Genomic DNA, 57,671 nt, shown 5'->3' with positions numbered 1-57,671 from the left:
AGCCGCGTATCTATAACAGTCGCTGGGACAAAGCCAGGCTCTCATTTCTGAAATCAAATCCGCTATGCGTCATGTGCCTTCGCCAGAACAGAGCAATCCCTGCAACGGTGGTTGACCATGTAAGGCCGCATAAGCTGAAGGAAGCACTGAAGGGCGGCAATAAGGAAGAGATAGCGAAGGCACAGAAGCTTTTCTGGGATAAGACTAACTGGCAACCACTAGGGCGGATATCACGAGGTTGAAAAGTGATAATGACGTTTTGCGGAGTGATAATGCGCTACAGGCGACAGTGATAACTACACAGGCTTTCAACTTCAATCGGTTTAACCAGATAGCAGAGAACGCCAACCGCCTTAACTCGCTGATAGATGCCGGTACTGAGAAAACTGTCATCGAATACCGGGAGATTCTCCGACGTGAAAAGACCTGTGATCTGCCTGTTCCTGCTGATGTCGCTGGTGGGCTGCTCAAATACGCGTACCGTTTACGTGCCAGCGCAATGCACCCCGATACCGGGAACACTAACGCAACCGATGATAGTACCGCTGCCGCCAGCTCAATGACGTATTGTCAGGCCGTCCTCTGGATTGAGCCGCTACTGGCAACGATAGAAAAGGGTAATAACAATTTTTCCGGTATACGGGAGATTGAGAATAACCGCGCAATGCGATAACTATCACAGTTTCACTCGGTGGTTAGCTTGATAAGGATAAAAAGGACTCCATGATGTAGATTCTGATGCTAATAAGGATAAAAAATGATTTTTCCCATTGTGAAGTCTGTCTACATCAACAGCAAAACTGATAGTCGTTTAATACGTTATGATGTTATTCGTACTGACCCCGATACCTACCTCGTCAAAGTTTTCGATAATCAACAGCGTGGAATTTCGGTACCAGACCTGATTAGTCAAATTGCCGAGTTCGAAATAACTCGTGCTGCCTATAATGAAAAATATCAGGTGGGTAATTGCGTAGTCGTGAAAATGAATGCGGACCCCGGATTTGAAAACACCATTGATGGTGAGTTGCAAGCACATCGAGATAGTTTGTCGTGAAAACAACCGCCTCCGGGCGGTTTTTTGTTTCTGCATGGGGAAGAAATTATGGCTGCTCTTAAGAACCTTATTCAGCAATTGAATCAAATGCAAAAGCAAATTCCATTTGCGACAGCTCAGGCTATGACCAAAGTTGTACGCCAGATAGAGACGGCACAGAAAACAGCGTTTGAACGTCATCTGGAGAGCCCTACACCGTTTACTGTTAAATCAGTTGGTTCGGTTGCTGCGAGAAAGAACAACCTGACCGCAAAGGTTTTTGTCCGTGATACTGCGGCTGGCTATCTGGAACCATTCGAGTTTGGTGGAGAGCACAAGCTCAATAGCCAGGCTCTTTTGAACCCCAAGAACGTCAAACTGAACAAATACGGCAACATGCCGCGCAATAAGCTCTCACAGCTTAAAGCAAAGGAAAATGTATTCGTAGGTGAGGTGGATGGCATTAACGCTGTCTGGCAGCGTAAGAAGCCGATGAAAGCTAAGAAGCGACGGGCCAAGCGCTCCGCTAATGGGACGCGAAGACCGAAACGTAAACAGCGTTCTCCAAAGCTTTTGATCCGGTTTGGTGATGCGCTACCTGTGACTCCAGTGCTGGGGTATATGGATAGGGCCCGTACCATGGCGAACGCACTGCTACCGTCTGCTTTAAATCAGGCGATAGCAGAAGCCATCAGGACGGCAAAATAAAAGCAGTAACTTATAAGTTAATTTCGCAAGCTTTTATGAAGCTGTTTACTGCAGTTGTCGATCCAGAAACATTGGCTGACATGGAATGCTGGTTTCCGCCATCCTTTGTTTGCACACCAACTAACACTTTGGATTTCGCCCCCTGAAGCTGCTTAAGCACTGTTTTTAGTTGGTCCGTGTCATCCGATTGAATCTGGAGGCTCTGAACATTACGTCTTGAAAGGGTAGAATCGAGCTTCACTGCGGTATTCCCGTCGACCTTCATTATCAGGTCCATTGGTACCTCTGATAGTGATTCGGTGCTTTTATCCATTTCAACGTATGCCGCCGATAGCTTTTCTTTAGTGCAGTCAAACACAATGGCGCCATTGTCGGATGAAACCTCGCCAAGCATCATTGCTTTCTTACCACCAGAGAAAAGGTCATCTTCAGTATTAGTTACCCACTGGGCATGAGCAATTGGTGATGCCAGCACTGCGGCTACGAAAGTTATTTTGATTATATTGTTACCCATTACATTCTCCTTGTATTGAATAGGAATAATCATAGTCGGAGCGAATGGTCGAAGCCATTAAAAAAATGGGTCCTTCCTGAGACTTTTGTAAGGTACGGGCATTGCGCGTCGCGGTGTTTTCCTAGCTACAACTTTCAGATTTGTGTCCCATGTCCCACCTCTGGCGATCATTACGGACACCTCGCCAGCTCTGGCTATTCCAGTTTATTCCAGTGGGACATTCTGGTGGGACATGGCAAAAATGTCCCAGGCGAATGTCCCACCCCAGAAAATGTCCCAGGTGATGTCCCATGACCACGATGAACCAGAGTCAGTACGCACAACATTCAGGTGTGGATCGCAAAACAATTGGTCGGTGGATTAAAGCCGGGCGCTTCATTGTGATGGACGGAGACCTGATTGACGTAGAGGCCAGCGATGCGGCATTGAAGAAAAACCGCGATGGCAAAGACCCGCGCGCCTCGAACGCGAAGAAAAAGAAAACTCCCGTCGTTAGCGATAACGATGATGACGGTGATGAAATCAATAAAACTGTCCGCCAGATAATGTTCACTGAAGGGGCAGATCTTTCGAGAGAGGAAGCGGGACGTATCCGCGAGAATTACATGGCCCTGCAGGCAAAGCTGCAGTATGAAAAAGACAGCGGCCAGCTTATTGAGCTGACAGCAGCCGAGGAGGTTTTATTCAACGCCTTTCGCCAACAGCGTGATGCCTGGCTTAACTGGCCGTCCAGGGTGGCGCCGCTAATGGCTGCTGATCTGGATGTACCGGCGGACAGGATGACAGAGGTGCTGATTGAACATGTCCACAAACACATCTCAGTCCTCGGAGAGCCAGAGTTTAACCCGGCAGAAGATTGAGCGTCTTGAATTAAGCGTCCGCAAAGGCTGGACACCCCCGCCGCGTATCAGTGTGCCGCAGTGGGCAGATGACTATCGTAAGCTGGCAAAAGAGGCTGGGAGCACTTCGGGAAACTGGGAAACATCGACGGTAGAAATTGCCCGCGGACCGATGCTTGCCGCGACGGAGTCCGGGGTTCATATCATCACTGTAATGTGCTGTACCCAGTTGATGAAGACAGCACTGCTGGAAAACCTTTTTGGCTATTTTGCCCACCTCGATCCTTGTCCGATACTGCTGCTGCAGCCGAAAGAAGAAGCCGCTGAACAGTTTTCGAAAGAGCGTATTAGCCCGCTGGTAAGGGTGACGCCGGTACTGCGTAAAATCATCGGTGATTCGAAACAGAAAAGCTCGAAAGAAACCATTCTTTACAAGGCGTTCACTGGCGGATTTCTGGCGCTGGCGGGTGCTGGTAGCCCTGATAACCTTGCGCGTCGTCCGATTCGTGTCCTGCTGGCGGATGAAGTGGACAAGTACCCGATAACCCGCGAAGGCGATCCAATTGCGCTGGCCGAAGAGCGTACAGCGACATTTGGCCTGACCTGGCTGTCTGTACGCGCCTGTTCGCCGACGGTGGAGGATGAGAGCCGCATTGCTGACAGCTACGCCGACTCCGATCAGCGCCGGGCATCTGTGGTTTGCCCGCACTGTGGCCACCGCCAGTTCCCCGACTTTTTCAAACACGTTCAGTGGCCGAAAGAGGGAGATAAACACCTGACTAAATCGGCGATGCTCTATTGCGAATGCTGTGGTAGTGGCTGGTCCGAAGGACAGCGCCTCAGAGCTCTGCAAACTATTCGATGGCATCAGACGCGCCCATTTGAGTGCTGCGGGGAGCGGCACTCACCGCTGATGGATTATGACCTTGCCTGGCGGGCGGCAGACGAGGGCAGCGTTGAAAAGGTCTGGCAATGGTCAGAGTCGGAACGGCATGCGGTCTATCGCGCAATCTGCCCCTCCTGTGGAAAGGAGGCAGTCGATAACCACCACGTGGGGTACCAGGCATCCAAGCTTTTCAGCCCCTGGCAAAAAGATAAGCCGTCGGATATTGCGAAAAAATATATCGATGCGAAGGGCGATCCGGATAAGGAACAGGCGTGGTGGAATACCCAGATGGGGCTTCCGCACCGACCTAATCATGGGAAACAGCTCCCTGTTGATGTTCTGCTGGCGCGCCGGGAAATATTTCCGGCCGTCGTTCCGGACGGGGTGGCATTGTTAACAGCTGGAGTTGATACCCAGGACGATCGCTTCGAAATTACGATCACCGGCTGGGGGAGAGATGAAGAATCGTGGTCGGTCGCGCATGACGTTATTTATGGTGACCTTGAGACGGAAGAACCCTGGAAGCGACTGGATGCATACCTGAAACAGATCTGGCGACGTGGTGACGGGCGCGGCCTGAATATCATGGCAACGTGCATGGACTCCGGCGGCCACCATACGCAGAAGGTATACGAATTCGCCAAAGAGCGTCTTGGCCGTCGTGTCTGGGCAATTAAGGGGGAGTCTGCACAGGGAGGCAAACGCAATCCTGTCTGGCCGACCAAACGACCATCATCGAAAAGCAAAGCCAGTTTCCGCCCTGTCATTCTGGGGGTTAACTCAGCGAAAGACGTGATACGCGGTCGCCTGCATCTTGAGCCACCCAAACCTGGCGCCGCCGCTGCGGGTTATATGCATTTTCCTGACGATCGCGATCTCGGGTACTTCAATCAGCTGCTGGCGGAGCGACTGGTTTACAAAGTCATTTCCGGGCAGCGGTACAGTATCTGGGAAGCAATACCAGGACGAGCTAACGAAGCGCTTGACTGCCTCGTTTACAGCTATGCCGCGCTGTGCGGTCTCAAACATATGGGGTTAAAACTCAACGTCCGGGCCGCCAACCTCGAAGCCGATCCGGATAAGTTCCTGCCAGCGCCAGTTGGACAGGAAGAAAAAATCAATTACGAGCTGCCGGGTGCGGTTATTGAAGAACCAGCGCCGGTCAAACGTAAGCGAATATCGCAACTCCTGCCGAAATAAGGAAAATCATGTTCAACCGGAACACCAGCCTGCTTGCCGGCGCAATGACTGACGATCAGCTCAGGGATGCGCTTGCGAAAGCTCAGCAGGCGTACATTGATTTAGCAACCGGGAGCCACGGTGTTTCGTTTTCCTATACGCAGGGAGACGGGACGCGATCAGTGTCCTATCAGCAAAGCACCCTGGCTGATCTGCTGGCCCTGATTCAACTTCTGCAGGCGCAACTGGGGATTATCTCTCGTCCCCGGAAACCAGCGAGGTTTAGATTCTGATGAATAAAGTACAGATACTGGGCTCTGATGGGCAGCCGTTGCGACAGCAGCGTCCCTCTATGCTGGTGGGGGGGAGCCGCGTACCTTATGACGCAGCTGACTCTTTCAGCGATCAACTGGCGAACTGGCAACCCGCGCTGTGGTCCCCGGACAATGAAATTAACATTTACCGGGATCGCATCGTGTCCCGCGCACGCGATCTGGTCCGTAATGACGGCTGGGCAAACGGTGCGGTCACACGTCTGCTGGATAATGCGGTTGGTGCCAACTTCCGCCCCATCATGAAACCCGATTACCGTGTTCTCAGAATGATCACCGGAAACAAGGCGTTTGATGCGTCCTGGGCGGAAGAGTACGGAAAAGCACTGGACGGGCACTGGCGGACCTGGAGTAACGATCCTGGCCGGTATTGTGATGTTGAACGAAAACTCACCGTGTCGCAGATGTTACGCCTGGGATTTCGTCACAAGCTTATTGACGGGGATGCTCTGGCCATTCTCCAGTACAGAACTGACAGGCTTGGTCCCGGAAGAGGGCGTTACGCCACCACGGTACAGATTGTCGATCCTGACCGCCTCAGTAATCCTCAGCAGAATTTCGATATGCCAAATATCCGTGGTGGCGTTGAAATTGATGCGGACGGTGCGCCGGTTGCTTACCACATCAGGGAGGCCCATATCGGTGACTGGTGGAGCGGGGCTAAAACCATGACGTGGCAGCGTATCCCGCGTGAAACTGACTGGGGCCGCCCGCATGTGGTTCACGATTTTGATCATGAGCGTGGCGCGCAGCACCGCGGTAACGGCATCCTGACTCCGGTTATTCAGCGTCTGAAAATGCTGGTGAAGTATGACCAGAGTGAGCTTGAGGCAGCAATTCTTAATGCCATATTCGCCGCTTACATTGAGTCACCCTATGACCCTGCGATGGTTCAGTCTGCCCTGGGCGAGACCTATGACGAGTCGGAGTTAGGCACTTATCAGGACGGGCGTGTTGAGTTCCATAACGATCGGCGTCTGACACTTCAGAATGGTGCCCGAATGCCCATTCTTTATCCTGGTGAGAAAATCACGACGGTTAACGCGGCGCGGCCCTACAGCAATTTTGAAGTCTTCGAATCTGCTGTTCTCCGTAATTTTTCTTCAGGAACAGGGTTGTCCCCACAGCAGGTCACCCAGGACTGGTCTGACGTTAACTACAGTTCTGCACGCTCCTCGTTGCTGGAGGCATGGAAAACACTGACTCGCCGCCGGGACGATTTTTCTACCGGCTTCGCTCAGCCCATTCTCACCGCCTTTGTTGAAGAAGTTCACGACAATGAGGATTTACCCCTGCCCGCAGGCGCACCTGATTTTGTTGACGCCAGAGCCGCGTATTCTCGCGCGCGCTGGATGGGGCCAGGGCGCGGCTGGGTGGATCCGGTTGCAGAGAAAAAAGGCGCCATTCTTGGTCTGGATGCCGGACTTTCCACCCTCGAGATTGAGGTGGGTGAAAACGTCGGTGAAGACTGGGAAGAAGTGCTTGATCAGCGCCAGAGAGAAATTGAGTCATGTCTTAAACGCGGATTACCGCTTCCGAGCTGGGCACAGGCTGACCAGTTTGCGAGCCAGACCATTACCGATCCGGAGGAAAAGTGAATCTACCCCATCTGGCCCAGCGATTATTTAACACCCCGCTGGCGCTGCACCCGAGTAAAGCCGAAGTCATCATGGCATCCGTAATGGACCGATTTGGTATCAGTAAAATCGAATCTTCTCTTGCCATCGAGGATGACTGGTACGGATATGACGATAACCGGGGACGTGAATCCCGTAGTGATCCGGGTTATGACAATGTGCTGGGTGTCGCCGTCATCCCGATATGCGGAACGCTGGTGCAAAAACTGGGCAGTCTGCGTCCGTACAGTGGAATGACAGGGTATGACGGCATTCGTCAGGCGTTTCTTACTGCGATGGAAGATCCCGACATTTCGGGCATTTGCCTGGATATCGACTCACCCGGCGGCGAGGTCGCTGGATGCTTCGATCTGGTTGATGTCATTTACGGCTCCCGGGGGAAAAAGCCTATCCATGCCATTCTGACGGAAAGCGCTTATTCCGCTGCGTATGCCATTGCCAGTGCAGCGGACCGGATTTCTGTTCCGCGCACCGGCGGAGTGGGTTCTGTGGGTGTGATCACCATGCACCTTGACTGGACGCAGCGGATTAAAGATGACGGTCTTAAAGTTACGATCATCACCTATGGATCCCGCAAGGCTGAAGGTTCGCCGCTGAGAGAGTTGTCAGATGAAGCGCTGGCCGCCATCCAGCAGGACATTAACACCATGGGCGAATTGTTTGTGAACACTGTTGCCAGAAACCGGGGGATTAGCGCAAAGGTTATAAAAAGTACCCAGGCCGCCTGTTTTATGGCTGCTGATGGCGTTGAAATTGGACTGGCTGATGAGGTGTGTCCTCCTGACGCTGCGTTCAAAAACTTACTTGAAAAAACAGGAGCCTGAAATGGCAAAGAAAAAGACGTTTAGTTTTGCTCACCTCATTGGTCTTGGCCCTTCCGCTTCTGAGGAAGAAGAGGATAAAAAAGCCAAAAAAGCGAAAGCCCGTCGCGCGGAAGAGGACGAGCGCGAAGATGATGCCGATGATGATGAGCGCGACGACGACGCGGAAGAAGACGAACGCGACGATGATGCTGAAGATGACGGCGATGATCCGGATGCGTCAGAAGATGATGATTCTGAAGACGACGGCGACGACGATCGCAAAGAGAGTAAGGCGGTAAAAAATGCACGCGCTGCTGAGCGTAAACGCTGCGCCCGTATTTTCGGCAGTAAGCATGCAGCTGCGAATCCTTCACTGGCCGCGTCACTGGCTTTCAATACCGGGATGAGTTCTGCGGCAGCAATTAATGTCCTAGCCTCTTCGGCTCCGGCCGTAGCCGCATCTCAGCCATCCCGTAAACGCTCTCTCGATCAGCGTATGCAGGAAAGCCACCAGGTCCGGCTTAATCCGGATAGCGGACAGAAAGAGACCGGAAAGTCTGCGCTGGTAAGTAAAATGACCGGCCTCTACAACTCCACAAGAGGAGAGAAATAATGGATCAGTTTGGTCAGAATGCGTTTGCGCCTGGCATGAAGAGCGCGCTGTTTGTTCCGGATCAGCTTGTCGCTGGCACGCTCCAGCTGGTGACTGACACCGGGATCATTACGGGCGGTGCCTTTAAGCGTGGTACTGTCCTGGGCCTGGTGGCTGCCAGCGGGAAATACACGCAATGTGTGAAAACGGCTGAAGATGGCAGTCAGTTACCCGTTGCTATTCTGGTTGATGATGTTGATGCATCGTCTTCCGATCAGAACGGCGGCCTGTATCTGATGGGGGAATTCAACCAGCACCGAATTATTTTTGATAACTCCTGGACGACCGCTGACCTGAAAAAAGCGCTCCGACCGCTGGCTATCCTCCTGAAAGACAGTGACCAGGCACCTGTAACCACCTCCTGATTTCCCCCACGGCTCTCCTGACGAATGCTTTAACCGGCAGGGGCTGGCTCGTTTAAATTTTTTGCCAGCTGCGGCTGGCACTATCAAGAGACTGAATATGGAAAATATTTTTGATACCAGCGTGCTGGTGCAGGTTGTTCCTAACCTGAAAACCAGTCAGAACTGGCTGCTCGATCGCTTCTTCCCGAATGTCGTGACTTACGAGACTGAAGAAGTGGCGATTGATGTTGATGTCGGCCTGCGTCGTATGGCGCCGTTCGTCTCCCCGCTGGTGGAAGGTAAGCTGGTCGAATCCCGTAAATACCAGACCAATACCTTCAAACCGGCATACATCAAAGATAAGCGCGCGCCGGACCTGCGCAAACCTATCCGCCGCCAGATTGGTGAGCGTATTGGCGGGGAATATACCGCTGCCGAGCGCGAAATGCTGAACCTTCAGTTTGAAATGACTGACCAGATTGACATGATCAACCGTCGTCTGGAATGGATGGCGGCGAGTGCGCTGGTGTCTGGGACCGTAACCGTCGCCGGGGAGGGCTATGAAACTAAGGTGGTGGATTTCGGGCGTGCTTCGGATCTGACCATCACTCTTAGCGGCTTGGATAAATGGCCACTGACCGTTGCAGCTGGCGCTACCAATACCCAGCCATCAGATGACATTGAAATCTGGCAGACTACTTTCCTGAAAGAGTCCGGCTCTGTCGCCACGGATCTGGTCTTTACGAATAAGTCATGGCGTGCATTCCGACTGGATACCACCATCAAGGATAACGCCATTACATTCCCGGCGCTGAGCCCGTTTGGTAACCAGATTAACGCCGGCCCACAGGTAATGAAGGGCGCAATTTATAAAGGGCGCTGGGGTAACTTTGACCTCTGGTTATATAACGACTGGTTTATTGACCCGCTGGACAACGTCGAGAAGCCTATGATCCCCGATGGCGCTGTCATTATGAGTGGTGCCGATCTGATGGGTACCCGCGCCTTTGGCGTTATCCTGGACCCGGCTTTCAACTACGGTCCGCTGGCTTATGCGCCAAAATCCTGGGTGAAAGAAGATCCAGCCCAGCGTCTTATCCTGATGCAATCCTCCCCGCTGGTTATTCCGAGCCGGGTAAATGCATCCCTCTGCGCAACGGTGGTCTGATATGGCAAAACAACCTAATACCGGGCTGGCTGATGATCTGAATGCAGAAGGATCTGCCAAAGACGGCCTGAGCGTTGACGACCTGAATGCTGGCGATAACACCCAGGAAAAACAGCCTTTGAGCAAAACAGATGATGCCGAATTGTCTGTTGATGACGATGGTGGTGACGAAAAAACCGGAGACACTGAATCGCAGGAGTATGTGGTGTTGAAAGGGAATTGCATTCGTCATGACGGGGAGATGTACCGCGAAAATATGCGCATCCCTGTAACCGGCAAAGATGCTGAGCGTCTTCTGCAGTCCGGCGTTATTGCTGATGTTGATGTGCTTCGTAAGCGAGTTCTTGCTTCTCAGCCATCAGTTTCAGTTACGACAGGGTAATGACATGGGCGTGGACTGGGATTCTCATCTTCTGAGTCCGCTGCATGATGTCTTTGGCGATGAGCACGAGTACCGTCCACGTAACGGTACTCCTTTTACAATTAACGGGATTTTTGACCGTGGTTATGCGCAGGTTGCTGAAAACCTTGATGGCGATTCAGAAATTAACACCTCCAGCCCGATGTTGGGTGTGCGCGATGCTGAATTTCGCAAGCTGGGTAAATCGCAACCTGCTGTATCTGACCGGGTATTTATAAAGACGGTCGGTGGTCACATCATCAATCAGTTATTTGTTGTGTCAAACGTCGAACCCGACAGTCATGGCGGATCTCGTCTTGTCCTCAATGTGGTAAAACCGCGATGAATTCAGCAGCGATACGGCAAATGGTTGTCACTGCACTAACCGGGACAACCAGCGCGGGCGACCGCGTATTCTCTCCACGCGACTGGTCAACTTCACCAGATATGTATCCTGTGTTGTTGGTTCAGACGCCTTTTGAACAGAAAAAATCACAGGGGCGTAATACCCCTGCTTTTACCACCCTCACCACTGTCAGGATCACTGGGCGCGTTCAGGAGTATGACGGCAATACAGTGGATGATGGAGCCATGCGGGCAGAGCTGGCGCTTGAAAGCCTTCGCGAGCAGGTGGAGCGCGCGGTGATCAACAGCTACGAACTGACGCGGAATATTCAGAAATACGCGGAAGTTCGTTCAACCATCAATGTTGATTCAGAAGGAGAGGCCCATATGGGGCAGCTTCTTTTCGAGATCGACATAGAGCATTACCAGGGGCCGGAAGATTTTTATCCTGTCCAGTCGGTTCCCCTTGAGGGCATGGATATTGCGGTCGACATGCCAGACGGCACAGTTAAACCGGGTATCAGCCTCAATCTTCAGGAGTAATCCATGTTTGTTAAGCCGAACAACGGGCTCAGCGTTCGCTGCCCCGTCAAGGGCATCCCATTGCCTAAAGAGGGTGCTGAAGTACCTGACAATATTTTCTGGCGTCGCCGTCTGAGCGATGGGGACGTGATCCTCTCTAAAAAGGATGAGGGCGCGCCAGAGAAACAATCATTACCTAAAAAAGCGGGAGAAAATGAATGACCGTACCTTTCGCTCGTGTTCCCGATAACCTGCGGGTAGGGCTTTTCTTCGTTGAGTTTGATAACTCAATGGCGAATAACGCCACTGCCACGCAGCGCACCCTGCTTATCGGTGGGATGCTCAGTACCGGCTCAACCCCCCCTGGTATTCCGCAGCGAGTTTCCTCTTCGGATACCGTCGGTGAGCTGACAGGAAAAGGGGGAATTCTGCAGGCCATGATGGCGGCGTATCAGAAAAATGATACCGCAGCCGAAGTCTGGATCCTGCCGCTGGAGGAAGACTCCGATTCCATGGTGGCTGCAACCGGCACCATTAAAGTGAGCAGCGCACCGACGGCAACCGGAGTGATCTCCCTTTATATTGCTGGTGAGCGCATTCAGTTGACCGTTGTAGCAACAGATACGGTGGCAGCGATCGCCACCTCTCTGGCCGCGGCGATTAACGCAAAAACCACGCTACCTGTAACCGCCAGTGCGACTACGGATACCGTAACCCTGACCGCGAAGAATCTTGGTGCTACGGGTAATGGGATCGACATTCGCCTGAACTTCCTCGGCTTACCTGGAGGCGAGTCCACACCTGCAGGCCTGGAACTGACGATTACTGCTATGTCTAACGGAGTCGGGGCTCCGGATATTACCGGCGCGCTGGCAAACCTGCAGGATCGGACATTCGATTTCATCATCAACCCTTACGACGATACAACCTCGTTGAATGTGATGAAGGAGTTCCTGTCAGACACTGGCGGTCGCTGGGCATGGGACAAGCAGCTTTATGGCCATTCCTTTGGTACCACCACCGGGACTTACGCCCAGCTCGGTACCAAAGGTGAGCTGCGCAATAACCAGCATGAGACCCTGCTGGGCGTAAATAAATCGCCGTCCCCTTCCTGGGCATGGTCTGCAGCTTACACCGGCGCAGCTGCGGTGAGTCTGCGTAATGACCCCGGCCGCCCGCTACAGTCGCTCGCTGTTCAGGGGGTGCTTGCGCCAGAACTGCAGGATCGCTTTGAGCTGACCGAGCGTAACAATCTGCTGTACAGCGGCATTTCGACATTTACGGTCGATGACGATGGCACGGTGCGCATTGAAAACCTGATCACCACCTACCAGAAAAACAGCTATGGCGATGCAGATGACAGTTATCTGGAAGTGGAGACGCTGTTCAGCCTGATGTTTGTGACCCGCTACCTGCGCACAGCGGTGACCAGCAAGTTTGGCCGTATGAAGCTTGCTGCGGATGGAACCCGATTTGCACCTGGCGCGGCGATCGTCACGCCAAACATTATCAAGGCCGATCAGATTGCCGAGTACCAGACTCTGGTATGGAACGGTTATGCGCAGGATGCGGAGGCATTCGCAAAAAATATCATCGTCGAGCAGAACGCCAAAAATCCGAACCGCGTCGATGTGCTGTGGCCGGGAACCCTCATGAACCAGTTGCGCATTTTCGCGCTGCTCAATCAGTTCCGCACTCGGGCTGAATCAACAGGAGCTTAAACGATGGCAGGTGATACTACTAACCGCCTGGCGGGAACCGCCTATGTCACTGTTAACGGTGTGACGGTAATGGTGGAGGGCTCGTTTAAATACCAGGCTGCCACCGTAAACCGTACCACCCTGACAGGGATGGATGGTGTGCACGGATATAAGGAAAAACCTGTGGCGCCATACATTTCTGCCCGACTGCGTGACAGTGGCGGAACGAATGTGCAGGGCTTTAACCAGCAGACGAACGTCAACGTGATCGCCGAGCTGGCTAACGGGAAAACTATCATTGGCCGTTCACTCTGGACGGTCAACGTCCAGGAAGTGGAAAGCGAAGATGCAGTATTTGATGTTCGCTGGGAAGGCCGCGACGTAACGGAGAACTAAGATGGCTGAGATTGAACGCGTTAAAACCATTCCATTAACCGTAGCGCTGGATGATGCTGCGGAGAAGACCACTTATACGCAGCTGGAGCTGAAAGCACCCACGCTAAGCCAGGCTGAGCAGTTTTATGAGAAACAGGCTGCGTCAACGTCGCTCGCGGCGATGCGCCTGCTTATTGCGCTGGTTTCCGGTACGCGTGAAAGCGTACTGCAGCCGATGGATTTTCTCGACTTCCGTAAGTGTGAGGAGTATCTGCTCAGTTTTTTGACCTGGAAGCCCTGACAACCTGGCAGGAAATGGCCGCTGACGTCACCTTCTATTTCCGCTGGTCTGAGGACAGGGCGTGGGGAATGACCCGCGCCCGGCTGAAATGGTGGGTGGCGCAGGCATCCCGGATAAACAAGCTTAGGAAACCTGAAGACGATGAGTAATTCTTTTGATTTTGAGCTGGTGGCCAGCGACCAGGTTAGCGAGGCTATAGACCGCATTAATGAGGCTGTCCGTGACCTGGAGCCGAAGCTAGATAAAACTAAAGAAGGGCTCAAGTTAGGCGGTCAGGAAACAGCCGACGGACTGAGCGGTTTTATTTCTCGCCTCGAGAATATGTCGAAGAGCGCGCGGGACAACGTGCAGCTTATCGGGGATATGGTTCCTCCATTGAAAATGGTGGGGGAACTTTCCGGTAAACTTGGTGCGCTTGGGGTTGTTGGTGCTGCCGGTTATGGACTCAAACAGGTTGCCTACGGTTTTCGCGAAGCGTCCAGGGAAGCGTATAACCTGGACGTTTCATCAAAGAATGCCGGTATGCGTGTAGACGATTTTTCCCGTCTTGCTGGAGCGATGCGCATCCTTGGCGCTGATAGTGAAAGTGCCAATGCTTCTATCGATGGTATGGCGAAAACGCTGAAAGAAGCCGCCAGTGGCGCGAATGGGCAGGTACTTGGTGCGCTCGCACAGATCGGTGTTCAGATACAGAAAAATAATGATGGTTCTGTTGATACGCTAAAAACATTACAGGAGATTGCTCGTGTCTTCCCTTCGTTGCGGCCTGAGCAACAAAAGTCCGTAGCGGATGCTCTTGGGCTGACGCCAGAAATGTTGGCGTTAATGCGTGAAGGTGAGCGCATGAAAACGCTGCTGGCTAAATCTGATGAGTTTGGTCTGACTGTGGATCCGGCACTAAATCAGCAATTGAGTGAAGTGAACGGCACTATGAATGAGCTCAGCGCATCCTGGGATGGTCTGTGGCAACGTTCAAAAAACAAGGCACTTAAGACCATTCTTTCGGATGGTTCAGTCAAAGACGGCCTTGAAGGTGTTACCGATCTGTTCACTAATGGTGATTTTACTGGGCTGTCTCATGCTCTCGGTTTTATCAACAGCAATGATGCTGAGAAACTACGGCGCATTCAGAACGATAAGGAACTTTATAACAGCTTACCCCGCAGTGAACGTGGGCAGGTTGACGCGGGTTTCATGACTGATGCTGTAAGAAAGCGGTACGATGCGAATTACCGCGCGACCGATTCTGCGATTCAATTGCAGAATGACTTATCCGCTATCAGCCAGCCACAATCCAACGCTGCACGCGGCAATGTTCCTTACGGGGAAACAAGGAATAACGCAATTGGCTTCAGAAATAATAATCCCGGTAATTTGAGGGTTGCAGCAAACGCAACGGGTAAAAATGGCGGATTTTCTACCTTTGCGAATGATGCCGACGGAAGAGCTGCAATGGCGAGGCAGCTGATGTTGTATGGTGACAGGGGGAATAATACTCTGGATGGGATTATTCATACCTATGCTCCGCAATCAGAGAATAATACTCGTGCATATATTGACTCCGTCTCAAAAGCCACTGGATATGGAGCCAAAGAGCAAGTAAATCTGCACGATCCGGAAACATTAAAAACGATAATGGCAGCCATGATTAAACATGAGAATGGCGCACAACCTTATACTGAGGAACAACTGCTAAACGCCATCCAGACCGCCATTACTGATGATCGGTGGTCAGGGAAGAGAAATCCGGATGTGCTGGCCCAGCAGCGGTATGACATTATCTCTGGATCACGCGGCGTGGATCAAGAACCCACGATACTCAGAACACAACAAGGGAAAAGTGATGAAGTTGCCCTTAGTGAAAATCTGGCGCGGTCGTTTAAGGAGGCCATGTCCGATCAGTCTCTCAAGCTTGAAATCACGATGGTCAATGATAAGGGGGAGCGTAAAACCTATAATGCGGAAAATAATGGCAGAATAACAACGGCCATGAATTACTGATCACTGTCGTCATTTCGTTAAGGAAGAAGTTATGAATGAAAAAGTTTTTGGAGCAAAAGCCATTTAGACTCCAAAGGTTTTTGCGCTTGTTTACCTGGTAATTGGCATTTTCCTCGTTTTTTCTGTTGTCTCAATGAATTTCACGGCGATTACGATATCGGTGGTAAGTGCATTGCTTTTACGTGTGCTTTATGAGTTCCTAATGAACTCATTCAAGGCGACTGAGCATCTTTACAGGATCGCCGAATCTCTTGACCGTAATGGATCCAGCGATAAATAGATAAGTCATTTCAGTGCATATGTAAACCGCCGACATGGCGGTTTTTTTATTTCCGGAGGCGTGATGCCGTCAATTATCCAGGACGCAATAACTTCTCTTTTGGGGGGAGATACCAGCGATGACTGGCAGGGGCAGTTACGGCCCAGCTCATTCAGAGGTGTGCCATTTGCAATTGTTGCTGAGGAAGGGAGCCACGGCCGACGCCAGGCGGTACATGAATATCCCTACCGTGATACAGCCTGGATAGAGGATATCGGGCGGGCAACACGGCGATTTGTTATTCGCGGTTTCTTGATCCAGAACAGCCAGGTTTACGGCGGCGGCGATGCTATCACGCAGCGTCAGTCACTGATTGAAGCCTGTGAACAAAAAGGTAGCGGTACGCTTGTCCATCCGACACTGGGCGAATTAACGGTTTCCATCCCTGAGAATGGTTTGCGTATTTCCGGTTCGATGGAGAACGGGCGAGTATTTGAATTTACCCTGATGGCAATTGAATCAGGGCTTAAAGTGTTTGCTGTCACGGGCAGTACCGTTGCAGGCGCCACGGTGAAAACCAACTATCTGAAACTGGTCAGCACTGCTGTGCTGAGCACGATTGCCAGGGTTAAGAGTGAAATCCGCGGTGTCACACAGGCTATAAACACCATCAGAGGCACGGTCACGTTCTGGACTAACATGGTTGACAGCACCATCAGTCAGGTCACGAATCTCAGCAATGTCCTGAACTCCACGTTCGGGAATACCCGGTACGGACGTTACAGTAAAGGCTCTGTGGGCGGTAGTTCCTCTGCTGTTGCTGGCAAATCGTCAGTTGCTGATGTGGATGATGAGAGAGCACTGGCTGACAAGGTAACAGCCCAGTCGGTAATGGACCGGAAAAATGTTACCGACAGGTCGAGCCAGCTTAGCAGCTCCAACACACCTGATGAGTTTGTCCAGGGCGTCGCCGACGTGGTAAACGCAATTCTTAACAGCGCCGGCAGCGTTAATGACCGAATCACAGCGCTGGAAAAACTGGCTAATTCAATCAGCACGGAGTACCAGCAGTCCGACAGCAGCAAAGCGATTTCGGCGACCATGAACACGCTGATTGTTGTGCTATGTACTGGTGCCATGACCAGTGCCGCTGCGGACTCCAGACCAGCCAGTACAGACGAGGCAGAAGAGTTAACTCAACGAGTTTCTGTGCAACTTGATACGGCGCTGGTTCTGGCTGGAGACCGCGCGGACGATGATATGTATAACGCGCTTCTCGCCGTCAGATCGGCATTCCTTTCTACGATGAGTGAGCGTGCTTCTGGTCTGAGCGAGCTTCTGCAGGTTACTACCGCTCAGCCGCTTCCGGCGCTGACGCTGGCAAACCGATTATACCAGGATGCCACCCGTGCAGATGAACTGGTACAGGAAGCGCGCGTACCGCATCCGGCGTTTATGCCGACAACCATGAAGGTACTGAGGCAATGAATGCAGACAGCGATCTGGATGTTGTTTCTTTGACGGTCGACGGCAAAATCATCGAGGGGTGGGATTCTGTCCGGGTAACGCGGGGTATTGAGCGTTTTCCCTCTGATTTCGATCTTGGGCTAATGGATTACTTCCCTGGCAACGAAGATCGTCAACTCGTTGAAGAGGGAATGTCTTGTGAAGTTCGTATCGGAGATGATCTGACACTGACGGGATATGTTGATGACTGGGAACCCGCACTATCGCGCTCCCGCCATGAGGTCCGCGCCACGGGCAGGAGCAAATGTCAGGACCTGGTGGATTGCTCAGCTGAGTGGCCTAACAACGTCATTAATGCCAGTAATGCACTTGAAATTGCTTCTCGCCTGGCATCCTACTACGGCATCACCGTAACCACGGATGTTGATGAACTTGTGAAGGTACCCCAGTTCACTCTGAACTGGGGTGAGTCTCCGCAAGAAGTCATCGATCGGGTGGCCAGATGGTCTGCTCTGCTTTACTACGATCAGCCCGATGGAAACCTGTTACTGACCCGGGTGGGAACACGTCGTGCGGCGAGTGGGATAGCCGAAGGGGTAAATGTCGAGCAGGCATACTACCGCAAATCGATGGCTGACAGGTTTTCAGATTATGTCGGTGTATCAATGAGCGTTTCTCCAATTGCAGGGTATTCGCCTGATACGGCCTATGACGCTGTGACTCTGGCAACGGCGAGAGATCCGGAGGCCTCCCGTATGCGGTACCGAAAACATATATCGATTGTGGAAAGTACCCTGATGGCTACTCAACAGGCACAAAGTGCGATCGACTGGGAAATGAACCGGCGGTACGGACGTTCAAAACAGCTCTCGGTAACCATCGATTCCTGGCGGGATAAAGACGGGAAACTGTGGGAACCAAACACATTGATCCCCGTTGATCTTCCCACCTTACGGTTGCCGGAGACTGAATTGCTACTGGCAGAAGTCACCTATATGCGCGATGACTACGGCACCCATGCACGCATGACGCTGATGCCGCCTGAAGCATTCGCCGTTCAGCCATATGCCTTCTACCAGAACCTGGCGGGATTCAATACATGAAGCAACTATTTAAACATGCAGCGACTAGGATCGCCGGCATGCTGGGGATTGGCCGGATCACGGCTATGAAAGATGGTGGGGTGGTGCAGTCAATCCAGTACCAGACTCCGCTGGAGGTGGCCAGCGCACCGCGGATGGCTGAATTTGGTTTTTCATCCGGCCTGCCGTCAGGGACTGACGTGGTTCTGGCTTTTATTGGCGGTGATCGTTCCAGCGCGGTGGTAATTGCGTCCAACCATCAGGGGTTCCGTCATACAGGCCTGAAAGCGGGCGAAACGGTCATGTATAACCAGTGGGGTCTTAATATTCTCCTGACGGAGAAGGGGATCTTCCTAGATGCAAAGGGCCAGAATGTTGAGGTCAATAACGCCACTAACGTGACCATCAATGCCAGCCAGGGGATTCTTGCAAATACCCCGATCCTGAGGTGCACGGGTGACATTGTTGATAACTGTGAAACCAATACCCGAACACTGAAAGAGCTGCGGGATGCACATAATGACCATGATCATGTGGTTAAAAATGCCCAGAGTGGCAATGACAATATACGCAGCCAAAAAACAGAGGATCAGGTGACATGAGTGACATCGCTTCATTCTGGAATGTGGATGAGATGTTTGCTGACTGGCAGAAAGGGCTGGGCGAACTCACCACGGGGAACGATTTACAGACTGCAATACTGGACAGCCTGTTTACTGACAGGCTGGCGCGCGCTGACGATGATTATGAGGATAGCGATCGCCGCGGCTGGTGGGGGGATTCTGGGGAGGAATCCCAACTGGGATCCCGGCTGTGGCTGCTACGGCGGAAAAAACTGACCCCGGATGTAGCAAAAAAAGCGGAGGAATACTCGAGTGAAGCGCTCAACTGGTTAAAGGTTGATGGCGTTGTCAGCGAGGTTATTCCTGTTGCCAGGATCGTCCTGCCTGACCGGCTCAATCTCATTATCCGCTATCAGGCACCGGGGAAGGACTGGCAGGAATTCAGGTTTTACTGGATATGGGAGCAACGTTAATATGCCGTTTAAACGACCGACGCTGAGCGAACTCCGCGACGGAAACCGGAAATTTATGCAGGCGGAGCTTGAGGATGTTGGTGCGCTCCTGCGCTTCGCGAACCTGAAGGTACTGGCTGACATGGATGCGGGGATGGGGCATCTGCATTACGCCTACCTTGACTATATTGCCCTGCAGACAAACCCGTTTACCTCTACCGATGAGTATCTCGCCGGGTGGATGGCCCTTAAGCAGGTATTCAGAAAACCAGCTGCAGCGGCGAAGTCGCCTGCGGTACAGGCTAGTGGCAGTGTTGACAGTATTATCCCTGTTGGCTCGATCATTAACCGCGGGGACGGATACCAGTACCGGACGGATGCAGATCTTAAAATTCAGGCAGATGGATTTGGTATCGTCGCGGTGACGGCCATCCTGCCGGATATTACCAGTGATGTAACGGGTGGAGGCGCGCGCGGTAACGCTGATGCCGGGACCATAATGACCCTGGACGCGAATATTGCTGGCGTGGATCCACAGGTAACGTTACTGTCTGCTGCGACCGGCGGAGCCGATATTGAAACGGAAGAGGACTTTCGCAGTCGTGGCTTGCTGGCATGGCAGAATCCGCCTCAGGGTGGAAGCGACGCCGATTATAAAAAATGGGCGCTTGAGGTTTCGGGCGTCACCCGCGCGTGGGTAAAGCGGCGTCTGAACGGGGCCGGGACCGTTGGCGTGTATATCATGTGTGATCGGAATGACAATGGTGGGTTTCCGGTCGGTACCGATGGAATATCCCAACTTGAGGACTGGGGGGCTGTTAAAGCCACCGGAGACCAGCTCGCTGTCGCCGACCACATCTATCAGCAGCAGACAGACACTGCCATTGTTTTCGTATGTTCCCCGATCAAGAAAGTCATCAATATTGAAATCTCTGGTATCAAAAATGCCGACAGCACCACAGTTCAGGGTATAAAAGACGCGCTGACGGCGCTGTTTTTTGATGAGGCTAACCCTGATGGTTCCGGGAAAGTTTACCTCTCTGATATTAACGGGAGTATCGGCGGTGTTAGTGGCACGACGGGCTATATCCTTAACTCTCCGATGGCCAATATCACCTTTGCTGTTGGCGAAATTCCGGTGCTTGGCGGGGTGAATCTTGTATGAGCCTCTTTTCAAAAAATGATTATGCCGGTGCGCTTGGCGCGTTGCTGCCGACGGGCAGGGCGTGGCCCAGATCGCAAAAAACGGTACAGGCTGCGGTATTACGGGCACTGGGCAGCGCGTTTCAGCGTTCTGACAACGATGCGCAAAGCCTGATTACTGGTGCTTTTCCCCCTACAGCGACGGTAATGTTGTCAGAATGGGAAAGCTCTCTGGGGTTACCAGATGATTGTGCGATTGGTGAATCCGGTGGCGTCAGCGATCGCCAGCGCGCCGTGGTGGCAAAGTTAATCAGCACCGGCGGCCTGAACCGCGATTATTACATCCGGGTGGCTGCAGCTCTTGGTTATACCATCACTATCACACAGTTCCGGCCCGCTATGAGTGGCATGTCAGTATGCGGTGATGCGCTTAACGGTGACGAGTGGCCATTTACCTGGCGGATAAATGCGCCACAAACAACGATCAAGTATTCGCTTGCTGGCGCGTCCTACTGCGGAGATCCGCTCGCATCGTGGGGCAATAAACAACTGGAGTGTTCAATCAACAAAATTGCCCCATCCCATCTGAACATCATTTTCAATTATTCATAACTGATATTTCCCCCTCTGATTTTATCGCTTAACACTAAGTGAGGATTAACTATGCTCCGAATCGGGCAAGTCGAAGCCACTGCAACGCAGGATGGCAAATATACTGATGGAAGTGTTGCTGGTGGTATTGCCGCAACGAGGCTGCGGGCAGCAGCGTTTAACGCCATGCAGGAAGAGTTAGCGCATATCGTAGAGTCAGCAGGATTGGCGCTCGACATTAACGATATGACTCAGGTTTTAAAAGCCATTCAAAAACTCACACTGAGCCGTGCAAACCCATTTGCCGATATCAAATCAGATGGTGCAGCGGCGATTTCTACGGCTCTCTCAAACCTTGGTTTAAAAGAAACGCTCAACCCGACAAAACGCGTGAGTATTGGCAGTATCGGAACCGGCGTTTTTGACGGCAGCACACCGTGTATAAATATCGGTGACAGTGACAGTGGATTTATCGGCAGCGCGGATGGCGTACTGGATATTTACTGTAACGGTGCCAAAGTGGGTTCTATCAATGGCAACGGGTTACACATGCTCACCGATATTCATTTCAATAATGCGCACATGACCACTAATGGTGACATTTTTAGTTCAGTGTGGGGGGATAACTGGCTGAGTATCTGGATTACTAATCAGCTAAATACCCGCGCCACCATTGATTATGTTAACCAGACTTTCGCCCGTAAAAATACCGGCAGCATTCAGGACTGGGGCTGGATTCTGGACGACAGCACCGGATTTATAATGCAGTGGGGAACACTTGGTAACTCAAACGGAACCTACAATTTCCCGCGCGCTTTCCCTGTTGGTTGCTTTGTCGTTTTTGTAACCAATACCAACGCTCAGGGCACCCAGGTGGATAACGCATTCGGATACCCGGTGAGCAACAGTCAGTTTTTTGCCGCCACCAAGTCATCAGGAATGGCCAATCTGGTCAATAATTTTCCTGTAGCCTGGTTTGCGATTGGGAGATAAATATCAATGAGCGAATATTATTACAGCTTTAAAGAAAAAGGTTTTTTCTGGCAACCGGATACCGAATCCGATAATTACCCTGACGATTTAATTCCCCTGACAGATGAGTATTATCGCGAGCTGATGCAGGGCCAGGTGGACGGAAAATATATCGAGCACAGGAAAGGAGGCCCGGTATTGGTTGAGCATCGCGAATATACACCTGAAGAGCTGGTTGCACAGGCTGAAGCCAGAAAAGCGGAACTTCTTGCTGAGGCAGAGTCAGTTATTGCACCACTGGCACGGGCAGTAAAACTAAAAATTGCCACAGATGAAGAGATTAAACGGCTGGACGCCTGGGAACTCTACAGCGTAATGGTAAACCGGGTGGACACATCAAAACCTGACTGGCCTGATGTGCCTGCAATCCAGTAATATGACGTTGTGAAAAGACAGGCTGGGACGCAGCGTTAAGAACCTGATCGCACTGATATCAGAGTTACATGAACGCGGTGCCCACTTCCGCTCTTTAACAGACAGCGTTGATACCAGTACAGCCATGGGGCGCTTCTTTTTCCATGTGATGTCGGCGCTGGCGGAGATGGAACGCGAGCTGATCGTCGAACGAACGTTTACGAAAATGAATATCCGCCACAGCGTAATCAAGACGTAACTGTGGCGGGCATTGAAAATCTTTACTCACTCACTAACGAGAATTCAGCCTCTTCAAACATTTCCTGAACAGTACGGCTTATCTGTTCTTTCTCATGCTTGCTGGCGTCAGTGTTGATCGCCGGCAGTATCATCATCGGTTTTACCGGAAAATCAGCATGGATGGCTACTGGTGTTATGAAATTTATGCAATGAGACCAAAGTGGGACATACAAAGCTTTGCACCGGTTTGCAAGGCTTTGCATGTTTTTCGAAGATGGGACGTGTGAGCGCAGTGTTGATGGGGTATGTTATTGACTTAGCAGGTAGTTCTAGGAACTTCTAAGCCGTAGGTCGTAGGTTCGAATCCTACAGGGGTACCATTTCGACAAAATCACTCCTTACTCCTGTTGCATCCACAGCATTAAACCAGCCGGATTGCGATTTACTTTTTCTGGAAATATTTGGATGTATTAAGAATGTAAAACGGGAGCTTGCTGGCTCCCGTTTTTGATTATTACTCCGCCAGAATTACCGCACAACAAGTACGGGACATTTCGCATGGCGAACCACGGCTGACGCCGTTGAGCCCAGCAGATAGGTACTAAAACCTGGCTTATGTGAAGCGATGACGATGAGTTCGGCATCCACTGCTTCCGCCAGTTTGAGAATCTGATCTTTTGGCGGACCATAAACCACATGGGACTGAGTCCTGCCGGTGGGGATATTGAATTGTTTAATTATTTCTTCCAGCTTTTCGGTCGCCTTGGCCTGGAGGCCGCTTCTGTCTGGAAATTCGTTGGAGTAGGCCAGCCCCAGCGATGCGTAGAACGGTACGGTAGGTATAACAGCTAAGAAATGGACTTTGGCGGTCTTGGCATGCGCCTTTACCTGAGGAATAACATGGCGAGTTAAATCGGCTTCAGAGATATCAATCGGCACCAGAATTGAGCGATACATATTCACCACCTCCTGTTTGTTTACCTCTGTATTGAGTGTAGCGAATTTATGTTCTGTATAAGAAGTGACCAGATCAAGGTTTTGTGAATAAATCTCTATGAAAAATAATGCGACGAACTTCTTTCTTTTTTACATCATTTCATTGTATATTTTTTTATATAACGAATGACGTCCAGAGCTTATATTCATCTCAGTGCTGCTTTTCCCGCCTTTTACTCTGACATTTTATTAAATAATAGATTATTAAACTTATAATCCTTGTTAAGTCATTGATTTTTAACTAAACCATATATTTTTATTTTGTTCTTATCAAATATGCGACGGTCTTCAAATTTGCCTGAATGCTGATTCTCATTTCCTTCTGCGCTTGATAAATATCAATAAGTAATAGACTTAGTATAATTATTGTCTACCCATTAAAGAGTAGGTGTCTTGTGGGAATTTAAAATGAGAAAAATAAATAAAACCATCCTCTGGACGATGCTGCTGTGCATTGTTCTTGGTGCGGTTATTGTTTTAGCTGGGCAATGGACATTGCATAAAACTTCGAGCACTGAATTTTGCCTGTCTTGCCATACGATGCAGGCACCATATGAGGAATATACAGGATCGGTTCATTTTCAGAACAAAAGAGGAATTCGGGCAGAATGTGCGGATTGTCATATTCCGGAAGGTGGACTGGATTTCCTCGTCGCTAAGCTGCGAGCAACAAAAGATGTTTATCATCAGTTTGTTACCAAAAAAATCGATACTCCGGAAAAATTCGAAGAACATCGACTTGAGATGGCACAAACCGTCTGGGCACAGCTGAAAGCCAATGATTCTGCTACCTGCCGTAGCTGTCACAGTATGGACGCGATGGATCTTGAAGCGCAAAGCGCTGATGCCCAAAAAATGCATAAAATGGGCATTCAGGAAAAGCAAACCTGTATTGATTGCCACAAGGGCGTTGCCCACTTCCCACCTGAAATCAAAATGGATGACAGCGCTCTCAAAGGACTTGAAGCACAGTCGGCCTCCACTCCTGCTACGGCAAAAGAGCTTTATGTCGTAACTAATACCGCACTCGGTGATTTGGGAACTGTCTATCCCGCTACAAAAATGCAGGTGTTGAAATCGACAGAAAACTCGCGGCTGGTTGAGATCCGTGGAAGCCAGATGCAGGGAACTGAACAGGTGATTTACTACGCAGCAGGTCAGCGTTTAATTCTGGCCAGCCTAAGTGAAAAGGGACAGCAGTCACTTAACATTCTCTCCGACTGGAAAACCGATGATTACGGTAATACATGGCGGGACGTGGCTCTACAGGGAGAGTGGAGTGGTTCTGCTCTCGCCAGTCGTGAGCCAATGTGGGACTACGCTCGCAAACTCGACAATGTGTACTGCGCAGGTTGCCATGCGCCTATTCCTGCGAACCATTTTACGCTCAATGCCTGGCCTTCAGTGGCAAAAGGGATGGGCGCTCGTACCAACATCAGTGAAAACGAACTGGATATCCTGAGCCGTTACTTCCAGTACAACGCAAAAGACATAAATAAATAAGCGATAACACCAGGAGAAATCATGAAACTCACAAGACGTGACTTTATCAAGACGGCTGGCGCGGCAACCGGGACTATGGCGATTTCTTCGGTGATCCCGATGCCAGCCTGGGCTGAAGGCCAAAATGGTGGGGCAATCCTGACAGCTGCACGTTGGGGAGCGGTGTATGTGGAAGTTAAAGACGGCAAAGTCGTTTCTTCAAAAGGCGCATTGCCTAAAACGGTGCCTAACTCATTGCAGCAAACCGCGCCCGACCAGGTACATACCAATATCCGCGTGAAATATCCGATGGTGCGCAAAAGCTATCTGGAAAACCCAGGTAAAGCGGATGGCAAACGAGGGAGCGATCCTTTCGTGCGTGTCAGTTGGGAGCAGGCGCTGAAACTCATTCATGAACAACATAGCCGGATCCGTAGCAGCTATGGCCCGGCTTCAGTGTTTGCTGGTTCTTATGGCTGGCGCTCCAGTGGTGTGCTGCACAAAGCGCAAACCTTACTGCAACGTTACATGAGTATGGCTGGGGGATACGCCGGACATACCGGGGATTATTCAACCGGAGCGGCCCAGGTCATCATGCCTTACGTTGTAGGCTCAGTTGAGGTATATGAACAACAGACTACCTGGCCAATGGTACTCGAGCACAGCCAGGTCGTGGTGTTGTGGGGAATGAACCCGCTCAATACGTTAAAAATTGCCTGGAGCAGTACGGATGAACAAGGACTCGAGTATTTCAATCTGCTGAAAAAATCAGGAAAAAGCGTTATCGCTATCGATCCAATGCGTTCAGAAACAATTGAATTCTTTGGTGATAATGCCACCTGGATTGCACCGCATATGGGGACAGACGTCGCCATGATGTTGGGTATTGCACATACGTTGGTGAAGAAAAATCTCCATGACAAAGCGTTCCTGGAAAAATACACCACCGGATATCCGCAATTTGAGGAATACCTGCTCGGCAAGAGCGACAATATTGAGAAAACTGCTGAGTGGGCATCAGGCGTCTGTGGTGTACCTGCAGAACAACTGGAGAAGCTGGCGGAAATTTTCTCCAGTAACAAAACCATGCTTATGGCAGGCTGGGGGATTCAGCGTCAGCAATATGGTGAGCAAAAACACTGGATGCTGGTGACACTGGCGGCGATGCTGGGGCAAATTGGTACAGAAGGCGGTGGCTTCGGCTTCTCCTATCATTACTCCAATGGCGGGAACCCGACGCGTACTGGTGGGGTATTACCGGCTATCTCGGCCAAAGTGGAAGGCGGTTCGTCAGCTGGAAATGACTGGGCGGTTTCCGATGCCGTGACAAATCTTCCCGTGGCGCGAATTGTCGAAGCGCTGGAGAATCCGAGTGGAAAATATCAGCATAATGGTAAAGAGCAGACCTTCCCGGAGATCAAAATGATCTGGTGGGCTGGTGGCGCTAACTTTACCCATCACCAGGATACAAATCGTTTAATTAAAGCCTGGTAGAAGCCAGAACTGGTTGTTATCTCCGAGTGTTACTGGACTGCTGCGGCTAAACATGCCGATATTGTTCTGCCCATCACTACATCGTTTGAGCGCAACGACCTGACCATGACCGGCGATTACAGTAACCAGCATCTGGTGCCGATGAAGCAGGTTATTGAACCGCAGTTTGAAGCGCGTAATGACTTTGATGTGTTTGCCGATCTCGCTGAAATGCTTAAGCCTGGCGGAAAAGCGGTCTATACCGAAGGCAAAGATGAAATGGCGTGGTTGAAGCAATTCTATGATGTTGCGCAAAAAGCCGCCCGTGCCCAGCGCGTTGCCATGCCTCAGTTCAATGCGTTCTGGCAGCAGAATAAATTGATCGAAATGCGTGAGAACGAAAAGAACAACAAATACGTGCGTTATGCTGATTTCCGCAATGATCCGGTTATGAATCCACTCGGAACGCCAAGCGGTAAGATTGAAATCTACTCGAAAACGATTGAAGGCTACAAATATAAAGACTGTCCGCCACATGCTTCGTGGATTGAACCGGATGAGTGGAAAGGGTCTGCGGATAAGGATCAGCTACAGCTGCTAACGGCGCATCCGGCACATCGCCTGCACAGCCAGCTGAACTACGCTTCGCTGCGTAAAGAATACGCTATTGCAAATCGTGAGCCGGTGACTATTCATCCGGATGATGCAAAAGCGAGAGGTATCGCCGAGGGAGATCTGGTGCGTGTCTGGAATGATCGCGGACAGGTGCTGGTTGGGGCGCACGTCAGCGACGGGATCAAACCAGGGATCATCTGTATCCACGAAGGTGCCTGGCCTGATATTGAGAATGGTATTTGTAAAAATGGCGGTGCTAACGTACTGACTGCGGACATTCCAACCTCAAGACTGGCGAATGGCTGTGCGGGGAACACAAGCCTGGTATACGCGGAAAAATATACTGGCGAAGCACCAAAACTGACCGTATTTGATGAACCTGAAATCGTAACCATCTAGGTTCGCCTGTGCTGCTAAGTCAAACGGGAACCGCAAGGTTCCCGTTTTAAAGCCCTAATCTTTCAGGCCGCATTCTTGCTGCTGCATCTGTACCTGCAGTCATGAATATCTACTCCAGAACAATCACATCCCCAGTTGCAGGTGCGCTTATTTCAGGTAGCCACAAGCGCCCCCACGATCCGGTACAATGACAGCCAAGGAGTCTTTCTGGTTTCTGTTGATTCAGAAATTGCCGGACTTGCCATAGTTTATACGGCGAAGCACAACGTAGATGAAAGCCGCCAATCAGGGCGTGGATCTTCGTGATTCCGGTTATATTTTGGCAATGGCGTACGATGTTCTCTATCCCACGATGCCCACAGCCGGTAATAATAACTAAGCCGCGATCAGATTTATAAATCAATACACCTTCGTCGGTGATGTAGTCCTGTCGCATGGTGCGCTCACGAATAACACCATAGGCTCGCGGTGTGGGAACGCTTATCTCTCCAGACCACAGAAAACGTTCGCTGATGGATAGCGGTTCCTGGGTGTACTCCATACTGAGGCGAGAGTAATCATTATCGCGTGATAATTTCTTGATTTTTGAGGTATATCCAAAAAGGGATATTGCAGAATAACGCTCACAGGCTATTTGGGGATGGCAGATGACGCGAGTGTTGTCCGCCAGCCAGGACACGCCGCCGCAGTGATCATAATGACCGTGTGAGAGTACCGTAGCCGTTAATTGAGACAGGTCTACGCCCATCAGCGCGGCATTAAGCTTAAAGCTATCGTCCGGCCCGGTATCAAACAGAATTGTGGTCGTTTCATCTTGGACTAACAGACTGAGCCCTGGTTTTGCCTGCAATGATGTTTCTGCACCGGCAGCGCGCCTGTTTTCCAGCAACACTGTGATGGTTAAAGCCATGGCTGACTCCAGCGTTAAAGCGCCATACTGTAACGCGCGGAATTTAAGAGCGCTGTGATCTCAGCGCTCTTTGCTATTAATCAGCGTTAATAGTAGCGGTTGTCATCATCGTTATGATGGTGATTATGCCGCCATGCATGTTGGTTTTCTCTCTGCTCACGCTCCTGGCGGTCATGCTCTTTTTCGTGATTTTTGTGGTTAGCTATTGCCGTAGCAACAGCTGCAGCACCGACTCCAGCGGCGGCAGCAGAAAGGTACGGATGTTCAGCACAGCCTGACAGGCTGGCCATGATGACCATTGCGGATATCAGCTTTTTCATTATGGTGTAATCCGTTATTCACGCACAATTTTGCCAGCGTTACCGGCATCAGGATCAATCCAGCTACCACGACCATTCGCTTTAATGGTGTATGTTGAATACCCAACGCGGAAGGTCATCGTATCTTTATAAGTATTGATATCACGCACTTCGTTACCATTTACGTAGACGGTGGAGTCTTCGATGTGAATATCTACACTGCGCTGACCATTCTCAAAATTTGCAACGTAATTCCCGGAGAACTTGCCATAAATTCCGGCCTGATCATGATTGCGCGGCTGATCTTCACCATGTCGGTGATGTCGATTCTGATGGTTTTCTGTGTTGTCGATAAATCCATGATCACGATTCCACTCATAGGATTTATTAACATCGCAGCCGTTGAGTTCGCTCATCTGCGTACAGCCCGAGCGTTCATATTTTTTCTGCATTGCAGGAGTAATTGCGCATGCAGTGGTGGCGGTTGTCAGACCCAGGACAAAGACGGCCAGCAGACGTTTTTTCATTCTGTTACTCACTATCATCATTGAATTTATTTATAGGAATACTAACTTTCTTTACGTCATGTTTATGACGGAAGCAGTCTCCCACTAAATATTAATAAAACATACCAGGGGAATTCCTAATTTATATTCATCGGAAGGTTGTTGTTATTGATAAAAGCAACATCATGAGCTGGATGTTTACGTATTTTATACAAGTTGTTTATGTCTCAGGTGTTATTTTACTTTTTGATGAGGAGTTTAATAGAATATTAATATTGACATTAATAATTCGGTGAGGATAAACGAAAATACAGGCCTGTTGATAGACAAGCCTGTGAAGGGGCGGTTTTGTGATTGTAACCTATAGTTATTAGGTTTTTTTTAAAAAAACTGGTATCAATTATCCCTGTGTCGGGATACGTTCACGGTGTTTTTCTGCCTGCAGTTCATGTGAATATGAATGGCTGTTATTCATCGACTGGTGAACGACCATCGCTTGTTCATGTTCATTCATGTGTGAGAAGGATGGAGCAATAGTCTGCCTGTATTTGCTGTTATACGCCTGCATCTCATGTGCCTGAGCCATTTTTTGATGGGCTGGAGCATCGCTGTTATTCATCATTTGATGAGCCGTCGCCGCTTGCTGATGGGTTCCTGAAGATTCTGCCGCATTAACGCCAGCTGAGATAAAAAATGCAATAGCTAAAAAAGACGATATTTTATTCATCATATTCTCCGGTTTGGTTTGACGGAGGGAATTATAATAAACAGGTACGCTCAACGACGTGACAGGATTATGACGGTTGTGTCAGAGAATAAATCTGCAATGGTGCCTCAGCGCCATTGCAGATGATTAAATCGCATGTTTTGGTAGCGTCAAAATAAAGCGGGTGGCGCGTGGGTCAGATGTCACAGAGACCTTGCCCTGATGAGCAGTGACGATTGATTTCACAATAGCCAGTCCAATACCGCTACCTTCGCCCTTACGCTGTCGCGATGGGTCCACCCGATAGAAGCGGTCGAAGAGCCGGGGGAGGTGTTCTGCGGCAATGGGGGGGCCGGGATTCTCGACGATAATCTGTACCTGCCCATCAGCCTCTTTCACCCGCACAGTCACAGACTCGCCTTTTGGGGTGTAACGTATGGCGTTAGAAATAAGGTTACTCATGGCCCGGCGTAACATTAAAGGATCGCCGGATACCCAACACGCGCGGCCTTCAAAACGCAAACTGACTTCACGCTCTTCCGCCCACGCTTCAAAAAAGTCGAATACTTTGCTGACTTCATCCGCCAGATTTAGTGCAGTCTTTTCCGGGATCAATTGATTATTGTCCGCTTGCGCCAGGAACAGCATGTCGCTCACCATCTTCGACATTCGACCAAATTCTTCAAGATTCGAATAGAGCACATCTTCCAGCTCTTTTTGGCTGCGGGGCTGGCTGAGCGCAATTTCCGTCTGCGTGACCAGATTGGTTATTGGGGTGCGGATCTCATGGGCAATATCTGCTGAGAAATTGGACTGACGTTTAAACACATCCTCGATTCGTTCAATCATATGGTTAAACGAAGCTACCAGTTGCTCCAGTTCAATAGGTACAGCCTGTGGATCCAGGCGGACGTCGAGATCCTTAGAGGTAATATTCTGGATTCGGCGGCTGACGTTACGGATTGGTGCGTGGCCTTTATAAACAGCGAACAACACGATAAAAATAATCATCATGCTGATCAACGATGCCGTCATAATCAGTTTGTTTTTCAAGTCATTAATGTAGTGCAGATGAAAATCTATCGATAATGCCATATACAGCGTATAGGCTGCTTTTCCGTCAGGTAGTTGGCCAATTGGCAAACGAATCATTCGCCAGTTGGAGGACATTTTTTGCCCGTGGGCATGTTCCTGTGAATGCAGCATTGGGCCGGATAATAAAAAGACGTTATTACTATGGGCATTTTTATCCGGCTTAGCGCTGGCGATAAACTGGCGGAGATCCGGCGCACCTGGCGAATGGAAAATCGCTTTTTGATTGGCATCTTCAAGTGAAATAATGACGTTTGAATATCCAGCAACCACGTTTTTTAATGTTTCCAGTCGTCGAAATTCCGGCTCGTCGGGATGATTAAGAATGCGTTCCAGCGTGGTGCTTATTTCTTTTAAGTCATTGATATCCTGCTCGGCGAAATGAACTTTCACTGAGTGGATCATTATCCAGGCAAAGGCGAAAAACGAGGCGATAGTGGCCAGACTAATAAAAAAGGTCAGACGCGTTGCCAGCGAAAAAGGGCGTTGCAATCGTTTAATGACCATCCGGTACCTCAAGCATATACCCCACGCCGCGCACGGTCTGAATCAGCTTCGGTTCAAAATCATTATCAATTTTGGCGCGCAGCCGTTTAACGGCGACATCAATCGCATTGGTGTCGCTGTCAAAATTCATATCCCAGACCTGAGAAGCGATAAGTGACCGGGGCAAGACTTCACCCTGATGGCGAAGGAAAAATTCGAGCAGCGTAAACTCTTTGCTGGTGAGGGTAATGCGCGTCCCGCTGCGGGTCACTTTTCTGCTGACCAGATCAACCATTAAGTCCGCAACCTGAAACTGACTTTCAACAATCACCGCAGCCCCTCGTCGCAACAGCGTTCTGACCCGCGCCAGAAGCTCGGCAAAGGCGAACGGTTTAACCAGATAGTCATCGGCACCCAATTCCAGGCCTTTGACCCGATGTTCAATCGTACCTAGCGCAGTGAGAAGAAGGATTGGCATACCTTTGTTGGCGGTGCGCAGCATACGTACAATATCCCAGCCGTTTACGTCAGGCAGCATGATGTCAAGAATGAGCAAGTCGTAATCGCCGGTCATAGCCAGGTGATATCCGTTCAGACCGTTATCTGCTAAATCCACAACAAAACCTGATTCTGTCAGGCCCTTGGTCAGGTATTCGCCAGTTTTTTTCTCATCTTCGACTATCAAAATCTTCATCACATTCTCCTTCACGCACTGGCTGTGCGGGTTTTCAATTCTAGAGGAGCCGGATCGGATAGCAATGAGTTATTGGGAAAATGACAGTTTTGTCATTTACCTGTCACCGGTTAAACAGAGTCAATTAGGTAAGGTACAAGTCGATAAATTCACACTCATTTTACGGTTATCAGTCCGGTCCGGACGAGAAGAGCTATGTGCAAATTTAAACTTCTTACCCTCAGCGCTATTTTTGTTCTCGCCGGTTGTTCTCTGGCTCCGGACTATCAGCGCCCGGCCTTGCCGGTGCCGCAGCAATTCTCCTTAAGCCAGAACACGCTGGTTTCTGCACCAGCGGGGTATCAAGATACGGGATGGCGCACCTTCTTTGTGGACGAGCAGGTAAAGGCGTTGATAGGTGAGGCGCTGCTCAATAACCGTGATTTACGCATGGCAACCCTCAAGGTTCAGGAAGCGAGGGCACAATATGGCGTGACGGATGCTGACCGTTATCCGCAGATTAATGCAGGCTCCAGCGGCACGTATAGCGGAAAATTAAAAGGCGATACCAGCACTAACCGGGAATTTGAGGCCGGGCTGAATCTCAGTTTCGATTTGGACTTTTTCGGTCGGCTAAAAAATATGAGTGAAGCCGACCGGCAGAACTTCTTTGCCAGTGAAGAAGCACGTCGGGCGGTGCATATCCTGTTAATCTCCAATGTATCGCAAAGTTATTTCAATCAGCGTCTGGCTTATGCGCAGCTGAAAATTGCGGAAGAAACGCTGCAAAATTATCAGCGTTCTTACGCCTTTGTCGAGAAACAGTTATTAACCGGAAGCACCAATGTTCTGGCGTTGGAACAGGCTCGGGGCGTGATTGAAAGTACGCGCAGCGATATCGCAAAACGTAAAGGTGAACTGGCGCAGGCGAATAATGCATTGCAGCTGTTGCTCGGAACCTACGGAAAATTACCAGACGATCGGTCGCGCAGCCATGGCGATATTAAAGCAGTGACGTTGCCGCCAGCGCTCCCTTCGCAAATACTGCTCCAGCGGCCAGATATCATGGAAGCTGAGCATGCTTTAATGGCGGCAAATGCCAATATTGGCGCTGCGCGAGCGGCATTTTTCCCGTCAATTACGCTAACCAGTTCAGTATCCGCCAGCAGCAGCGACCTCTCCAGCTTATTTAATGCCGCCAGCGGCATGTGGAACTTTGTCCCGAAAATCGATATTCCGATTTTTAACGCCGGACGTAATCAGTCAAATCTCGATCTGGCAGAAATTCGTCAGCAACAGTCGGTAGTAAATTACGAGCAAAAAATTCAGAACGCGTTTAAAGAGGTGGCTGATGCGCTGGCGTTACGTCAAAGCCTCGCCGATCAGATTACCGCCCAGCAACGCTATCTGGAGTCCCTGCAGATCACTTTGCAACGCGCCAGAGCACTTTATCAGAATGGTGCAGTGAGCTATATCGAGGTGCTGGATGCGGAACGTTCTTTATTCGCAACGCAGCAATCGCTGCTCGATCTTAATTACGCCCAACAGGTTAATGAAATTAAACTGTTTGCTGCCTTAGGCGGCGGTTGGGCGGAATAACCCTATATTCGTCATATTTAAGTTGCATTAAACTGTCAGGAGAATGATTTATGAATATTACCGCCAAAGCCGCTCTGTTTAGTTTTTTATCTGTGGTTATGTTTAATGCTCAGGCAAATGAGCATCAGCATGGTTCCATGATGAATATGGAGCCAACGGCTCAACAGGAACAAACAATTAGCGCAACCGGTGTGATTGAATCTATTGATACAGAAAATAAAAAAATCACCATTAAACACGAGCCTATTCCGGCGGTGAACTGGCCCGCAATGACGATGCGTTTTACGCAAGTCTCCGATACACGTGCTGATGATATTAAGCCAGGCGATAAAGTGGCGTTTACTTTTGTGCAGCAGGGAAATCTCTCTGTCTTACGAGATATTCACATCAGTAAATAACGAAGTCCGCAGGTCTCTTCTGTTCTTACCCGGGTTGTTTTGCACACGGGTAAGACACTCGCGCAATGGAAATCACTATGGCGTCTTTAAAAATTAAAAATACCGCGCTTATACTCGCAGGCATGATTGCCGGTGGGATTATTTCTGTCGGTGTTTATACCTATTTTTCATCAGCAAACGTTTCGGCCGATACAGCGTCACCTTCGCCAAAAGAAGCCCGTAAAGTTCTGTTCTGGTATGACCCAATGTATCCGAATACACGCTTTGAGAAGCCAGGTAAATCGCCGTTCATGGATATGGATCTGATCCCGAAGTATGCCGATGAAGAGACTGCGAGCGCTTCTGCGCCGGGAGTGCGTATCGATCCGACTCAGACTCAGAATCTGGGATTAAAAACGGAACCTGTGCGCCGTGGGCCATTACTGTATGCGCAAACATTTCCAGCAAACGTCAGTTATAACGAATATCAGTTTGTCATTGTGCAGGCGCGTTCCGCTGGTTTTATCGAAAAGGTCTATCCGCTCACCGTGGGTGACAAAATTAAAAAAGGCGCGCCGCTAATCGACCTGACAATCCCGGATTGGGTTGAGGCGCAGAGTGAATACCTGCTGTTACGTGAGACCGGCGGTACCGCCACACAGGTTGAAGGTATTCTGGAAAGGTTACGTCTGGCCGGTATGCCAGAGGCGGACATTCAGCGTTTAACATCTACCCGCAGAATTCAGACACGCTTCACCCTGAGAGCACCTATTGATGGGGTGATTACCGCATTTGATTTGCGTACCGGCATGAACATTTCAAAAGACAATGTTGTGGCGAAAATTCAGGGTATGGATCCGGTGTGGGTCAGCGCGTCGGTCCCGGAGTCTATCGCCTGGCTGCTTAAAGATGCCTCGCAGTTTTCTATCACCGTGCCAGCCTGGCCTGATAAACCCTTTACCATCAGCAAGTGGAGCATTCTGCCGAGCGTCGATGCTACCACACGAACTCTCCAGCTACGTTTGCAGGTTGATAACCCTGACGAGGCGCTTAAACCGGGGATGAATGCTTATCTGAAGTTGAAAACGCAAAGTGAACCGATGTTGCTTATCCCATCTAAAGCGCTGATTGATACCGGCACGGAGCAGCGGGTGATCACCGTTGATAACGAAGGACGGTTTGTACCGAAGCAGGTTGCGGTATTCCATGAATCTCAGGGGCTAACGGCTATTCGCTCTGGTCTGGCTGAAGGTGAAAAAGTCGTTTCCAGCGGTCTGTTCCTGATTGACTCCGAGGCGAATATCTCCGGTGCGCTGGATCGTATGCGGGCCCGGCAAAGTGATGCGCCAGATGCCGCAGCAATGCCCGCTCCGGCGACCCATGCACACTGAGGATATGACAAATGATTGAATGGATTATCCGTCGCTCGGTAGCTAATCGTTTTCTGGTGATGATGGGGGCGTTATTTCTCAGCATCTGGGGAACGTGGACCATCATCAACACGCCCGTGGATGCTTTGCCGGATCTCTCTGATGTTCAGGTGATCATCAAAACCAGCTACCCCGGCCAGGCCCCGCAAATTGTTGAAAACCAAGTTACATACCCACTGACCACCACCATGCTGTCAGTGCCGGGGGCTAAAACAGTCCGTGGCTTTTCGCAGTTTGGCGACTCCTACGTATATGTCATTTTTGAAGATGGCACTGATCCTTACTGGGCGCGCTCCCGCGTCCTGGAATATCTCAACCAGGTGCAGGGGAAATTGCCTGCGGGTGTCAGTGCGGAAATGGGACCGGATGCCACGGGTGTTGGCTGGATATTTGAATATGCATTGGTGGATCGCAGCGGAAAACACGATCTGGCCGAATTACGTTCTCTTCAGGACTGGTTTTTAAAGTATGAACTGAAAACCATCCCTAACGTGGCGGAAGTCGCCTCGGTTGGGGGAGTGGTCAAAGAGTATCAGGTCGTTATTGACCCAATGAAGCTGACGCAATATGGCATCAGCTTGTCTGAAGTGAAGTCTGCGCTGGATGCGTCTAACCAGGAAGCCGGCGGTTCTTCCGTGGAGATGGCGGAAGCGGAATATATGGTTCGGGCCAGCGGGTATCTGCAAACACTCGATGATTTCAATAACATTGTACTGAAGTCAGGGGCAGACGGTGTGCCGGTTTACCTGCGTGATGTTGCGCGCGTACAAATCGGACCGGAAATGCGTCGTGGGATCGCTGAGCTGAACGGTGAAGGCGAAGTGGCTGGCGGAGTCGTCATTCTGCGTTCAGGTAAAAATGCGCGTGAGGTGATCTCTGCCGTTAAAACCAAACTTGAAACGCTAAAAAGCAGCCTGCCGGAAGGCGTTGAGGTAGTTACAACATACGATCGCAGTCAGCTAATTGATCGTGCGATTGATAACCTGAGCTACAAGCTTCTGGAAGAGTTTATCGTCGTGGCGCTGGTTTGTGCTCTGTTCTTGTGGCATATCCGCTCGGCACTGGTCGCGATTATTTCTCTCCCGCTGGGCCTGTGTATTGCATTTATCGTGATGCATTTTCAGGGACTGAACGCCAATATTATGTCGCTTGGTGGGATTGCCATCGCGGTTGGCGCGATGGTTGATGCCGCGATCGTGATGATTGAGAACGCGCATAAGCGGTTGGAAGAGTGGGAACATCAGCATCCGGGTGAAAAGCTGGATAACGCAACACGCTGGCAGGTGATCACTAACGCCTCGGTAGAAGTTGGTCCGGCGCTGTTTATTAGCTTACTGATTATTACTCTGTCGTTTATTCCCATTTTCACCCTTGAGGGGCAGGAGGGACGGCTCTTTGGGCCGCTGGCGTTTACCAAAACCTATGCCATGGCGGGGGCGGCGTTTCTGGCAATCGTGGTGATCCCGATCCTGATGGGGTTCTGGATCCGCGGCAAAATTCCGGCGGAAAGTAGTAATCCGCTCAACCGTTTCTTGATTCGTATTTACCATCCGCTACTGCTGAAAGTACTGCACTGGCCGAAGACCACCCTGCTGGTGGCGGTGCTGTCGATTCTTACGGTTATCTGGCCGATTAATAAAGTCGGTGGCGAGTTCCTACCGCAGATTAATGAAGGTGACCTGCTGTATATGCCATCAACCCTACCGGGGATTTCGGCGGCGCAAGCGGCGGACATGTTGCAAAAAACCGACAAGCTGATCATGACAGTTCCGGAAGTAGCGCGCGTGTTTGGTAAGACCGGCAAGGCTGAAACGGCAACTGACTCCGCGCCGCTGGAGATGGTCGAAACTACGATCCAACTGAAGCCACAGGATCAGTGGCGTGCGGGGATGACGATGGACAAAATCATCGAGGAGCTGGACAAAACCGTACGCTTGCCTGGGTTGGCGAATCTGTGGGTGCCGCCGATTCGTAACCGTATCGATATGCTTTCCACAGGGATCAAAAGCCCAATCGGTATTAAGGTGTCGGGGACCGTGTTGTCAGATATTGACGCCACGGCTGAGCAAATCGAAGAAGTGGCCAGAACCGTACCAGGTGTGGCTTCGGCACTGGCGGAGCGACTGGAAGGTGGTCGCTATCTCAGTGTGGATATTCACCGTGAGAAGGCCGCGCGCTATGGCATGACCGTAGGTGATGTGCAGCTGTTTATTACCTCGGCAGTGGGGGGCGCTATGGTGGGGGAAACGGTTGAAGGGATTGCACGCTATCCGATCAATCTGCGCTATCCGCAAAGCTTCCGCGATAGCCCTGAAACGTTGCGTCAACTGCCGATTTTGACTCCAATGAAACAGCAGATCACGTTGGCTGATGTGGCGGATGTGAAGGTCGTTTCCGGACCGTCGATGCTGAAAACCGAGAATGCACGGCCCACCAGTTGGATCTATATCGACGCACGCGATCGCGACATGGTCTCGGTGGTTAACGATCTAAAAAAAGCGATCGCCGAAAATGTACAGTTAAAGCCGGGGACCAGCGTGGCGTTCTCCGGTCAGTTTGAGCTTTTAGAGCGAGCCAGCCATAAGCTAAAACTGATGGTACCGATGACGCTAATGATTATTTTCGTGCTGCTTTATCTGGCATTCCGTCGCGTTGGAGAGGCGCTGCTGATTATTACCAGCGTGCCATTTGCGCTGGTGGGGGGGATCTGGTTCCTCTACTGGATGGGGTTCCATCTGTCGGTAGCGACCGGAACCGGATTCATCGCGCTGGCAGGAGTAGCCGCTGAGTTTGGCGTAGTGATGTTGATGTACCTGCGTCACGCCATAGAAGCCGAACCGGCTCTGGAAAATCCACAAACTTTTACAGCGGATAAGCTGGATGAAGCGCTCTACCACGGGGCAGTACTTCGTGTTCGTCCCAAGGCGATGACCGTGGCGGTGATTATCGCCGGTTTGTTGCCAATATTGTGGGGAACAGGGGCCGGGTCGGAAGTAATGAGTCGTATTGCTGCGCCGATGATTGGCGGCATGATAACCGCGCCGCTATTGTCGCTGTTTATCATTCCTGCGGCGTATAAACTGATGTGGCTACATCGACATCGCTCTCAGAAATAGCATCCTGAAAGCGCGCGCTTCTGACCGGGGGGCGCGCTATGACTCCAGCGCTTTTACCCGTTTTCGGTATTCTCCCGGCGTGCAGCCGAATTGTCGGAGAAAGACTTTGTGAAACGATGACTCGCTGGCATAGCCTACCGATTCGGCAATGACAATCAGTGGCTGAGATCCACGTGACAACATCTGAGCGGCGAATTGCAGACGTAATGTGGTTAATACCGCGAGTGGAGTAGAGTTTGAGACCTCGCGGAATAACTGCGCGAAACTGGCCCGCGACATATGCGCGCGTTGTGCCAGTTCTTCCACAGTCCAGGGATGCGCGGGCGATTCCAGCATCAGGAAAACCACGCCCCCCAGTCTGGGGTGCAACAACAAACTTAGTACGTTCTTTGCGGGCGTAGCCTGTGTCAGCCATTGCCGAACGGCGAGTGTGAACAGCGTTGCGCACTGCTGACTGCATACCACATCCGATCCCGGCAGGTCGGTTGAGGATTCCTCCTGAAGTAGCGCAATCATCGCCCTGAGCCAGTGGCCGACGTGGCTATTTTCATCCGGTGCCAGTATTAGTGCTTCCGGCAGCGTGGTTAAAAAATAACGAGAGGAGGGCGGTAGCCGTAAACTGCCGCAGACGATATGTGTTTGTTCCTCACCAGACTGGCAAAGCCGATGCGCTGAGTTTTGCGCAAGGATCACAATCGAACCAGCACGAAGCGTAAACGAGGTTCCATCAGGCATGTCCAGTTGGGCAGCCCCTTGGGTCACGGTGTGCCAGCGGATAACTGACAATTCGCCCGCAGCGTGTGGCAATTGCCAGTCTCTGCTGAGCAGGCAATTTTTATCAATAGATCCCTGCGGGTCGTTAAGCATCAGTAATCGGCTAAGGGTATCCATAAAGACTCCTGAACAATTTTTATTGTTGGGGGGTGGCAGCACTAATAACATACTTTTATATTAAATCATTAATGTCAAATAGTTAGTGTATTTTCAATATATCGACTGAGTAAGTTATTTATTGCTGTTTAGACGATTGGACAAAAACAATCGCGTTATGGATAGGCTTTTCTGGCATATCGCTCCGTATACTTTGGATTAACAAATGAACAGTGACTTTGCGGAGAGACAGCATGAATCAATACCAGGCAATCATTATTGGTTTTGGTAAAGCGGGTAAGACGCTGGCGGCGGCCCTGGCACAAAAGGGCTGGCAGGTGGCTATCATCGAGCAGTCCAATACTATGTACGGTGGAACATGTATCAATATCGGCTGCATTCCAACCAAAACCCTGGTGCATGATGCTGAATTGCAGCATGACTTTGCCGCAGCGATGCAGCGTAAAGCCTCTGTTGTGAGCTTCTTGCGTGATAAAAACTTCCATAATCTCGCTGATCTGGACAATGTGGATGTGATTGAAGGGCGCGCTGAGTTTATCGACAACCATACCGTGCGGGTGATTCAGCCGACCGGAACACTCGAGGTTCGCGGCGAGAAGATCTTTATCAATACTGGCGCGCAGTCAATTATTCCTGATATTGCAGGCCTGTCCGACACTCCTGGAGTCTTTGACAGTACCGGGCTGTTGAATCTGACGCAGCGCCCACAGCGTCTTGGTATTTTGGGCGGGGGATATATTGGCCTCGAGTTCGCGTCCATGTTCGCCAACTTTGGCAGCCAGGTAACAATCTTTGAAGCGGCACCGCTGTTTTTACCGCGTGAAGATCGGGATATCGCCGAGGCCATCGCCCAAATTTTGCGTGACCAGGGCGTAGAATTAATTCTCAACGCCAATGTACAGTCGGTATCGTCCCATGACGGCATGGTGCAGCTACAGACGCCGGAAGGTCTTCGAACTGTGGATGCGCTGCTGGTTGCCTCAGGGCGAAAACCCGCGACTGAGCATCTGCAGCTAAAGAACGCCGGGGTGGATGTGAACGAGCGCGGTGGGATTATTGTGAACAAATATCTGCGGACTTCTGCAGATAACATCTGGGCGATGGGTGATGTAACCGGTGGTTTGCAATTTACTTATGTTTCACTGGATGATTTCCGCATTGTCCGCGACAGCTTATTTGGCGAAGGTTTACGCAATTCAGGCGATCGCCAGAATGTGCCGTATTCCGTTTTTATGACGCCGCCGCTCTCTCGTGTAGGGATGAGTGAAGAACAGGCTCGTGCCAGCGGGGCAATGGTCCAGGTGGTAACGTTACCTGTCGCGGCAATCCCACGAGCGCGGGTGATGGATGATACACGCGGCGTCCTCAAAGCCGTGATTGATGTAAACACTCAACGTATATTGGGAGTATCACTATTGTGTGCGGACTCTCATGAGATGATTAATATCGTCAAAACCGTTATGGATGCAGGGTTACCTTATACCGTATTGCGTGATCAAATATTTACGCACCCGACGATGAGTGAATCACTCAACGATCTTTTTTCTCTCATAAAGTCATAAATCCAGGGATCTGCCTTAAGGGGGATTTTGCATTCAGCCCGGACAGAAATTAATCAGTAGTACTTATTTTCTAACGTTATACCCTCTGTAAGATAGTATGCCATTATAGTTTAATACGGTAATTACCGGGGTCAGCTTAATGCTGGCCTTTTTTAACTTAAGTTAAATTTATTTACACGCCTGCAATATTAATCATTAGCAAATGAAATAATCCATCATGATTATTTCATTTGCTAATGATATAACGCCGTAAGCATCCATTTTCCTGTCAGCGATTAAACCATAGCTGGCGCTCAGCTTAGTCGTTCCGCCTTGCCCACCCATTGTTATCTATTATACCCGGCTAATTTTACGTTATTTTTATCTCTAAATGGAATTATAGATTTATTTCTTATTCCTTTTTGTTATTGTTGATGCGCAACTTCACATGGTTTTAGGCCTGGCTTCAGCTAGAATTAATTCTCATCAAACGTTTTTACATATCAATGTAAGATTAAAGATAGTTAAAAACTTAAGTTCGCATCAACAGTTTGACATGGAATCCACTAAGGTTATTAAGCACCAGGGGTGGATGCTGATCTCGTGTTTTGTCGGTAATCGAGACTGAGACCGAGACATATCTTAAATATGGAAATAAGGGTTTTTGTATGAGTTTTGGATTAGCCAAGGAAAACAAGTTTGAAATCATCGCCATCCTTCGTGAGGAGTTGCACAAGAAGACGAAGCTGGAAGTCTTATGTGAAAACAGCAGTGTTATCACGCAGTTAGAAAAGATTGATTTTGAACACTTTATGATTTCCTGGCACGAAGACATCATCCCTGAAAAGGTCCAATACTTTATCCTGCACAGCGATAGCGGGATTATCAAATTCAGCGCCAGACTCGAAAAGAGTCCGACAGCAGGTGCGGAGGCAGGATTATCTTATGCCATCCCGGATATGATTTTCTTTGCCCAGCAGCGACAGAATCAGCGGTTCTCTTTTTTGAAGGGCTATGATTTTTTCTGTTTTGGTCGTTACAAAAACGGAGAAAACTACTCATTTAAGATAAAAAACATCTCACAGGGCGGTTGCGCATTAATTGTTAAAGATGTGAATGCACGTTTTCTTTATAAAGATGCAGTGATTAAAGGTGCCTCTCTGGATTTTGATACGTTTGGAAATTTGCAGCTTGATTTAAAAGTTATTGATGTCGTCATGATCAACGAATTTGATGAGGATAATCAATTGTATTCCTGCTATCAGATTTCATGCGGGTTTGATTTCAGGAACCGTCGTGAAGAGGCAGAAGTTGAGAAAATAATCATCAAATTTTTAATGAGCAACAAGATCAGAAGTTTATAAGGAATGGTGAACAGGATGTTGATGTGTGGCAGTGATAATTTTGTAGGCAACGGTATGTTCGCCTATCTGACTAGCAAACATGTACCGATCAAAACCTACCAGTTTGAGGACATGTTGCATCAATCATCATTGGGCCAGCATCAAACCATGGTTTTTAATATCATTAACAATGAACAGCCATGTTCCGCAATTGTGCAGTATTTGAATAAAAACAGATTTAAATTTTATAATAACGTTATCGTGATTGTTGCCGATAGTTTGGTGGCGAAATTATGTGTTGAGTTATTATATATTGAGAAAGTCATTGTCTTGACTGAAAAGTCTTCATTGCGTGATTTTTCTCAATTAGCAACGTTAGCAGTAGGGAAATGGAATCCCCGACTGTATCGTTCGCAAAAAAGATTAACCGAAAGAGAGCAGCAGATTCTGAATCTGCTGGTAAATGGTTATACAGCCAGAGAAATTTCGGAGTTAGTTAGCCTGAATTATAAAACTATTCAGGCTCACAAGATGAAGGCCGTCACCAAACTGGGGCTGAGCAATACATCTGATTTGAACAAGTTGATTGTCAGGTTTACACATAGTTTGTCTTTTTTACCCTAACCTATCCGTTCTTTTCTGATATCACACGCATAAAAGTAGATACAACCTGGGAGTGACTTTAACTGGTTTTTAATTTATATGGTTACAAAGGGGGAAGGGGGGATGTTAAATTCCAGTGAGCTGCTAAATGCGCTTGAAAAGGCGGTGAATACCACTCAGCTTTATATGGTTTATCAGCCTATATTTGACTTGCCCACCCAGAAAATTAGTGGGTTTGAAGCACTTATGCGTTGGAATAGTCCGCAAATGGGCATGATTTCTCCCGATGTTTTTATTACGCTACTGGAAGACCGCGGCAATATATTTTCAATTGAAGATATGGTTACCAATCCTCCGTGGGACGTTGCAGCAGCCTGGCCCGATCCCCTTTCGTTATCAGTAAATATTTCCGCACTTGAGTTCTGCGATCCCCTTTTACCCCAACGTATCAGGCAAAACCTTGCTGCTTGCGGACTCCCGGCCCGCCGATGCCAAATAGAGGTCACGGAAACCTCACCTTTGCGTGACTGCCATATAGCAGCTAAAAATATGACAGAGTTGAAATCGATAGGGGTGAAGTTAGCTCTGGATGATTTTGGCACCGGGCATGCTAATCTTAATTATCTGTTGAAATATCCTTTTGATACCTTAAAAATTGATAAAGAATTTGTCGCAGGAATTGAACCGGACACCCGATCAACAAAGATCGTCGAAGGTATTATTTCATTAGCACACAATTTTGGTATTGAGGTGCTGGCGGAAGGGGTGGAAACTCCCTCGCAGTTAGAACGTTTGAAGCATATTGGCTGTGATAAAATTCAAGGTTTTCTTATTTCTCCTCCGGTAATGGCCGAAGAGATCCCCGCACTGTTAACGCAAAATAACCGTTAACCTGTCAATGTCTCATTACCCCCTGATTTTCACCGGATGGCGGCGCTGACGCTTTATCCGGCCTGCTCGCAACATTCGTTTTAACTTCCCGCTCCATACCTGTAGAACTGATAGTCAGCGGGCATAAAAAAGCCTCCTGTGAAAACAGGAGGCTGGCTAAGTTTATGCTGGGTTAGAACGATTTCTTAAAGCCAATCGATGCATTCACCGGGGCTTCAACCTGCGACTTATTGCTGCCATTGCTGAATTGGGTTCCCAGTTCACCGTAGACCTGCAAATTCCTGTCGATAGACCAGCTCAGGCCGGCTGCAACTTCAGTACTGGAGTACTGCTGTGATGATTCCAGCGTAGTGGTTGCGACCGCGTTGCTAAAGTGTGTTTTGTCTTTTGAACCCAGACCCTGCCAGACGTTTACCCGGCCATAAGGCTGGAATTTGCCATGGTTGGTATCGTAGTCGGCGACCAGGCGCACACCCAGACGAGCGGTAAATGAATCTGCGGTATCCAGATTAACCTTCGTTTTAGTTTCGCCATCCAGCGTACTGTTGTCGAAGTCGCTGTATTGGTAGATCAACTGCGCCTGCGGTTCAAGACTCCAGGCACTGGCGCCTAAACGGAATGATTTACCCACTTCCGTCGAAGCCGTCAGGGTATTGCCTCTCACGCTATATGAACCATTATTACCTGATGCGGACAGACGGGATTTATGGTTACCGTACTGCAGGACGTTATCGACGTACATACCATCGTCAGAGAACCAGGTAGCATAACCGCCGACGTAAAATGCGTTGTCGTCGATATTGCCGCCTTTACCATTGCTCCCCGTTTTCGTCCCTTGAACGTTACTGTCAATGTCGAGAACGCTGGCATACATACCGGCTTTCCAGCTTTCAGTAGCATACATATCGACGCCGACCTGGATACCCGTGGTATGTGAACTGGTTTGCGTACCTGCCGCATCATCCAGTTTGGTTTTACCGGAGTAACCGATCATTCTGGCCCAGGCGCGGTTGTCTTCATCAATACCCGGTTTAACATCATCCCCCATTCGCTGGTGCATGTTACCCAACAGGCTGATGTCTCCCTGACGAACGACGCTGGCGAGGCCGGAGTACAGCATTGTTTCCGGACGGTATTCGCTTCTCAGATACCAGTTTTCTCCTTGGCCTTGTGTGTTCCCGGCATGCAACTGGTACTCAAAGGCGCCCGCAGCCATGTGCGCGCTGGCCAGATGGAATGCATCCTGTGAGGTTTGCGCCGTGGTAGTTGCACCATTGAGCGCGGTAACCACTTCGATACCATCACCAACTGTCGGAGCGCCCAGACCGGAACCGTCAACATCCAGCAGGGTACTGCCGCTAGCCTGACCGCCATCGATAATCAAGCGATCCGCAATGCCTGTTCCGCTGGTGTTCTGCGCTGCAGCAATTTGCAACGTACCATTTTCACCACGGTAATCCCCTTTGACGGTTATGGTTGAACCGACCTGTTGACCACGGAGCGATACATCACCACCGTTATCCAGTCCTGCCACCGTCTGGTTGTAACCCTGCGTATTCAGCGCGGTATCTGTAGCAACATAGTGGTGTGATGCTGCGCTCAGGGTATCGGTATTACCTGCCTCGAGTACGCCGTTGGCAATCAGGGTCGCTCCGCTGTAGGTATTGGAACCTTGCAGAACAGTGGTGCCGCTGCCTGTTTGATACAACTGGCCTTCGCCGCTGATATTACTGGTTAATGCCAGCGTATCGGCACGATCGATATTGAGAATGCCGTTATCAACGATATCCCCCTGTACGCTGCCGATATTACCGCCGTTACCCAGTTGCAACACACCCTGCTCGATAGTCGTACCGCCGGTGTAGGTATTGTCCAGTGTCAGTGTCAGTATGCCTTTACCGGTTTTGGTCAATTGACCGGAACCTTCGACTTCCGTCAGCAGAGAAACATCATACCCATTTGTGTCGAATGTCCCGCCGCCGGATTCCAGAGTGACCTGACGCGCGGTATCAAATGCGTCGCCATATTTCAGCGTACCGCCATTGAAGGTGATCCCGGTATCTGCCGCCCCGAGGTTGGTATCACCAGCCACTTGTAACGTACCAGACGTAATGGTGGTTCCACCGCTGTAGGTATTGTCACCGGTGAGGATCAGCGTTCCGAGGTCACCTTTGTTCAAACCACCGGTTCCGCGAATCACACTGTCGATGGTCGCGGTGTAGTTGATACCGTCTACAGTACCATCGCCGACGCGAATCAACGTATCGGCCGTATCGGTAGTGATGGCTTCACCACCTACGCGATAGCCATCGGTAGCGAATTGCGCACCGCTGATGATCACGTCGCCTTTGCTGTTATCAACGGTAACGTTGCCTGCTTCCCCCTGGAAGACAGCAAATGCGGCATCGGTAAACGGTGCGTTTAATGCACCTTCTGGTGTGGACTCATCGGTTGTCCAGTTGTCGTTGCCCTGGCTGGATTGCCAGATACCGTCACCACCGTTGATGACGCCGTTGTTTTTCAGTTCGCCATTCTCACCGCCGGTGCCGTCCCAGAAGCGCAGTGTCAGTCCTGCATGGTTGACCAGGTTGACCTGATTTTTCACCGAGGTTTGTACATACAGGCTGTCTGCAGCTTCCGGCGCGTTAGCAATGTCCATCACGTTGTTGGTTAACGTACCGGTGTAGTTAATGACGCGATAGACACCAACGTCGAAACTTCCGCCTGGCGATGTCTCAATGTTGAGTTTACCGTCAAGCGTCAGATCACCGTTCACATCAATCAGGTCGTTGAAGGCCCCGCCTGGGGTATAAGCCTGACCAAACTGATAATCCAGCTGGGCGTTATCACTGAGCGTCAGAGAGCCAGTCGTTAGTTTACCCACGCTGTTGATCGCTGCACCGGCGGTAATATGGGCGTTATCCAGCACATCGACTGCACCGCCGATAATACCGTTACCACCGAGCGTAGCCCCGGATTTCACGGTGACCTGGCCTGTTGCGGCGGACTGATTACCGTTCACCAGCAGCACGCCCTGATTGACATCCGTGGTGCCGGTATAGGTGTTGTCGCCTTCCAGCGTTAACGTGCCGGTACCGATTTTCACCAGGTTGCCATCATTCCCGCTGATGACACCACTGATAGTGTCATCAAAGTTCAGATTGCCCAGAGACAGGGATTTATTACCCAGCTCAACGTTACCTGCGCCAGACAGCGAACCGATAGACGTTGCGCTGTTTACCGCGCTGATGTCGACCATACCGCCAGCCTGGTTTTTGACGACAGCGTTTTCTGCCATCGCCAGGTCAGCAAAGGTCATCAATCCGCTGTTGGTCACATCGGCACTGCCGCCGCTGGTGTTGTCTTCCAGCGCCAGCGTACTGTCTTTCCCGACGTTAACCGTTGCGTCACCTGCAGTGGAATCCTGAGTTAATACTGCTTTCGCTTTGCCGGTCAGATTCAGCTTCGCGCTCGCGGCTGTCACATTGTCAGCCAGGGTTAGCAGGCTGTCGGCAATGTTCATGGTGAGCGATTGCAGACTGGTATCCGTCCCGCTAACGTTAACTGTCGCGCCTTTATTAACGGTAACTGTGCTGCTGTCATTGCTACCAAATGCGCCGGTTTTGCTGACGTTGACGGTAACATTGTTAGCATTGCCCGTACCTGCGACCTCGGTTTCCCCTTTGTAGCTGTTTGCTCTGTCGAGCGTCAGGGTACTGCCCGCATCGCTTGTACTGCTGGTGATTTTCAGTTTGCCATCACCGGTGATATCTCCGGTTGGGGTGAAGTGATGTGAGTTCAGGTCAAACACTTCTGCATCGGTATTCGCACCCAGCGTGATGGTACGATCGGTGCTTAGATCCGTGCCTAATTGCAATGTCGAAGCGTTGTTGATCTCCAGACCTGTGCCGCTTTGTCCGAGGTTATTGTCAGAAGAAATTTGCAGCGTACCGCCATCAATTCGTGTTCCGCCACGATACTCGTTGTCGCCGCTCAGGATCAGACGACCGAGGTCCGTTTTCACCAGTGTTAGCTTATCGCTCGTGCTGGCTTCACGGATGATGGATTCTATGGTGGCGGTGTAATTTTGCCCCGCGCCGCCGGCCCCTACGCGCAGCAGCAGTTCACCAGTCCCGGGTGTTTGACCCGCATGCGTCGCATTTTCTGTGGTGGCATAGGCGTTGAGCGCATCGCCTTTGACGACATAGCCATCAGCGTCAAACTGCGCCCCGGAGAAGTTGACTTCACCCGCAGCTTTATCAACGGTTACCGTACCGGCATTGCCCGTGAACACGGCGAAAGATTTTTGTGCCCATGGTGCGTTGCCTTCGCCGGTTGCCGTCGTCCAGTTGTTATCACCCTGGTTGCCGATCGCCATCCATTTACCATCGCCACCGTCAATTTTGCTGTCGCCTTCGATACCCGTTGCGCCGTGGCTTTGGCTGACGGTCGCACCGTCCCAGAATTGCAGGGTGACGCCATTGGCGTTAACCAGGTTTACCTGTTTATCGATAGAGGTCTGGACAAAAACGTTGCTCTTATCCTGACTGTCCGGGATCGCGCCCAGATCCAGCCCCTGGTTATCTAGCGTGCCGCCGTAATTATAAATACGGTATACACCCGGTCCGAAATTACCGCCCTGCGAAGTGGTGACATCCAGCGTACCGTCAAGTTGCAGATCGCCCGTGACGTTAATCAGGTCGTTCAGTTTGCCGCCAGGCGTGTAGGCCTGACCCAGCTCGAAGGCGGAGGTTGTTTTGTTGCCGAGTTGCAAACTGCCGTTAATGGATAACGTGCCTGCGCCACCGTCACCGGCGCTGATTGTCGAGGCATCGTTCATCACCACGTGACCGCCGATCACACCGTTACCACCCAGTGTGGCAGCGTTGCTGACAGTGGTTATGCCAGTAGCAGCACTCTGGTTACCATTAACCAACAGAGCCCCGCTCGTGACGGTAGTATCACCTTTATAGGCATTGTTCCCGCCCAGACGCGTAGTCCCGCCACCGATTTGCTGCAGCGCGCCAATACCGGAAATGATGCCGTTAAGCAGCACGTTATTGGCACGATTAATGGTGAGTATGCCGTTGTCGAGAATATTCGACACTGCGCTGACTTCCCCGGTATTCCCGCCTGAACCTAACTGCAGCGTGCCACTCTGATCAATGGTGGTGGATCCGGTATAGGTGTTGTTGGCGGTGAAGATCGTAGTGCCGCCCGCCGCACGTTCAAAATTCCCGCTGCCGCTGATGATGCCGTTATAGATTTGAGCCTGGTTATTGTCGCCCGTTGTATCAAAGATGACTTTGCTGGCAGCGTTGTTAGTAGTGATGTTGTAATCGCCAATGGTGGCGGCATTACTGCTGGACTCACCGTGGTCGCCAGTGCGCAGCGTTGCCCCGTTATTAACGGCGATCGTTTCGCTCGCCAGTGTCAGACGATCCACGATGCGCATATCGGCCTGAGAGCCGGTAAGCGTGAGTGAGTCCCAACCGGTACCGATATTCGTGCCTGTGCCCAGATTATCGCTGCCCAGGCTGCCAATTTTGGCACCCGTGCCATGCGTATCTGTAAAGGTGAGGGCGTTACCTGCACCTGCTGCGGTGATGATATGGCGCGTATTGCCCAGCTCGACGTTACCGATATTGGCTTTATTGTTTCCACTGGTTCCAGCGAAATTCATTTCACCTGCAAAGGTGCCTTTCGACCAGTTAACGGTATCCGTGCCAGCTCCGGTATTGATGACACCTACCGTTTCAACGCCGTTGATATTGATGGTGTCATTGCCGTTACCGGACTGAATTGCCACGGCTGTGTCGCTGGCGGCGCGGATAGTTCCCGTATTGGTAATGGTTTTACCGTTAGCGCCGCTGGCATCAATCACCGGACCATTGATGCTATTAGAGATGATTTTCCCGTTGTTGGTCAGAGAGTTAACATTTTTCGCGATAACGGCTGAATCACCCGTGCTGTCCTGAACGGTAATGTCGGCGCTGGTGGTGACATTACCACTGGTATTGGCGCGGATCCCGCTCCCTGTGGCATTACCTGCTGCGTTATGGACGAGCACGGTGTAACCCGTACCAATATTCAGATCGCCCTTCACAGCACTACCGTCGCGTTCTTCAAAAGCAAAACCGGTACCGCTGCCGGTGACATTCAGCTTATTGCCCGCACCGTCTTTTACATTCAGCGCAACGCTGGTACGGATACCTGAGCCGTCGTTGGCATTAATGGTGACATCATTGAGCGTAATGTCGCTACTGTTGGCGTCGTTCTGGATCCCCGCGCCAGTGCCCAAGGCACTGATGGAAACCCCTTTGGCTGTCAGAGAGCCTGCACCGGCATCCAGGCGAATACCGTCGGCGGTGCCATTCGTGATGATGGAGTCACCGGCCGCGGCGGTAATGTCCAGTACGGCACCGTTTGTCAGCAAAACGCCAGCGGTACCATCGTCGACCTTGATCTGTCCGAGCCTTTTGATCTGCGCATCAGAGCCGGAGGCGCGTACGCCAATACCGTTACTGACATGTAAAGCGTTGGACGAGTTATTTGTTAAACGTCCGCCCTGTTGCACATCGACACCGATGCTGTCGATACTGTCGAGATCCACCAGTGCTTTCGCGTTGAGAATAATATTCCCCAGATTTTTCGCTACATACGCGATAACCTTGTTCCCGCTGGCTTCGGAGGTGATGCTGGCGTCAGAGATGAGGGTGGTTTCGACAGGGTTGCCCTGGCTGGAGCCGTTTAAATTATGCGCCTGGCCGTCGACGATGCCGGCAGTGGTTTCGACACCGGTCAAATTAATGGTGGTTTTATCGCTGATATTACCGCTTGCACCGCCTTCAATCACAATGGCCGATGCGCCTTGACCACCGACGTTGAACGTCGCTTCACCTGTTTGAACGAGGGTATTATTCCCGGTACCCAGTACACCAACAGAATTCTTACCGCTGAGTGTCAGTTTAAGATCGGAAGCCGTGCCGGTTACCGGATCATTGCTGTTACCGGCAAATTTAGCGCCCTCAGCAATACGGAAGATAGTGGTATTGGTCTGGCCATTATCATTCATCTCCGTCTTGCCAATGTTAGCGACCGCATTGGCACCGTACAAATAATAGCCTATCTGATCGGTGCTGTTAAACACAGGGCTACTGTCGTTATTAATATTCGCCGTTGCGCTACCGCGAACGTGAACGCCGATGTCCCCGGTACCATTCAGCGTAATGCCGGAAGAGATATCAGCAACTGCCTGCTTGCTGGAGGAGCCTTCAACCCAAATGGCGTAGTTTCGCTCATTGGTTCCTCCTTCACCGTTCACCGTAATTTGACCGGCCTGGCTGGTGGTCACTTTGGCATCCGTGCTGTCTGCGCGGACATGAATGCCGATATTATTCTTGCCGTTAACATTAATCTCGCCATCATTACGGATAGTTTGACCCGCATTGGCGCCGCTGTTATGTACCGACATCCCGTAGTTTGGTAGCCCGGATGTCTTACCATTAACCGAAATTTTGCCGGAGTTGATGACATTCCCGGCCGCACCAGCAACCAGAATACCTGCAGCATTACGTACGCCTGTACCGAGGGTAATATCTCCCGCGTTAGTCACGGTACCAGTCCCTCGCGCGTGGATGCCGGCGCTAAGGTTTGACCCGCCAGCCATCGCAACATCCTGAGAGGTATTGGAACCATCACGGCCCAGATAAATAGATGCACCAGCGCTGTTAGTGAAGGTTGCGCCATCAGTTACTTCAACGCCGTAGGCTGTGCCTTTCCCGAAAGAGGCACCGTTGGCGTTACCGTCCACAATATTGATGGTTTTGTTGTTAACCCCGGTAGAGTTCCCCGATAATTGCATACCGATGGCCAGCGTAATTGGCGTTGTTACCGTGGTGTTGGTATCCCATGGGTTGGCAGCTGAGGCGGTGCCATAGTTATTCGTCGTGATGGCCTGGTTAATGATGCCATCGTTGGTAACGGTACTGGCCCCTTTGCCCTGCATACCGATAGCGCCGTAGCTATTCAGAGCCTGTCGCCCATCTTTATCGATGAACAAGCCGGAGTTGATGGTACCGGTGTTGGTTGCCGTAGCGTTTTCCGCCAGCATACCAATCGCCAGACTGTGGCCTGTGGAAGTACGTAGTACGTTGAGGGAGCCCTGGTTCGTAATAACGGCACCTTCCGTGCCTTTCATCACGCCATTAATGCTGCCGTCTACCGCCAGTACAGAATCTTGTGTCACTGTGCCTGTTGCGCCCGCGCCATGTGCGTAGACAGCGTGCAGCTCGGTATTACCGATCGTGGCGTTATTAGTATGACCCTCGCCATCAGTCCAGACTTTATAGTCCCAGTCAACCGAGCCGGTTACCGTATCGGACTGTAAAACGCTGGTAATCAACTTCGCATACCAGTCTTCAACATCTTTGAGCGACATGGTGGCGCGATTGGCGTCCAGCATCAGTTGCAGCTGGCTTACCTTGTTCCCTTGTGCATTTAAGACCGTTGTATCACTTTCGCCCAGCAGCCAGTCATTAAGGTCGCCAAGCTCTTCGGTATTGGTGATATCGAACTCCTGGGTACCGGTTTTCACCGCATTCCCTTCGCTGTCGTATCCGTAGGTATCGATAGTCAACACTTTGCCGAACTGGTCCATTGTCTGAGAACCGTTAAAGCTTTTATTCGGGACAACGGGGGCGGCGCCAAATGAGATGTAGTTGTCGGATATCCAGTTAACCTTGCTATCTGCGCCGCTGGCTTCGAGTAACGAGCTGTTTTTAGCCAGGAGTTTGATGGTGTTTTCATCATCACGGGCATTTTTCTGATCGTTACCAATGTTCAGATTGGCCGTCGAACCGTTGCTGGCCTGCGCAATGCCAAAGTTGTTATAGATTTTTGAAAGGGCTGCGTCGTAGGTGTTTAACGTAATGCCTTCTAACGGGGTTTCGGTCAGATAGTGAACCAGTTCATCGGTGTTGTAGACCTGCATATCTGCCGGGGTTTGTAATGCAGGGTCAATGACGGTGATTTTGTCATCCTGAGCAGGCGTCGTCGTCGGCTGGTTGTAGTAATACTTTTCCAGTTCTTCAACGGTTGTAATCGGAGTGGTAACGCCCCCAATGGTCGCCGTGAGGGTGATTTTCTTTTGCTCTAGCAACTGCTCAATAGTCGCCGATTCGACAAGGCCGGTTTGGCCTTGCTCAATCTTCGGCAATGCGCCAGTGACGTTTAACACCGCACCGTTAGTGGTGTTCTGGTAGAGGAAGCCATCATTGTGAACGTCGTCATTTGTACCCGGTTGAATGACAATATTATTATAATCGACAGAAATATCATGGTTGCCGATGTCATCCGCCGCTACGAGTGGCGAGGTGCTAATTAAGGCTGTAGCCGCGAGTACCGCGACAGTTTTACGCGAACTGCTTTTTTTCTTACCTTTGGTTAATTCGGAAACGACAACCCAGATACCGAGCGCCGCGTTCCAAATAATGCTGTAAACCTTGTTCATATATAACCCTCGTCTGCATTTCTGTATTGCATGTGTTATTACGTTGAGTTGTTGGCTATGGTTGGCACGCGGGTGTGCTACCGGGTAAATTAATTTTCGGAAATAGAGACCCCTTCCGGGCTATGCGGAATAAAAAAAGAGCCGAAAGTAAGCCTCTTAAAAAATAACCGTTATCAGTATCCTTAAATAAGTAAGTTACGACTGGCTATAGTGGGAAATGGTGTACTTTAGCCGGGTATTATGTTTACCGAGTTTTCTGGCGATGTTGCTTTTGTACGCTCCAATAGTTTTTTCGCTTTTTTGTGATGCTCCTGCGATTTGTGTCAGCGACCAGCCTCGGGCAAGCATCATCATTACGTTGAATTCGTTAGCTGTAATCTTATTGTTCAGTTCTTTGATATTGCGTGATTTTTTGTTTTGTGTGATACGAGTTATTGTATGCAGTAGCTGATCAAGGCTGGCGTCTTGATCCAGAAACTGCATGTTCATCCCGCAAACAGTTTGAAATATAGAGAAGGTGACTTCATCTGCCAGAACGATAATTTTCGTGGAGGGATGTAAAGCCATATTGCGGATAATCCGGGCATATTTTAATAAATCTGAATTGCCGGGGTTAATAATGATGCAATCTGTTTCATGAGATAGCTTGTTGACGGCAGAAAGCGTCTGTGAGGAAAAGTACGCGATATCAATTAATAATGATGAGCCACGTAGGATTTCTCGCATGCCTAGCCAGGGGTAAATTGAATCACCCAAAAAAACAGCCTTAGACATAACGATCTCCTTGAAATTTTGGTGCAAGCAATCGCCTCTTTTTTATGCTAAAAAAGAGTTTTTTACGACGCGTGAAGTGTTAATTAAATTTCGTATTCCGTTCTTCGGTTTGAACGCATCCTTATTTATTCGGATTTAACAGATATTCTCTGTATTGATTTAAATAATTAACTATTCTTAAAGTAGATATTACTCTTTGTGAAAATTTAAGATAAATCGTTTATTTCACCTCTGAGCAGATGATTGATAGATTTCGCTTATGAATCGTCGGGGTTTCCTGTCAGCCAGTGTGACAAAGACAGGGGATTCTTAGGGTTATAGATGGCTATTTTATAAAAATCTTTTTAATACAATAAGATATGTAGTGTTCTTAACAGATAGGGAAGGGGGTGAGAGAATTCTTAACCAGCGACAGGGCAGTAAAGTATGAGGGTTGTTGGTAGATGAAAATATTGTCATATTTGAATTAAATGTCTTTAATTATTTATATTTTATGATTTTATCCTTAGTTTTATGCAAATCTTAAAATTTAATGTCAAAATGAGCTATTCGTGCTTAATGCGCAAATCACTCATGCCATCACCACTGTGTTCATCACGCAATCCGAGAATCCTCAACTGGCCAACAGCTCTTGTTCCACTTGTTGTACCTGTACTTCCAGCGTGTTACGGATCTCCGTTAATGCCCGTTGTTGATCTGAAAAATAAGCCTCTTTATCCGTCACTGAAGTGGCCAGGCGCCAGGCGTTTTCAGCTTCCAGTTCGGTAATCTCTTTGAGCAGAGCACTAATTTGCTCTCTGAGCTGCTGTATTTTGCTGCGTAAATGCTCCAGATCGTTCAGTCGGTCACTTGCCATCATTGGTTCAAGGCCGCTTTGCAGTTGGGTAAGCAATGCCCGAACGGCTGCCAGATCGGCATTTTGTCGCGCCTGATTAAGCTGCACCATCATCTGATGTGCCTTTTCTTTTAAATCATCTGCCACGACGTCCGGGTGGCAAAGGCGGCTGGCCTGACGCCACAGGCGTTTTAACTCATTACGTTCATTCGGAGATAGCCGCTGATCGCGGGTAAAGCGATGCTGAGCATCCTGCTGTTGTTCCTGGTATTCATCATATTCATGGCTGGCCTCTTCCTGAGCCTGCCGGGTAGCGCGGTCGTCCTGACGAGAAAAATCGTTTTCCAGTTCACGGATTTCTGCCAGCAGGGCGGTGATAAGCTCAGTTTGTTGCTGAATACGCTGACGGGTTTCCACGGACTCTCGGGAGTCAGAACTCAGGTTCACCCAGTGTTGCTTGAGTTTTGCCAGTTGATCAACGGCCTGTGAAATATAGTGCTGGCAGGACTGATAATCTTTTTCCCGTCGTTTTCTCTCCGCTTCCTGTTTGCGCAGTGCGCTGGCGGCCAGTTGTTTGCGCAGTTCCAGAATCCGGCTCATTAACGGGCCGAGGCGAAGATGGTACAGGTCGTTAAATTCATCCAGGATTTGAATGTGTGTGTTGCGCTTATCAATAAGGTCTCGCAGTTGTGACTCGAGCGCTTTTAGTTCGAGTTTACTGGCTGCGATGCCAGGGTCTTGCCACGTTGATACCGCTCGCTGAGATTGTAACCAGCCGGAAATTTCGTGTAGGGCATCGTTGAAACGTCGCTCTTCGATAGCCTGTACTATCGCACCAGGAATGACTGCCAATGGTTCATTTTTCAGATGTGCCAGCTGCTGGAAAATAATCTCCTCATCTTCCAGTTCGATGGCGCTTTTGACGATTTCGAGTCGTTTAATGATCTTATTCATGACAGTCGTTGCCTGGCGTGGCTCAAAAACGAGTGACCGATACCAGAGTGGGTTCACCCGTTTGAAAATGTTGGAAAAACAGTAAAGCGCATTCTGTGGCCTGCGATGCCTTTTCGTCCAGAATAATTCACGGTAATTATAAAAAAGCGGCAGTAACGCGCATTTGTTCGGGTGTTCAAAGCCTCGTTTCATCTTTTATATCGTCCGCAAGCTGCGCGAACTCTGGTATTGAAGATTTTCGTGAGCGGTGACTTCTGATTTTTTATCCTGAGCCCCGGCGCGTTGAGTTAAGGCAGCCCGGCGTATCCAAACGATTGCGCCTTGCGACAACCAGGTTGAAATGTTAAAAGAAGCCCCTTCAATAAAAACCACACAGGGGTAGGGCGTGAAAAACGCGTCAACTGCATCTGACACTAGTGTGTCCGATGCCGCGTCGACTAATGAACCGACGCTTCAGCGGGGGTTGCAAAACCGCCATATTCAATTAATTGCGCTGGGTGGCGCAATTGGCACGGGCCTGTTTCTGGGGATTGGCCCGGCAATTCAGATGGCGGGACCTGCGGTCCTGCTGGGCTACGGTGTCGCCGGAATAATCGCGTTTCTGATTATGCGTCAGTTGGGCGAAATGGTGGTTGAAGAACCCGTTTCCGGATCGTTTGCCCACTTTGCCTATAAATACTGGGGACCCTTTGCCGGCTTTCTGTCTGGCTGGAACTACTGGGTAATGTTTGTACTGGTCGGCATGGCGGAGCTTACCGCAGCCGGGATCTACATGCAGTACTGGCTGCCCGATGTCCCGACCTGGATTTGGGCCGCCGCTTTCTTTGTTATTATCAATGCCGTCAATCTGGTCAACGTTCGTCTGTATGGTGAAACGGAATTCTGGTTCGCACTGATTAAAGTGCTGGCGATTATCGGCATGATTGGTTTTGGTATATGGATGCTGTTTTCCGGCAACGGCGGTGAACATGCGAGCATCGATAATCTCTGGCGCTACAACGGTTTCTTTGCTACCGGCTGGAATGGTTTGATCCTGTCGCTGGCAGTGATTATGTTTTCTTTTGGTGGACTGGAGCTGATCGGCATTACAGCGGCTGAAGCACAGGATCCTCAAAAAAGTATCCCGAAAGCAGTAAACCAGGTGGTGTATCGTATTTTGCTGTTTTACATCGGCTCACTGGTGGTATTGCTGGCGCTGTATCCTTGGGTGGAAGTGAAATCAAACAGCAGCCCGTTTGTCATGA

General features: G+C 50.2%; 49 protein-coding genes and 5 pseudogenes (2 of these 54 only partly in view). 41 read left to right on the top strand and 13 right to left on the bottom strand.

Features of this window, described 5'->3' with window-relative positions:
* From OH663_RS12425 to OH663_RS12410, 4 genes and pseudogenes are all read left to right on the top strand, one after another.
* Positions 1–221 (top strand): annotated as a pseudogene (locus OH663_RS12425) (HNH endonuclease); its annotated part reaches 7 nt to the left of the window's first position; the annotation flags it as partial.
* Entirely contained in the window at positions 209–673 is a 465-nt protein-coding gene (locus OH663_RS12420; RefSeq protein ID WP_263525765.1) for a hypothetical protein, read from the top strand. The pseudogene OH663_RS12425 and the gene OH663_RS12420, both read left to right, overlap by 13 nt.
* Before the next feature lie 84 nt (positions 674–757).
* Positions 758–1,057, top strand: coding sequence for a hypothetical protein (locus tag OH663_RS12415; protein WP_263525762.1), 300 nt, complete (start codon positions 758–760; stop codon positions 1,055–1,057).
* A 48-nt stretch (positions 1,058–1,105) separates the two neighbouring features.
* Entirely contained in the window at positions 1,106–1,744 is a 639-nt protein-coding gene (locus OH663_RS12410; protein ID WP_016241762.1) for a hypothetical protein, read from the top strand.
* Positions 1,745–1,754: 10 nt separating this feature from the next.
* Here the strand turns inward: OH663_RS12410 and OH663_RS12405 are convergent, their stop codons facing one another.
* Positions 1,755–2,258, bottom strand: a complete 504-nt coding sequence (locus OH663_RS12405) for a hypothetical protein (RefSeq protein WP_263525761.1) — start codon at positions 2,256–2,258, stop codon at positions 1,755–1,757.
* 290 nt (positions 2,259–2,548) lie between these two features.
* On the opposite strand from OH663_RS12405, the gene OH663_RS12400 reads away from it, so the two are divergent.
* The 26 genes and pseudogenes from OH663_RS12400 to OH663_RS12280 form a co-directional block, all read left to right on the top strand.
* The gene (locus OH663_RS12400) at positions 2,549–3,118 is read left to right on the top strand and encodes a hypothetical protein (RefSeq protein ID WP_263525760.1); all 570 of its coding nucleotides are present in this window, start codon (positions 2,549–2,551) and stop codon (positions 3,116–3,118) included.
* Positions 3,060–5,183: a phage terminase large subunit family protein gene (locus tag OH663_RS12395; protein WP_134900981.1), complete on the top strand. Its 2,124-nt coding sequence runs from the start codon at positions 3,060–3,062 to the stop codon at positions 5,181–5,183. Before OH663_RS12400 ends, OH663_RS12395 begins: the two co-directional genes overlap by 59 nt.
* An 8-nt stretch (positions 5,184–5,191) precedes the next feature.
* On the top strand, positions 5,192–5,455 hold the full coding sequence (gene gpW / locus OH663_RS12390) for a gpW family head-tail joining protein (RefSeq protein WP_000483309.1): 264 nt from the start codon (positions 5,192–5,194) through the stop codon (positions 5,453–5,455).
* Positions 5,455–7,092, top strand: a complete 1,638-nt coding sequence (locus OH663_RS12385; RefSeq protein WP_263525759.1) for a phage portal protein — start codon at positions 5,455–5,457, stop codon at positions 7,090–7,092. The genes gpW and OH663_RS12385 overlap by 1 nt, the downstream gene beginning before the upstream one ends.
* Entirely contained in the window at positions 7,089–7,955 is an 867-nt protein-coding gene (locus OH663_RS12380) for a S49 family peptidase (RefSeq protein ID WP_263525758.1), read from the top strand. The genes OH663_RS12385 and OH663_RS12380 overlap by 4 nt, the downstream gene beginning before the upstream one ends.
* 1 nt (position 7,956) lies before the next feature.
* On the top strand, positions 7,957–8,547 hold the full coding sequence (locus OH663_RS12375; RefSeq protein WP_263525757.1) for a hypothetical protein: 591 nt from the start codon (positions 7,957–7,959) through the stop codon (positions 8,545–8,547).
* Positions 8,547–8,951, top strand: a complete 405-nt coding sequence (locus tag OH663_RS12370) for a head decoration protein (protein WP_263525756.1) — start codon at positions 8,547–8,549, stop codon at positions 8,949–8,951. Before OH663_RS12375 ends, OH663_RS12370 begins: the two co-directional genes overlap by 1 nt.
* A 97-nt stretch (positions 8,952–9,048) precedes the next feature.
* Positions 9,049–10,098 carry a major capsid protein gene (locus OH663_RS12365; RefSeq protein ID WP_263525755.1) on the top strand — a complete coding sequence of 350 codons (1,050 nt, stop codon included), beginning with the start codon at positions 9,049–9,051 and terminating at the stop codon, positions 10,096–10,098.
* A 1-nt stretch (position 10,099) separates the two neighbouring features.
* Positions 10,100–10,480: a hypothetical protein gene (locus OH663_RS12360; protein ID WP_263525754.1), complete on the top strand. Its 381-nt coding sequence runs from the start codon at positions 10,100–10,102 to the stop codon at positions 10,478–10,480.
* A gap of 4 nt (positions 10,481–10,484) precedes the next feature.
* Complete coding sequence (locus OH663_RS12355) at positions 10,485–10,844, top strand: head-tail joining protein (RefSeq protein WP_000537794.1); 360 nt, start codon at positions 10,485–10,487, stop codon at positions 10,842–10,844.
* Positions 10,841–11,386: an ATP-binding protein gene (locus tag OH663_RS12350; RefSeq protein ID WP_121540161.1), complete on the top strand. Its 546-nt coding sequence runs from the start codon at positions 10,841–10,843 to the stop codon at positions 11,384–11,386. Before OH663_RS12355 ends, OH663_RS12350 begins: the two co-directional genes overlap by 4 nt.
* A 3-nt stretch (positions 11,387–11,389) precedes the next feature.
* A complete protein-coding gene (locus OH663_RS12345) occupies positions 11,390–11,587 on the top strand; it encodes a DUF2635 domain-containing protein (protein WP_000497745.1) in 198 nt (65 codons plus the stop codon).
* Positions 11,584–13,086 (top strand): phage tail sheath subtilisin-like domain-containing protein, encoded by a 1,503-nt coding sequence (locus tag OH663_RS12340; RefSeq protein WP_023157310.1) that lies wholly within the window; start codon positions 11,584–11,586, stop codon positions 13,084–13,086. The genes OH663_RS12345 and OH663_RS12340 overlap by 4 nt, the downstream gene beginning before the upstream one ends.
* A gap of 3 nt (positions 13,087–13,089) precedes the next feature.
* A complete protein-coding gene (locus OH663_RS12335; RefSeq protein WP_000896638.1) occupies positions 13,090–13,461 on the top strand; it encodes a phage tail tube protein in 372 nt (123 codons plus the stop codon).
* Between the two features lies 1 nt (position 13,462).
* Positions 13,463–13,741, top strand: coding sequence for a phage tail assembly protein (locus OH663_RS12330; RefSeq protein ID WP_000807719.1), 279 nt, complete (start codon positions 13,463–13,465; stop codon positions 13,739–13,741).
* 141 nt (positions 13,742–13,882) lie between these two features.
* Complete coding sequence (locus OH663_RS12325; RefSeq protein ID WP_263525753.1) at positions 13,883–15,742, top strand: hypothetical protein; 1,860 nt, start codon at positions 13,883–13,885, stop codon at positions 15,740–15,742.
* 343 nt (positions 15,743–16,085) lie between these two features.
* Positions 16,086–17,489 (top strand): DNA circularization protein, encoded by a 1,404-nt coding sequence (locus OH663_RS12320; RefSeq protein WP_001139208.1) that lies wholly within the window; start codon positions 16,086–16,088, stop codon positions 17,487–17,489.
* Complete coding sequence (locus OH663_RS12315; protein ID WP_263525752.1) at positions 17,486–18,571, top strand: phage baseplate assembly protein; 1,086 nt, start codon at positions 17,486–17,488, stop codon at positions 18,569–18,571. The genes OH663_RS12320 and OH663_RS12315 overlap by 4 nt, the downstream gene beginning before the upstream one ends.
* Positions 18,568–19,152 carry a phage baseplate assembly protein domain-containing protein gene (locus OH663_RS12310; RefSeq protein WP_023568807.1) on the top strand — a complete coding sequence of 195 codons (585 nt, stop codon included), beginning with the start codon at positions 18,568–18,570 and terminating at the stop codon, positions 19,150–19,152. The genes OH663_RS12315 and OH663_RS12310 overlap by 4 nt, the downstream gene beginning before the upstream one ends.
* Positions 19,149–19,586, top strand: coding sequence for a phage GP46 family protein (locus OH663_RS12305; protein ID WP_001279799.1), 438 nt, complete (start codon positions 19,149–19,151; stop codon positions 19,584–19,586). The genes OH663_RS12310 and OH663_RS12305 overlap by 4 nt, the downstream gene beginning before the upstream one ends.
* A gap of 1 nt (position 19,587) precedes the next feature.
* Positions 19,588–20,730: a baseplate J/gp47 family protein gene (locus OH663_RS12300; RefSeq protein ID WP_263525751.1), complete on the top strand. Its 1,143-nt coding sequence runs from the start codon at positions 19,588–19,590 to the stop codon at positions 20,728–20,730.
* Positions 20,727–21,320, top strand: coding sequence for a YmfQ family protein (locus tag OH663_RS12295; RefSeq protein ID WP_001515583.1), 594 nt, complete (start codon positions 20,727–20,729; stop codon positions 21,318–21,320). The genes OH663_RS12300 and OH663_RS12295 overlap by 4 nt, the downstream gene beginning before the upstream one ends.
* Before the next feature lie 51 nt (positions 21,321–21,371).
* Positions 21,372–21,669 (top strand): annotated as a pseudogene (locus OH663_RS26080) (hypothetical protein); the annotation flags it as partial.
* Positions 21,670–21,848: 179 nt separating this feature from the next.
* Positions 21,849–22,292, top strand: coding sequence for a gp53-like domain-containing protein (locus tag OH663_RS26075; protein ID WP_476579517.1), 444 nt, complete (start codon positions 21,849–21,851; stop codon positions 22,290–22,292).
* Positions 22,293–22,298: 6 nt separating this feature from the next.
* Positions 22,299–22,706, top strand: coding sequence for a tail fiber assembly protein (locus OH663_RS12285; RefSeq protein ID WP_200010464.1), 408 nt, complete (start codon positions 22,299–22,301; stop codon positions 22,704–22,706).
* A gap of 16 nt (positions 22,707–22,722) precedes the next feature.
* Positions 22,723–22,902 (top strand): annotated as a pseudogene (locus tag OH663_RS12280) (recombinase family protein); the annotation flags it as partial.
* Positions 22,903–22,966: 64 nt separating this feature from the next.
* Here the strand turns inward: OH663_RS12280 and OH663_RS12275 are convergent.
* Together OH663_RS12275 and uspF are read right to left on the bottom strand one after the other, a co-directional pair.
* A pseudogene (locus tag OH663_RS12275) lies at positions 22,967–23,101 on the bottom strand (DinI-like family protein); the annotation flags it as partial.
* 352 nt (positions 23,102–23,453) lie between these two features.
* A complete protein-coding gene (uspF, locus tag OH663_RS12270; RefSeq protein WP_045440843.1) occupies positions 23,454–23,882 on the bottom strand; it encodes a universal stress protein UspF in 429 nt (142 codons plus the stop codon).
* A gap of 447 nt (positions 23,883–24,329) precedes the next feature.
* Between uspF and OH663_RS12265 the strand changes: the two genes are divergently transcribed.
* Entirely contained in the window at positions 24,330–25,424 is a 1,095-nt protein-coding gene (locus OH663_RS12265; RefSeq protein WP_045440845.1) for a NapC/NirT family cytochrome c, read from the top strand.
* 21 nt (positions 25,425–25,445) lie between these two features.
* Positions 25,446–27,890, top strand: a pseudogene (locus OH663_RS12260) (trimethylamine-N-oxide reductase 2).
* 109 nt (positions 27,891–27,999) lie between these two features.
* Here the strand turns inward: OH663_RS12260 and OH663_RS12255 are convergent.
* The 6 genes from OH663_RS12255 to cusR all read right to left on the bottom strand — a co-directional run bounded on the left by OH663_RS12255 (position 28,000) and on the right by cusR (position 32,583).
* Positions 28,000–28,800 (bottom strand): MBL fold metallo-hydrolase, encoded by an 801-nt coding sequence (locus OH663_RS12255; protein ID WP_200010466.1) that lies wholly within the window; start codon positions 28,798–28,800, stop codon positions 28,000–28,002.
* 86 nt (positions 28,801–28,886) lie between these two features.
* Positions 28,887–29,120 (bottom strand): membrane lipoprotein lipid attachment site-containing protein, encoded by a 234-nt coding sequence (locus OH663_RS12250; RefSeq protein WP_045440851.1) that lies wholly within the window; start codon positions 29,118–29,120, stop codon positions 28,887–28,889.
* Positions 29,121–29,134: 14 nt separating this feature from the next.
* Positions 29,135–29,626 (bottom strand): hypothetical protein, encoded by a 492-nt coding sequence (locus OH663_RS12245; RefSeq protein ID WP_045440861.1) that lies wholly within the window; start codon positions 29,624–29,626, stop codon positions 29,135–29,137.
* Between the two features lie 379 nt (positions 29,627–30,005).
* A complete protein-coding gene (locus OH663_RS12240; protein ID WP_200010777.1) occupies positions 30,006–30,332 on the bottom strand; it encodes a copper-binding protein in 327 nt (108 codons plus the stop codon).
* 126 nt (positions 30,333–30,458) lie between these two features.
* Positions 30,459–31,910 carry a Cu(+)/Ag(+) sensor histidine kinase gene (locus OH663_RS12235; protein ID WP_200010467.1) on the bottom strand — a complete coding sequence of 484 codons (1,452 nt, stop codon included), beginning with the start codon at positions 31,908–31,910 and terminating at the stop codon, positions 30,459–30,461.
* A complete protein-coding gene (gene cusR / locus OH663_RS12230; protein ID WP_045440867.1) occupies positions 31,900–32,583 on the bottom strand; it encodes a copper response regulator transcription factor CusR in 684 nt (227 codons plus the stop codon). The genes OH663_RS12235 and cusR overlap by 11 nt, the downstream gene beginning before the upstream one ends.
* Positions 32,584–32,778: 195 nt before the next feature.
* On the opposite strand from cusR, the gene OH663_RS12225 reads away from it, so the two are divergent.
* The 4 genes from OH663_RS12225 to OH663_RS12210 all read left to right on the top strand — a co-directional run bounded on the left by OH663_RS12225 (position 32,779) and on the right by OH663_RS12210 (position 39,084).
* Positions 32,779–34,161, top strand: a complete 1,383-nt coding sequence (locus tag OH663_RS12225; protein ID WP_200010468.1) for an efflux transporter outer membrane subunit — start codon at positions 32,779–32,781, stop codon at positions 34,159–34,161.
* 50 nt (positions 34,162–34,211) lie between these two features.
* Entirely contained in the window at positions 34,212–34,559 is a 348-nt protein-coding gene (gene cusF, locus OH663_RS12220; protein WP_045440871.1) for a cation efflux system protein CusF, read from the top strand.
* Between the two features lie 77 nt (positions 34,560–34,636).
* A complete protein-coding gene (locus OH663_RS12215; protein WP_200010469.1) occupies positions 34,637–35,929 on the top strand; it encodes an efflux RND transporter periplasmic adaptor subunit in 1,293 nt (430 codons plus the stop codon).
* A gap of 11 nt (positions 35,930–35,940) precedes the next feature.
* Entirely contained in the window at positions 35,941–39,084 is a 3,144-nt protein-coding gene (locus OH663_RS12210) for a CusA/CzcA family heavy metal efflux RND transporter (protein WP_200010470.1), read from the top strand.
* Between the two features lie 36 nt (positions 39,085–39,120).
* Here OH663_RS12210 and rclR read toward each other — a convergent pair whose 3' ends face one another.
* A complete protein-coding gene (rclR, locus tag OH663_RS12205) occupies positions 39,121–39,975 on the bottom strand; it encodes a reactive chlorine-specific transcriptional regulator RclR (RefSeq protein ID WP_200010471.1) in 855 nt (284 codons plus the stop codon).
* A gap of 233 nt (positions 39,976–40,208) precedes the next feature.
* Here rclR and rclA point away from each other — a divergent pair, with 233 nt between their 5' ends.
* From rclA to OH663_RS12185, 4 genes are all read left to right on the top strand, one after another.
* Positions 40,209–41,537 carry a reactive chlorine resistance oxidoreductase RclA gene (rclA, locus tag OH663_RS12200; protein ID WP_200010473.1) on the top strand — a complete coding sequence of 443 codons (1,329 nt, stop codon included), beginning with the start codon at positions 40,209–40,211 and terminating at the stop codon, positions 41,535–41,537.
* Positions 41,538–42,184: 647 nt separating this feature from the next.
* Complete coding sequence (locus OH663_RS12195) at positions 42,185–42,880, top strand: flagellar brake protein (RefSeq protein ID WP_048221901.1); 696 nt, start codon at positions 42,185–42,187, stop codon at positions 42,878–42,880.
* Positions 42,881–42,901: 21 nt separating this feature from the next.
* Positions 42,902–43,483: a helix-turn-helix transcriptional regulator gene (locus tag OH663_RS12190; RefSeq protein ID WP_190284553.1), complete on the top strand. Its 582-nt coding sequence runs from the start codon at positions 42,902–42,904 to the stop codon at positions 43,481–43,483.
* Between the two features lie 102 nt (positions 43,484–43,585).
* Entirely contained in the window at positions 43,586–44,353 is a 768-nt protein-coding gene (locus OH663_RS12185) for a putative bifunctional diguanylate cyclase/phosphodiesterase (protein ID WP_045440887.1), read from the top strand.
* A gap of 172 nt (positions 44,354–44,525) precedes the next feature.
* Here OH663_RS12185 and OH663_RS12180 read toward each other — a convergent pair whose 3' ends face one another.
* The 3 genes from OH663_RS12180 to OH663_RS12170 form a co-directional block, all read right to left on the bottom strand.
* The gene (locus OH663_RS12180) at positions 44,526–53,864 is read right to left on the bottom strand and encodes an autotransporter-associated beta strand repeat-containing protein (protein ID WP_263525749.1); all 9,339 of its coding nucleotides are present in this window, start codon (positions 53,862–53,864) and stop codon (positions 44,526–44,528) included.
* A gap of 195 nt (positions 53,865–54,059) precedes the next feature.
* Positions 54,060–54,638 (bottom strand): helix-turn-helix transcriptional regulator, encoded by a 579-nt coding sequence (locus OH663_RS12175; RefSeq protein ID WP_048221898.1) that lies wholly within the window; start codon positions 54,636–54,638, stop codon positions 54,060–54,062.
* 613 nt (positions 54,639–55,251) lie between these two features.
* Entirely contained in the window at positions 55,252–56,427 is a 1,176-nt protein-coding gene (locus tag OH663_RS12170; protein WP_200010476.1) for a coiled-coil domain-containing protein, read from the bottom strand.
* Positions 56,428–56,812: 385 nt separating this feature from the next.
* Here OH663_RS12170 and pheP point away from each other — a divergent pair, with 385 nt between their 5' ends.
* Positions 56,813–57,671, top strand: partial view of a phenylalanine transporter gene (gene pheP / locus OH663_RS12165; protein ID WP_045440895.1) — the 5' portion only. The gene runs 536 nt beyond the window's last position; only the first 859 of its 1,395 coding nucleotides appear in the window; it begins with the start codon at positions 56,813–56,815; its stop codon lies beyond the right edge, outside the window.

The sequence above is a fragment of the Citrobacter sp. Marseille-Q5395 genome, from assembly GCF_947057495.1.
Lineage (GTDB): Bacteria > Pseudomonadota > Gammaproteobacteria > Enterobacterales > Enterobacteriaceae > Citrobacter > Citrobacter murliniae.
Note: the sequence above shows the minus strand (reverse complement) of the source record. Positions and strands in the feature narration are given on the sequence as shown.

Bases quoted from the DNA above. Each gene is read 5' to 3' on its own strand.
- OH663_RS12240 (WP_200010777.1), bottom strand. From the start codon at position 30,332: ATGAATAAAATATCGTCTTTTTTAGCTATTGCATTTTTTATCTCAGCT.
- OH663_RS12175 (WP_048221898.1), bottom strand. From the start codon at position 54,638: ATGTCTAAGGCTGTTTTTTTGGGTGATTCAATTTACCCCTGGCTAGGC.
- rclR (WP_200010471.1), bottom strand. From the start codon at position 39,975: ATGGATACCCTTAGCCGATTACTGATGCTTAACGACCCGCAGGGATCT.
- OH663_RS12375 (WP_263525757.1), top strand. From the start codon at position 7,957: ATGGCAAAGAAAAAGACGTTTAGTTTTGCTCACCTCATTGGTCTTGGC.
- OH663_RS12345 (WP_000497745.1), top strand. From the start codon at position 11,390: ATGTTTGTTAAGCCGAACAACGGGCTCAGCGTTCGCTGCCCCGTCAAG.
- OH663_RS12295 (WP_001515583.1), top strand. From the start codon at position 20,727: ATGAGCCTCTTTTCAAAAAATGATTATGCCGGTGCGCTTGGCGCGTTG.
- OH663_RS12245 (WP_045440861.1), bottom strand. From the start codon at position 29,626: ATGAAAAAACGTCTGCTGGCCGTCTTTGTCCTGGGTCTGACAACCGCC.
- OH663_RS12255 (WP_200010466.1), bottom strand. From the start codon at position 28,800: ATGGCTTTAACCATCACAGTGTTGCTGGAAAACAGGCGCGCTGCCGGT.
- OH663_RS12195 (WP_048221901.1), top strand. From the start codon at position 42,185: ATGAGTTTTGGATTAGCCAAGGAAAACAAGTTTGAAATCATCGCCATC.
- OH663_RS12300 (WP_263525751.1), top strand. From the start codon at position 19,588: ATGCCGTTTAAACGACCGACGCTGAGCGAACTCCGCGACGGAAACCGG.
- uspF (WP_045440843.1), bottom strand. From the start codon at position 23,882: ATGTATCGCTCAATTCTGGTGCCGATTGATATCTCTGAAGCCGATTTA.
- OH663_RS26075 (WP_476579517.1), top strand. From the start codon at position 21,849: ATGCTCACCGATATTCATTTCAATAATGCGCACATGACCACTAATGGT.
- OH663_RS12415 (WP_263525762.1), top strand. From the start codon at position 758: ATGATTTTTCCCATTGTGAAGTCTGTCTACATCAACAGCAAAACTGAT.
- rclA (WP_200010473.1), top strand. From the start codon at position 40,209: ATGAATCAATACCAGGCAATCATTATTGGTTTTGGTAAAGCGGGTAAG.
- OH663_RS12250 (WP_045440851.1), bottom strand. From the start codon at position 29,120: ATGAAAAAGCTGATATCCGCAATGGTCATCATGGCCAGCCTGTCAGGC.
- OH663_RS12360 (WP_263525754.1), top strand. From the start codon at position 10,100: ATGGCAAAACAACCTAATACCGGGCTGGCTGATGATCTGAATGCAGAA.
- OH663_RS12285 (WP_200010464.1), top strand. From the start codon at position 22,299: ATGAGCGAATATTATTACAGCTTTAAAGAAAAAGGTTTTTTCTGGCAA.
- OH663_RS12395 (WP_134900981.1), top strand. From the start codon at position 3,060: ATGTCCACAAACACATCTCAGTCCTCGGAGAGCCAGAGTTTAACCCGG.
- OH663_RS12305 (WP_001279799.1), top strand. From the start codon at position 19,149: ATGAGTGACATCGCTTCATTCTGGAATGTGGATGAGATGTTTGCTGAC.
- OH663_RS12325 (WP_263525753.1), top strand. From the start codon at position 13,883: ATGAGTAATTCTTTTGATTTTGAGCTGGTGGCCAGCGACCAGGTTAGC.
- OH663_RS12320 (WP_001139208.1), top strand. From the start codon at position 16,086: ATGCCGTCAATTATCCAGGACGCAATAACTTCTCTTTTGGGGGGAGAT.
- OH663_RS12340 (WP_023157310.1), top strand. From the start codon at position 11,584: ATGACCGTACCTTTCGCTCGTGTTCCCGATAACCTGCGGGTAGGGCTT.
- OH663_RS12370 (WP_263525756.1), top strand. From the start codon at position 8,547: ATGGATCAGTTTGGTCAGAATGCGTTTGCGCCTGGCATGAAGAGCGCG.
- OH663_RS12170 (WP_200010476.1), bottom strand. From the start codon at position 56,427: ATGAATAAGATCATTAAACGACTCGAAATCGTCAAAAGCGCCATCGAA.
- OH663_RS12235 (WP_200010467.1), bottom strand. From the start codon at position 31,910: ATGGTCATTAAACGATTGCAACGCCCTTTTTCGCTGGCAACGCGTCTG.
- OH663_RS12410 (WP_016241762.1), top strand. From the start codon at position 1,106: ATGGCTGCTCTTAAGAACCTTATTCAGCAATTGAATCAAATGCAAAAG.
- OH663_RS12210 (WP_200010470.1), top strand. From the start codon at position 35,941: ATGATTGAATGGATTATCCGTCGCTCGGTAGCTAATCGTTTTCTGGTG.
- OH663_RS12400 (WP_263525760.1), top strand. From the start codon at position 2,549: ATGACCACGATGAACCAGAGTCAGTACGCACAACATTCAGGTGTGGAT.
- OH663_RS12215 (WP_200010469.1), top strand. From the start codon at position 34,637: ATGGCGTCTTTAAAAATTAAAAATACCGCGCTTATACTCGCAGGCATG.
- OH663_RS12185 (WP_045440887.1), top strand. From the start codon at position 43,586: ATGTTAAATTCCAGTGAGCTGCTAAATGCGCTTGAAAAGGCGGTGAAT.
- OH663_RS12385 (WP_263525759.1), top strand. From the start codon at position 5,455: ATGAATAAAGTACAGATACTGGGCTCTGATGGGCAGCCGTTGCGACAG.
- OH663_RS12350 (WP_121540161.1), top strand. From the start codon at position 10,841: ATGAATTCAGCAGCGATACGGCAAATGGTTGTCACTGCACTAACCGGG.
- OH663_RS12365 (WP_263525755.1), top strand. From the start codon at position 9,049: ATGGAAAATATTTTTGATACCAGCGTGCTGGTGCAGGTTGTTCCTAAC.
- OH663_RS12190 (WP_190284553.1), top strand. From the start codon at position 42,902: ATGTGTGGCAGTGATAATTTTGTAGGCAACGGTATGTTCGCCTATCTG.
- cusR (WP_045440867.1), bottom strand. From the start codon at position 32,583: ATGAAGATTTTGATAGTCGAAGATGAGAAAAAAACTGGCGAATACCTG.
- OH663_RS12355 (WP_000537794.1), top strand. From the start codon at position 10,485: ATGGGCGTGGACTGGGATTCTCATCTTCTGAGTCCGCTGCATGATGTC.
- gpW (WP_000483309.1), top strand. From the start codon at position 5,192: ATGTTCAACCGGAACACCAGCCTGCTTGCCGGCGCAATGACTGACGAT.
- OH663_RS12180 (WP_263525749.1), bottom strand. From the start codon at position 53,864: ATGAACAAGGTTTACAGCATTATTTGGAACGCGGCGCTCGGTATCTGG.
- OH663_RS12405 (WP_263525761.1), bottom strand. From the start codon at position 2,258: ATGGGTAACAATATAATCAAAATAACTTTCGTAGCCGCAGTGCTGGCA.
- OH663_RS12335 (WP_000896638.1), top strand. From the start codon at position 13,090: ATGGCAGGTGATACTACTAACCGCCTGGCGGGAACCGCCTATGTCACT.
- OH663_RS12265 (WP_045440845.1), top strand. From the start codon at position 24,330: ATGAGAAAAATAAATAAAACCATCCTCTGGACGATGCTGCTGTGCATT.
- OH663_RS12225 (WP_200010468.1), top strand. From the start codon at position 32,779: ATGTGCAAATTTAAACTTCTTACCCTCAGCGCTATTTTTGTTCTCGCC.
- OH663_RS12330 (WP_000807719.1), top strand. From the start codon at position 13,463: ATGGCTGAGATTGAACGCGTTAAAACCATTCCATTAACCGTAGCGCTG.
- cusF (WP_045440871.1), top strand. From the start codon at position 34,212: ATGAATATTACCGCCAAAGCCGCTCTGTTTAGTTTTTTATCTGTGGTT.
- OH663_RS12310 (WP_023568807.1), top strand. From the start codon at position 18,568: ATGAAGCAACTATTTAAACATGCAGCGACTAGGATCGCCGGCATGCTG.
- OH663_RS12315 (WP_263525752.1), top strand. From the start codon at position 17,486: ATGAATGCAGACAGCGATCTGGATGTTGTTTCTTTGACGGTCGACGGC.